The sequence below is a fragment of the Streptomyces sp. NPDC048507 genome (assembly GCF_043199995.1).
In the GTDB taxonomy this organism is placed as follows: Bacteria; Actinomycetota; Actinomycetes; order Streptomycetales; family Streptomycetaceae; genus Streptomyces.
Genome location: NZ_JBICWZ010000004.1, coordinates 24,833 through 80,906, shown reverse-complemented (window position 1 = coordinate 80,906; position 56,074 = coordinate 24,833). Strand labels below are relative to the sequence as shown.

Sequence of the window (56,074 nt, the reverse complement as noted above, 5' to 3'; positions counted from 1 at the left end):
TGATCGCCGAACAGCTCTCCGCCAACGGCGTGCCCGTCTTCCTCGCCGACATCAAGGGCGACGTCTCGGGGATCTCCGCGCCCGGCACCGACGACGAGAAGGTCCGCGAACGGGCCGCCGACGTCGCCCAGGACTGGCGGCCCGCCGGCTGCCCGGGCGAGTTCTACTCCCTCGGCGGCATCGGCACCGGCATCCCCCTGCGGGCGACCGTGACGTCCTTCGGGCCCGTCCTGATGTCCAAGGTGCTCCAGCTGAACCAGACCCAGGAGCAGTCCCTCGGCCTGATCTTCCACTACGCCGACACCAAGGGCCTGGAGCTCATCGACCTCAAGGACCTGCGGGCGGTGGTCGCCTTCCTCGTCTCCGACCAGGGCAAACCCGAGCTCAAGGGCATCGGCGGCCTCTCCACCGTCACCGCCGGGGTGATCCTGCGGGCGCTGACCGCCTTCGAACAGCAGGGCGCCGACGCGTTCTTCGGCGAGCCCGAGTTCGACACGGACGAGTTCCTGCGCACGGCCGCCGACGGCCGCGGGCTGGTCTCCGTACTGGAACTCCCGGCCGTGCAGGAGCGGCCGCAGCTGTTCTCCACCTTCCTGATGTGGCTGCTCGCCGACCTCTACGCCGGCCTCCCGGAAGTCGGCGACCTGGAACGGCCCAAGCTCGTCTTCTTCTTCGACGAGGCCCACCTGCTGTTCAACGGCGCGTCCAAGGCCTTCCTCGACTCCATCACCCAGACCGTGCGGCTCATCCGCTCCAAGGGCATCGGCGTGTTCTTCGTGACGCAGACCCCCAAGGACGTGCCGGCCGACGTCCTCGCGCAGCTCGGCAACCGGGTGCAGCACGCCCTGCGGGCCTTCACCCCCGACGACGCCAAGGCCCTCAAGGCCACCGTGAAGACCTTCCCCAACTCCCCGTACGACCTGGAGGAGCTGCTGACCCGGCTCGGCACCGGCGAAGCCGTCGTCACGGTCCTCAGCGAGAACGGCGCCCCCACCCCCGTCGCCGCCACCCGGCTGCGCGCGCCGCAGTCGCTGATGGGGCCGCTCGACGCGGCGGCCCTGGACCGGGCGGTGAAGGCCTCCCTGCTGTACTCGCGCTACGCGGAGCCCGTCGACCGCGAATCGGCGTACGAGAAGATCAGCGCCGAACAGGCCGCCGCCGAGGCCGAAGCGGAGGCCGCGGCCGCCGCGGCCGAGGCCGAGAAGCAGGCCAAGGCGGCCGAGAAGGCGGCGCGCTCCGCCCCGAAGCCGGACCCCTCGCTCGCCCAGCAGGTCGTCGGGAGCGGGCTGTTCCGCTCCCTGGCCCGCTCGGTCGGCACCCAGCTGGGCCGGGAGATCTCCCGCTCGCTCTTCGGCACGGCCCGGCGGCGCCGCTGACCGGGCCCGCCTCCGCCGGGGTCCAGGCGGAATCGAGCGCACCGGGTGCCGGACGTACGGCGGCCGCTGACAGACTCGGGGCATGCGGACCGAACTGACCGACACCACGTCCAGCAAGATAGACCGGGCGCTCCTCGCGGCCCGCCGAGCCGTCGGCAGCCCCACGATGGGGCTGGTGCTGACGCTCGTCGTGGTCACCGACGAGGAGAACGCCTACGACTCCGTGCGCGCGGCCTCCGAGGCCTCCCGCGAACACCCCTGCCGCATCATCGCGGTGATCAAGCGCACCGCCCGCGGCCCCCAGCGGCCGCACCGCACCCGCCTCGACGCCGAGCTGCGCGTGGGCACCGACGCCGGTTCCGGGGAGATCGTGCTGCTGCGCCTGCACGGGGAACTCACCACGCAGGCCGCCTCGGTGGTGCTGCCGCTGCTGGTGCCGGACGCGCCGGTGGTGGCGTGGTGGCCGGCCGACGCCCCCGCCGATCCCGCCCGCGACGACCTCGGCCGGCTGGCGCAGCGGCGGATCACCGACTCCCAGGCGGCGCCCGACCCGGTCGGCGCGCTGGCGCTGCGGGCCGCCTCGTACGCCCCCGGCGACACCGACCTGGCCTGGACCCGGCTGACGGTGTGGCGGACCCTGCTGGCGGCCGCCTTCGAGCAGAACGTGTCCGGGGTGACGGGCGCCGCCGTGGAGAGCGAGGACGGCAACGCGAGTGCCGAACTGCTGGCGCGCTGGCTGGAGCGGCGGCTCGGGGTGCCGGTGGAGCGGGTCACCACCGAGGGGCCGGTCATCACCCGGGTCCGGATGGACACCGCCGCGGGCGAGGTCCGGGTCGACCGGCCGGCCGGAGCGCTGGCCGCGCTGGTCCTGCCGGGCTGGCCGGACCGGACGGTCGCCCTGAAGGTGCGCAGCAGCGCCGAGCTGCTCGCGGAGGAGCTGCGCTGGCTCGGCGCCGACGAGGTCTACGCCTCGGCGCTGCGGGCGGCGCGGCCGGCCCAGGCCTCGCTCTCCGCGTAGTGGTTGTCGTACACCGGCTGGCTGTCGATGATGTCCTGCACGGTGGCCTCGCCGGCCCGGACCCGGCCCAGGAGGCGGTAGTAGTCGAAGCGGCCCATGCCGGGCGTGAAGCCGACGAAGACCTCGGCCGTGTGTCCGGCGGCGGGGGCGAAGGCGTGCTTGACGCCGGGGGCGACGCTGAGGAAGTCGCCCTTGCCCAGGGTGTGCACCTCGTCGCCGACGAGGACGTCGAGCCGGCCGTCGGTGACGTGGAAGAACTCGGTCGCCTTGGTGTGGAAGTGGACGGGAGCTCCGGCCGCCCCCACCTCGAAGCTCGCGGTGTTGCAGGTGAGGTGGTCGGTGTCGGTGAGCAGGGTGATCCGGCTGCCCGGCCCGTCGGAGATGGTCTCGGCGGTGGTGGCGCGCGTCAGATTCTCGGTCATGGCCGGATCGTACGGAGTGCTTCCGCCCAAGATCCACCGGGTTCTGCGGCCCGTTTCCGGAAGCGTTTCTTCCCTTACGGGGCCTGCCGGGCGGCCGCCTTCTTCGCCTGCTTGTACTCCCTGACCTTCGCCAGCGACTCCGGCCCCGTGATGTCCGCCGCGGACCGGTAGACGTTCGCCGGTCCGTAGTCCCCCGCCGCCTCCCGCCAGCCCTTCGGCCGGACGCCCAGCCGCTTGCCCAGCAGTGCGAGGAAGATCTTCGCCTTCTGCTCCCCGAACCCCGGCAGCGCCTTCAGCCGCTCCAGCAGTTCGGCGCCGTCGGCCGCGTCCCGCCAGACCCCGGCCGCGTCCCCCTCGTAGTGCTCGACGAGGTACGCGCACAGCTGCTGGATCCGCTTCGCCATGGAGCCCGGGTAGCGGTGCACGGCCGGTTTGCGCGACAGCAGCTCGGCGAAGGCGTCCGGGTCGGCGGCGGCGATGGCGTGGGCGTCCAGGTCGTCGGTGCCCAGCCGCACGGCGATCGTGTGGGGCCCGGCGAACGCCCACTCCATCGGCACCTGCTGGTCGAGCAGCATCCCGACGAGCGCGGCGAGCGGGCTGCGCGCGAGCAGGGCGTCGGCCTCGGGCTGTTGCGCGAGCCGGATGGTGATGTCGTCCATGCCTCCAGCCTCCCCCGCCGGGGCCGCCCGCGCGCGGTCGGCGCGCGGTTGTCGGACCCCCCGCCTAGCGTGGAAGCGACAGGGCAGTGGATGTGCTGGGGACGACGTACGACACAGGAGCCGATCGACCATGTCCGATTTCCCGGAAGGCGCCCCGTGCTGGGTGGACGCGATGTTCACCGACGTGGAGGCGGCCAAGGAGTTCTACGCCGACGTGCTGGGCTGGACCTTCGGCGAGGCCAGCAGCGAGCACGGCAACTACACGCAGGCCTACTCGGGCGGGAAGGCGGTCGCGGCCGTCGTCCCGCCGATGCCGGGGGGCGAGGGCTCCTCCCAGTGGTGCCTGTACTTCGCCTCGCCGGACGCCGCGGCCACCGCCGAGAAGATCAGGTCGGCGGGCGGCGAGCTGCTGATGGAGCCCATGAAGGTCGGCACCTTCGGCACGATGGCCATCGCCAAGGAGCCCAGCGGCGCCGTCTTCGGCGTCTGGCAGCCGGGCGAGCACAAGGGCTTCGAGAAGCTCGGCGAGGCGGGTGCGTACGCCTGGGCGGAGGTCTTCAGCCGGGATCCGCAGAAGGCGGACGACTTCCTGACGGAGGTCTTCCCGTACGAGGCCCAGCAAATGGAGGCCGGTGAGGAGGGCGAGGACGCCGAGGCGGCCGGCATGGAGTTCAAGGTCTTCAGCGTGGGCGGCAAGGGCAACCCGGTGCTCGGCCGGATGAAGATGGGCGACGAGTTCCCGCCGCAGATCCCCTCCTACGTCCAGGTCTACTTCGGCGTCCCGGACTGCGACGAGGCCGTCGAGAAGACCAGGGCCCGTGGCGGAACGGTGCACTTCGGGCCGATGGACACCCCCTTCGGCCGCTTCGCGGCGGTCACGGACCCGCAGGGCGCGGCCTTCGCGGTGATCGACATGTCGACCACGGCCGGTGAGATGCCGACGTTCGTGTGATCCGGCCCGCCGCCCGGCCGTCAACGCCGATGACACCTCTCTGACCTGCGGAAACCGCAGGAACCAGCCGGGCGGGTGGTTCTGGTTCGCGGATGCGAGGGGCTGAACGCGCGTCAGCCCCCGGGCGCATAGCGTCGATCCCGCACGGTTCCTCCCGGGCCGTGCGAGGTGTCTACCCAAGAGGTCGAAGCAGCCATGAGCCTGAGCATCCGCAACCAGATCGCCGGAACCGTCACCGCCGTCACCGTCGGCGAGGCGATGGCGACGGTCAAGGTCCGACTGGAGGGCGGTCAGGACATCACCGCGGCCATCACCGCCGAGGCCGTCAAGGAGCTCGGGCTGGTCGCCGGGTCCTCCGTGAAGGCGCTGGTCAAGGCCACCGAGGTGGCCCTGGCGACCGGTCCCGTCGAGGGGCTCTCCATCCGCAACCAGATCGCCGGGAAGGTCGTCGACGTCGCCACCGGCCCGGCCATGGCCTCCGTCAAGGTCGACGTCAACGGCGGCGGTCTGACCGCCGCGATCACCGCCGACGCCGTTCAGGCCCTCGGCCTGGCCGCCGGTACCACCGTCGTCGCGCTGATCAAGTCGACCGAGGTCTCGCTCCAGGCCGCCTGAGCGGGGGGCCCGGCCGGGTCCTGCGCCGCCGCGCGCAGGGGCTTGACCCAGAAGTAACTGCCCGGGCGGCGGCCCTCCTTGCGCAGGGAGGCGAGGGTGTAGCGGTTGATCCACTCCTTGACCCGGGCCGCCGGGCGGCCGGTGAGGACCAGGCCGCGCGGCGAGTCGTCGGCGCGCAGCTGCTGGACGAGGCCGTCGTGACGGCCCAGGCTGATGCACTGGGCGACGAAGCGGAAACCGAACGGCCGGGGTGCGCGGCCGCGGGCGAGCGCGTCGATGGCGTCGGCGGCGTGCGCCCCGGTGGGCATGGCCGTCGCGCAGGCCATGCGCAGCTCGCCCGCGCCGGGCACGGTCACGCGGGCCGCGTCGCCGACGACGAACACGTCGGGGTGCGAGAGCGAGCGCAGGCCGCCGTCCACCAGGGCGCGGCCGCGCTCGTCCACCCGGAGCCCGGCCTCGGCGGCCAGCGCCGGGACGGCGAACGACGCGGCCCAGACGACCACGTCGCAGGCCAGCTCGCCCCGGTCGGTCGAGAGGCCGCCGCCGTGGACGGCCCGGACCCGGGTGTGCGGGTGGAGCGCGACGCCGAGGCGGGTGAGGGCGGCGCCCACGTACGCCCGGCCGCGCGCGGAGAGCCCGCCGCCCGGCTCGCCGGAGGTGACCAGCCGGACCTGCCAGCCGGTGGCCGACTCGGCCAGTTCGGCGGCCAGTTCGATGCCGGTCGTCCCGCCGCCGACGACGGTGACGGTGCCCGGCCCGGCGGACAGCCGGGCGGCGAGCTCGCCGGCCCGCTCCAGGGGGTAGGCGTGCTCGGCGGCGCCGGGGACGCGGGTGGTGTCGGTGGTGCTGCCGAGGGCGTAGACGAGCCGGTCGTAGCCCAGGGTGGTGCCGTCGTCGAGGCGGACGGTACGGGCCCCGGGGTCGATCGCCGTGGCGCGGGCCCTGACCGGGGTGACGTCCCGCCCGGCGACGAGTTCGCGCAGCGGGACGGGGGCGGCGGTGCGCCCGGCGGCGCTCTCGTGCAGCCGGATCCGCTCGGTGAAGGCGTCCTTGGGGTCGACCAGGGTCACCCGGTGGCTCCGGCTGACGCGCAGGGCGGCGGTGAGTCCCGCGTAGCCGGCGCCCAGCACCACGACGTGCTGCCGGCGCCCCGGGCGCGCGCCCGTGGCCGCGCCCGTGTCCGTGTCGACGTACGCGTTCGTGTCGGTGTTCATGTCCGCGCTCCCGGTCCGCTCGTACGGGCCTCCGTGCGGGGCCCTCGTACAGGAGACAGACGGCGGGACGCGGATGTGACAGCTCCGGCCTTCGGGTTTCTCCTCAGGCCGGGACGAGGGCCGGGACCGACAGGGTGCCGAACCAGACGTGCGTGACGGCGCTGACGTAGCGGGCGCCGCAGCGGTCCGAGGGGACCACCAGCTGGCTGCCCGCCCCGTCGAGGGCCTCGCCGTCGAGGCGGGTGGCCAGCAGGACCGGGCTGCCGCAGAAGTCGTCGTCCAGCTCCGCCCACGACAGGACGGTGTGGTGGCCGTCGCCCCCGCTGACGGCAAGCAGGTAGCGGCTGCGGTCCTTGCGGCGGCGGGCGTCGAAGACGGGCCCGGCGCCGCCGATGACGTCCCGCAGCAGCGCGCCCTCGAAGACGTGGTGCTGCGGGCCGTTCGTCGCGCAGTCGAAGGTGACCTCCGCCCGGTGCTGCGGCCAGTTCCGCAGGTCGGGGACGCTCAGGGTCGCCGGGTGGTCGAGCTCGCCGTGCAGCAGGAAGGAGGCCATGGACGGAGCATTCCCGACTCGGGTCCCGCCGGAACCTCAGCTGCGAGGTTCAGGGGTAAGTATGAGCCGCAGCTGTGTCTCTATTTGTGGGTTTCACCTTGCATCTTCTGGGCGATCTTCTGCCAGACCACGTCACGCGTCACCGGCATCTCGGTGAAGCGGATGCCCGTCGCGTCCCGCAGGGCGTTGGCGAAGGCCGGGCCCACCGGGTTGAAGGGGCTCTCGGACATGGACTTGGCGCCGAGCGGTCCGATCGCGTCCGAGGTCTCCATGAAGTGCACCTCCGTGCGCGGCACGTCCGCGTACTGCGGCAGGCGGTAGCGGCGGAAGGCGGCCGTGGTGACCTCCCCGCGCTCGTCCACCCGTACCGTCTCGAAGAGGGTCGCCCCGAGGGCCTGGGCCACGCCGCCCTCGACCTGGCCCCGGCACTGCATCGGGTTCATGACCTTGCCGGCGTCCGCCGCGTGGACGCTGCGCAGGATCTTCATCTCGCCGGTGTGCGGGTCCACCGCCAGCCGGAACCACTGGGCGTTGAAGGCGACCGACCGGGGGGAGCCGGTCCAGTGGCCCTCCGCGGAGACCTCGTGCAGCTTGTTCTTGTCGTACGCGGCCTCGTACAGCTCCTTGAGGGTGACGGTGCGGCCCGCGCAGTCGAAGGCCTCGGCCTCCAGCTTGCACAGGTGCCGCGCCACGCCGGTGTGGCGGGCGGCGAACGTCTTGAGGCGTCCCGCGAGCGCGTCGGCCGCGAGCATCACCGCCTTGCCCGCCACCACCGTGCCGGCCGAGCCGAAGGCGCCGGTGTCGTGGCGGACGACGTCCGTGTCGGACTGGCGGACGGTGATCCGGTCGACGGTCGTGTTCAGCGCGCCCGCGGTGATCTGCTTGTGGACGGTGGTGGTGCCGTTGCCGAACTCGGCCGTGCCGACCGCGATGTCGTACGTGCCGTCGCGCAGCAGGCTGACCGTGGCGTCGGCGAAGTGGCCGCCCGGCGGCCCGGTCGCGATCATCGCGACCGCCGAGCCCGTGCCGGTGAGCCAGCCCTCGGGCACGTCCTCGTGGCTGCGGTCCTCGGCGATGGCCTTGCGCACCACGTCCATGCACTGCTTCATCCCGTACGAGGCGATGAACAGGTCCTCCTCGTGGCCGATCGGGGTCACCATGTGGTCCCCGGCGCCGATGACGTTCTTCTCGCGCAGGACGAGCGGGTCCATGCCGAGCCGGATGGCGAGCTCGTCCATCACCGATTCGACGGCGAACAGGACCTGGCCCAGGCCGTAGCCGCGGAAGGCGCCCGCCGGCACGCCGTTGGTGTAGACGGAGTACGCCTCCACCTCCTTGTTCGGCGCCTTGTAGACGGCGAAGGACTCGCCCACGCTGTGGAACATGACGGCCGGGCCGTGGTTGCCGTAGGCGCCGGTGTTGGAGACCACGCGGATGCGCAGGGCGGTCAGGGTCCCGTCGGCCTTGGCGCCGATCTTGACGGTGATCTTGAAGGGGTGGCGGGTGGTGGCACCGTAGAACTGCTCGGCGCGGGTGAATTCGAGTTTCACCGGCCGGCGCAGCTTCAGGGCGGCGAGGACGACGATGTCCTCGGTCAGCATCTCCTGCTTGCCACCGAACCCGCCGCCCACGCGGCCCGCGACGACGCGGACCTCGTCCTCATTGAGGTCGTACAGGGCGCACAGCGCCCGCCGGGTCAGGAACGGAGCCTGGGTGGAGGAGCGGACGGTGATCCGCTCCCCGTCGCCCTCCTCCTTGGGTTCGAAGTACGCGACGCAGCCGTGGGTCTCCAGGCTGGCGTGCTGCACGCGCTGGGTCTGGAAGGTCTCCTCGTAGACGACGTCCGCCTCGGCGTAGCCCTTCTCCATGTCGCCGAGGGTGTTGTGGACCTCGCCGCACACGTTGTTCTCGGCGCGGAAGATCCCCGACTCGGGGCCCTTGGGGTGCAGGACGGGGGCACCCGGGAGCATGGCCTCCTCCGGGTCGATGACGTACGGGAGCTCCTCGTACGTGACGACCACGCGGCGGCAGCCCTCCTCGGCCGCCTGCTCGCTGTCGGCGACGACGGCGGCCACCCGCTGGCCGACGAAGCGGACCACGTCGTCCAGGACGCGGGTGTCCATCGGGTCCTCGGTGGGGTGCTCGTGGCGAGCGGAGGAGTACAGGTGGTCCGGGGCGTCGTGGTGGGTCAGGACGGCGTGCACGCCGGGGACCTGGAGGGCGTCGCGGATGTCGATGTCGACGATGCGGGCGTGCGGGTGCGGGGAGCGCAGCAGCTTCATGTGGAGCAGCCCGGGCACCTCGACGTCGAAGGTGTAGCGGGCGGTGCCGGTGACGACGAGGGGTCCGGCCGGGGCGCCGAGGGACTTGCCGACGGCCTGACCGGCCTCGGGGCGTTCGGTGTGCTTGACCCCGCGCACCGCGTCCTCGATGGCCCGGTAGCCCGTGCAGCGGCAGATGTTGCCCTTGAAGGCGCGCGGGAGGTCCTGGAGCTTGCCGTCGTCGTGGGCGGTGCCCTCCTCGGCCTGGAGGGCGGAGGTGGTCATCAGGAAGCCGGCGGTGCAGAAGCCGCACTGGAAGCCCTGGGCGTCCAGGAACTGCTGCTGCGCGGGGTGGAGTTCGCCGCCGGGCTTGGCGAGGCCCTCGACGGTGGTGACGGCGCGGCCCTCGGCGCGTACGGCCGGGTAGAGGCAGCTGTGCACCGGCTGCCCGTCGACGTGCACCGTGCAGGCCCCGCAGTCGCCCTGGTCGCAGCCCTTCTTCACGCCGAACCAGCCGCGCTCGCGCAGGTAGGTGCGCAGGCACTGGCCGGCGCGCGGCTCTTCCTCGAACCGCTGCTTGTTGATCTCGATCTCGTAGCTCATCGCGGTGCCTCCGAGGGGCAGAGTTCGCGGCGGATCTCCTCGGCCAGGCGCAGGGCCATGTGCCGCCGCCAGTCGGGCAGGCCGTGGATGTCGTCGAACCACTCGTCGGGCCGGACGGTGGAGTCGATCGACTCGCGCAGTTCGTTCGCGGTGGGCGGCAGCGTGAACCAGAAGCGGAACGGGCGGGTCGTCGCGGCGGAGACGGTGACGGCGAGGGAGCCGTCCTGGGGGTCACGGGTGCCGATGATCAGGACGCCGGAGCGGCCGAGTCCGTAGAGGGAGGCCTGCCGGAAGGCCGTGCGGCAGGTCAGGGAGCGGGCCGGGACGCGCACCGAGCGCAGCAGGTCGCCGTCGCGCAGGTCCTTCACCCCGGCGCCGCGGATGAAGTCGGTGACGGGCATGCGCCGGGTGGCGCCGTCCTGGCCCTGGAGCAGGACGGTGGCGTCGAGGCCGGCGCTGAGGGAGATGATCGGGCCGGCCGGGAGGCCGTTGCAGAGGTTCCCGCCGACGGTGGCCATGTTCCAGATCTTGAAACTGGCGAGGAAGGCCCGGCAGCACTGCTCGATCAGCGGTGCGGCGGTCGCGGTCAGGGACCGGCCGAAGCGGGACAGCTCGGTGATGGTGCAGGTGGCGGCGATGTCGAGGGAGCCGTCCGGTTGCCAGGACAGCGGCGGCCAGCCCATCCGGGAGAGGTCGACGAGGCGGCGGATGTGCGGCTGGGGCTCGGAGAAGAGGTACGTGCCCCCGCCGAGCCAGACGTCGCCGGGACGCCAGGGCTCGCGGCGGCGCGCGTCGCGCACGTCGAGCACCGTGTTGAGGTCCATTTCGCGCCACCAGCCTTCCTGCAATCCGGGCGTTCTCCTCAGTGAAGCAACGGGGCCGGGGACGAAACGACTGGTCCCGGACACGGAAACCATCCGGGTTCGGGCGGTTCGCCCTGGATAATCAACCAAGAGCCGTAGGCAGGACATCACCTTGCATTTACGATGAGGTTTCTCGTATTCACCTGGCGAATGTGGGTCACCCCCACCGCAAGGAGTCCCTGCCATGCACGTCCTCGACCTGCTCCAGTCCGACAATCTCGGCCTCACACTGCTCTGGGGTGAGGAAGCTCTTCTCGGCCAGGAGGTCAGCGGGGTCACCGCCACCGACCTGGAGGACCCGGGCCGTTTCCTGGGCCCCGGGGAGCTGGTGCTGAGCGGGCTCGTGTGGTGGTCGGAGGGGGACCTGAAGAAGGTGGACCGCTTCGTCTCCGCGCTCGCCGACGCCGGAGCCACCGCCCTCCTGGCCGGCGAGGAGACCCACGGAGGCGTCCCCGACGAGCTGGTCAGCGCCTGCCGGGCCTACCGGCTGCCGCTCGTGGCCGTCCCGGCCCAGACCAGCTTCCGGGCGGTCACCGAGGCCGTCTACCTGCGCCAGTGGGGCGACCTCAGCCGCCGTCCGACCCGGATCTTCGCCCTTCCCGAGAACGTGCGCGGCGAGCTGAGCCGCCTGCTGGAGGGCGGGGCCGGACCCGCCGAGCTCCTCGACCGGGCCTGCGCCCACCTGGGCAAGGTGCCCTGCTACGTGCTGACCGCGAGTGGGCGCACCATCGCCCGCACCCCCTCCGCGCCGCCGCTCCCCGCCCAGCGGGCGGTCCCCGCGCGCGACGGGCTGTCGCTGCGCATCGAGTCCGACAGCTCCCCGTACGACGCCTGGCAGCTGTACCTGCCGGACGCGGACGCCGCGCCCCCGCGGGTGCTCCACGAGATCGCCGAGGTCCTCGCCCAGTACCGCGACGGGCACGCCCGCCGGGCCGCCGCCGGCCGCGCCACCGGGCAGGAACTGATCGCCCTGCTGTACGGGGACGCCGACCCGGTGGCCCTGGAGGAGGCGCTGGGCGCCGCCGGCCTGCCGGCCGGCGGCCCCTACCGGGTGCTCGCCGCCACCTCCGGGGAGGCCCTGGCCGAGGCGCTGGCCCACCTGGAGGGGGTCCCGTGGGCCGCCGGGGAGTTCGCCGCCGTGCTGTACGAGGACCCGCTCGCGGGGGTCGACGTGGCCGCCGAGCTGCGCGGGGTGTGGCCGCTGCTCCAGGCGTGCGGGGGCCCGGAGGCGGACCTCCGCCTCGGCGCGGGCGCGCGGGCGCCGGGGCCGGAGGCGCTGCGGGCCTCCCTGAACCAGGCCCTGTTCACGCTGACGGCGGCGGGCGGGGAGACCCCCGTGCGGGGCGTCGAGCAGCTGGACACCCTCGCGGAACTGCTGTCCGGGGTGCCGCCGGAGGTGCGCAGCGTCTTCGGCGCGCGGACGCTGGGCGCGCTGGGCGACGGAATGCTGCGGGAGACCCTGGAGGTCTTCCTCGCCAACAACTGCTCGTGGGCCCGTACGGCGGAGGCCCTCCACCTGCACGTGAACACCGTGCACTACCGCATCGAGCGGGTGGAGTCCCTGACCGGCCGGGACCTGTCCCGGCTGGACCACAAGCTGGACCTGTACGCGGCCCTGCGCTGCGGCTGATCCCCCGGCCGCCGCCCCGCCGCCCTCGCCGCCGCCGTCCCGGCCCGAGCGCCGTCGCCCGTGCCCCTTCGTGGGCGCGGGCGGCGGCGCTCTCAGCCGTCCTGGGGGACGTCCACGTAGACCTCGGTGGACTTCACCCGGGCGGTGACGCTGACTCCGACCGCGATGCCCAGCTGTTCGACCGATTCGCGAGTCACGACGGAGACGATGCGGTGCGGGCCCGACTGGATCTCCACCTGGGCCGCGACGTCGTCGACCCGTACCGCGGTGACGATGCCCGCGAAGGAATTGCGGACGGAGGTGGCGGCGGCTCCCTCGGGCACCGGGTGCAGCCCCTCGGCCCGTTCCTTCGCGAAGGCGGCCAGCGCCGGGCCGTCCACCACACGGGCCCCGTCCGGGGTACGGACCGCGCGCAGCCGTCCCGCGTCGGCCCAGCGGCGCACGGTTTCCGGGCTCACGCACAGCAGACCAGCGGCCTGCCCGATCGAGTACGACGGCACGCGCGCAGCTTAGCCGCGCCGCGTTCCACGGGGTTCCACACGAGGGCTTGCGAACACCGTACGCATCCGCGTACGTTGTTCACATCACCGAGCGAACGGTGTACGCAACAGTCGGGAAGAGGGGAAGGGATCACCATGGACGCGCTGGACGGGATCACCGGGAGCGGGGCGGCGCGCGACCCGCGCCGCTGGCTCATCCTGATCGTGCTCTGCCTCAGCACGCTCGTACTGGTCGTCGACAACATGGTGCTGACGGTCTCGATCCCGCCGATCGCCGAAGACCTCGGCGCCGGCGCCGAGGACATCCAGTGGATCATCGAGTCCTACATCCTGGTCTTCGCCGGACTCCTCCTCACCGCGGGCAGCCTCTCCGACCGCTTCGGCCGCCGCCGGGTGATGATCATCGGCCTCGCGCTCTTCGGGATCGCCTCCCTGCTCGCCGCCTACGCCGACTCCCCGGCCCAGCTCATCGCCGGACGCGTGGTCATGGGCATCGGCGGGGCCCTCGTGATGCCGAGCACCCTCTCGATCCTGATCACCGTCTTCGACGAGGAGGAGCGCCGCAAGGCCATCTCCGCCTGGGGCGCGGTCGCCATCGTCGGCATGGTCGGCGGCCCGGCCCTGGGCGGCGTGCTCATCGCCCACTTCTGGTGGGGCGCCGTGTTCCTGATGAACGTCCCGATCGCCCTGCTCGCCATCGCCGCCGCGCTGGCCTTGATGCCCGAGTCCAAGGGCCCCTGGCGCAAGCCCGACTTCCCGGGCATGGTCCTGTCCGTCACCGGCATGACCGCCCTGATCTGGGCCATCATCGCCCTCCCCGAGGACGGCCTGACCGTCTACGCGGGCGTCGCGGTCCTCGCCCTGACCGCCTTCGTCCTGCACGAGCTGCGCACCGGGTCCCCGATGGTGCCGCTCGCCCTCTTCCGCAACCGGATGTTCAGCGGCTCCAGCTTCTCCCTGGTCCTGCTCACCTTCGCCAACGGCGGGCTGATGCTGGTCCTGACCCAGTACCTCCAGTTCGTCGCCGGGTACACCCCGACCCAGACCGGCCTCGCCTTCACCCCGCTCGCCGTCGCCACCCTGCTCTTCAACGGCCTCGGCGCCACCCTGGGCAACCGGATCGGCAACCGGATCATGACCGCCGTCGGCCTCGCCGTCATCGCCGCGGGCTTCGGTCTGCTGGCCACCCTGGAGGCCGGTGACAGCTTCTGGCCGCTGTGCGCCGCCATGACGGTGATGGGCCTCGGCGGCGGCCTGGCGATGCCCGCCGCCACCGCGGCCCTGATGGGAGCCGTCCCCGAGGAGTACGCCGGCGTCGGCTCCGCCCTCAACGACACCGTCCAGCAGGCCGGCGCCGCCCTCGGCGTGGCCGTCCTCGGGGCCCTGCTCAGCGGGGTCTACGGCGGCGAGATGCCCGCCTGGGCCCCGGACGCGGCCCGGCACTCGGTGGCCGCCGCCCTGACCGACCCGGCGCTGGCCGACGCGGCCCGCTCCGCCTTCACCTCGGCCATGTCGGCCACCTTCGGCGCGGCGGCCCTGGGCGTGCTGGCCGCCGCCGCACTGGCCCTGGTCCTGATGCGGGACCGCAAGGGGGCGGCGGGCAGCGCGCGGGCCGCGGCGGAGCAGCAGCCGCAGCCGGCGGGAGCGGGCCCGCACCGAGGCCCGTGAGCGGCCCGTGGACGGCCGGTGGGAAACGGTGGGAGCGGCGCAAGCGGCGGGGGGCCTCGCCGCTTGCGCCGTTCCGGCGGTGCCTTGGGCCGTCCGGGGGGCTCTCGATCGGGTCGTTCGAAGATCCCGCCCGCGCGGGTGGGGTGAAACGTTTATTCAGCCCCAGCGCCGGAGTTCGGACATCGAACGGATGCGCGGGTCCCGCCCCCATCCGGCGGAGCGCACGGCGATTCCACGACCGCGGGCCGCCCGCCACACCCCCCGATGAGCTTCCCGCGGCCGCCGCGACCTGGTTCGGTACGGGCGTTTCCCCCACCCCTCGATCGGAGCGCCTCTCCATGCGCATGCTCATGCGTGTCACCGTCACCGTCGCCGCGCTGCTCGCGGCGGCCCCCATGGCGGCCGCCTCGGCCTCGGAAGCCGCCCCGGAGCCGACCCCGGCACCGCTGAGGACCGCCGCCAACCCGGTCCCCGGCAACTACATCGTGACCCTGAACAAGGGCGTGGACGCGGCCAGGGCCGCCGAGAAGCTCGGGCTCAAGCCGTCCTTCCTCTACAGCAAGGCCCTCAACGGCTTCGCGGTCCCGCTGACCCCGCTCCAGCTGACGATCGTCCGCAACAGCCTCGGGGTGGCGTCCGTCGAGGAGGACGCGAAGGTGCAGTCCGTGCCGAAGCGCACCGCCGCGCCCGCCACCCGCGCGCCGTCCGCCTCCTGGGGCCTGGACCGCATCGACCAGCGGCGGCTGCCGCTCGACAACGACTTCACCGCCCAGGGCAACGGCGCCGGGGTGACCGCCTACGTCCTGGACACCGGCATCGACTTCGCCCACGCGGAGTTCGGCGGACGCGCCACCTTCGGCTTCGACGCGGTCGGCGACGGGCAGCAGGGCCAGGACTGCAACGGCCACGGCACCCACGTCGCGGGCACGGTCGCGGGCCGGACGTACGGGGTGGCGGCCAAGGCGGCCCTGGTCAGCGTCCGCGTCCTCGGCTGCGACGGCAAGGGCACCTACTCGGCGATGATCGCGGGCCTGGACTGGGTGGCGAAGAACGCCAAGCAGCCGGCGGTCCTCAACGGCTCCCTCGGCGGCGACAAGTCCCAGGCGCTCAACGACGCCGCCACCGCCCTTTCCGACGCGGGGGTCCTGCCGGTCCTCGCGGCCGGCAACGACGCGAAGACCGCCTGCGGGGTCTCCCCGGCCTCCGCCGAGCGGGTCGTCACGGTGGCAGCGAGCAACCGGTACGACGAGGAGAGCGACTTCACCAACTGGGGCACCTGCGTCGACCTCTACGCCCCCGGCGAGGACATCACCTCGGCCAAGCTCGGCGGCGGCTCCGTCGCCCTGGACGGCACCTCCATGGCATCGCCGCACGTCGCCGGGGTCGCCGTCCTCTACAAGCAGGCCCACCCCAAGGCGGACCCGGGCGAGCTCGCCGACTTCCTGGAGTCCGGGTCCACCAAGGACGTGCTGAGCAAGCTCAGCAAGAGCTCGCCCAACGCGCTGCTGTTCATCGACGGCCTGTAGCCCCCGGCTCCGCCGTCCGCATCCCGGCGGCCTCGCCGTCCTCCTCGACGCCGACGACGTCGGGGTGCGCCCGCAGCGCCGTCAGCTGGGCGGCGTCCAGGTCGGCGGCGAACCCCCCGAACACGCTGCGGTAGACGTGCCGCGGCTCGGTGACGCCGGTCTCGCGCATCACCCGCTCGGGGTCGGCGCCCGGCGCGAGGGTGACGACGTACGGCTCGGCGGCCCGGCCCTCGTCGGCGCTCACCGCCGGCCCGGCGTGCGCGACGGGCGCCGCCGCCACGGGGGCGGCGAGCAGCAGGGCGGCGGTCAGGACGGTACGCAGCAACGGACGCACGGGGACTCCCTCTGGGCGGTGACAGTGGCTACCCGCTCCTTCGGCTCCCCGGGCCCGCCCCTTGAGCCGCCGCTACTCGGCGCCGGTGGCGTACCGGTACGAGCGCTGGACGATCTTCCAGACGGTCTCCAGTTCCGCCGCGCTGCGGGGGCCGTAGACCAGCGTCACGTCCTGGGCCGGGTGGTGCACGCCCCAGCCCGCGTCGATGACCTCGGCCTCCACCCGCGCCGGGAGCGTCAGGTGCAGCGAACCGTCGTGATGCGGATGGATGTGCGCCCACTCACGGCCCCGCTGGAAGGCCGCCGCCGGACCCGTACCGACACCCTCCGGCAGGAACAGCGCCCGGGCGTGCGGCACCGAAACCAGCGTGGGCGACATGTACACGTACGGCAACGCCCGCATCCGCTCCCACAGCTCCTCCTGGAGCATGATCGGAGAGATCTGCGAACCCTGACCGTGCGGCGCCGGCCCGAAGACCCGCGGAGCCGCACCGCTGCGGGGAGTCAGCGTGAGCATGGTGGTGTTCCCTTCCTGCCGGTGGGCCGGCCGCGGTGTGCGGGCCGGCGGAGCCGGAGCGTTCGCGCCCCTCAGGCCCTGGCGCTGGTGGCGAGCTGGCCGAGGACGTCGAGGAGCCCGGTGACGACCTCGGCGTCGTCGGCGGGGTGGGTGGAGGCGAACCGGGTGACGGAACCGGGCACGGAGAGCCGGGCCTGGTCGATGACGGCGCCGCCGGCGATGCCCGCGGACTTGCGGGCCTCGTCCTGCGCCCAGACCCCGCCGTAGCTGCCGAAGGCCGTACCGACCACGGCGACCGGCTTGCCGGTGATCGCGCCGGTGCCGTACGGGCGGGACAGCCAGTCGATGGCGTTCTTCAGCACGGCGGGGATGGTGCCGTTGTACTCGGGCGAGACGAGCAGGAGCGCGTCCGCCCGCGACACCGCCTCGCGCAGGGCCGCCGCCGGGGCCGGAACGGCGCCCTCGACGTCGATGTCCTCGCTGTAGAAGGGGATGTCGGCGAGGCCGCCCTGGATCTCGACGTCGATGTGCTCGGGCGCGTGCTTGACGGCCGCCTCGGCCAGTTGGCGGTTGTGCGAGCCGGCCCGGAGGCTGCCGACGAGGGCGAGGACGCGCACGGTCATGGTCGGACTCCTTGCTGGGGGACCCCCGAGGGGGCGGCCGCGGCGGGCGCCGCGGGACTGCCCCGACCGTAGGCCCGGGCGGCCACCGGGCGGATCAGTAAGGTTTCTGGCAGTGGCTACGTATACGCGAGCCCGCCGGGACCGGCGCGGGCGGCGCACGGGGCCCGGGGGAGGCGGCACATGCTCTACGGACGGCAGTCCGAGGAAGCGGCGCTGGACGCGCTGCTCGACGCGGCGCGGCAGGGGCAGGGGGGAGCGCTCGTCCTGCGCGGGGAAGCGGGCATCGGCAAGTCCGCCCTGCTGGAGCGGATTTCGGCGGAGTCGGCGCCGACGGTGCGCCGGGTGACCGGCTGCGAGGCGGAACGCGACCTCGTCGGCGCCGGCCTGCTCCAGCTGCTGTGGCCGTTACAGGAGCGGGTCGCGCTGCTGCCCGGCCCGCAGGCGCGGGCGCTGCACACCGTGCTCGGCGGCTCCGCCGGCCCGGCCGACCGGTACACGACCGGACTCGCGCTGCTCACCCTGCTCGCCCGGCTCGCCGAATCCGGTCCGGTGGTCTGCGTGGTCGACGACGCCCAGTGGCTGGACCAGAGCAGCGCGGACGCCCTGCTGTTCGCGGCCCGCCGGATCGCCGCCGAACCGGTGGCCCTCGTCTTCGCCGCCCGTGACGAGGGGTTCGACGCCCGCGGCCTCCCGGAGCTCTTCCTGCCCCGGCTGGACCGCCGGGCCGCCGCACGGGTGCTGGAGCGCTACCGGCTCTCCGCCGCGCGCCGCGCCCGGGTCCTGGAGGACGCGGACGGAAACCCGCTGGCCCTCCTGGAGTTCGGCCGGGCCGAGCGCACCTGCGGCCCCGGCGGCGGGCAGCGCGTCACCGACCGGGTCCTCGCCTCCTTCCGCGACACGATCGCCGCCCTGCCCGACGGCGTACGTCTGCTGCTGCTCACCGCCGCCGCGGACAGCAGCCGTGACCTGGCCCGGGTGCTGGCCGCCGTCGACGCGCTGGGCGGCAGCGGCGCGCGGGCCCTGGAGGCGGCGGAGCGGGCCGGGCTGCTGCGCGTCGACGGAGCCCGGGCGTCCTTCCGGCACCCGCTGATCCGCGCCGCCGCCTACAGCGGTGCCGCCTCCGTCCAGCGGACCCGCGTGCACCGCGAACTCGCCGCCCTCGAAGCGGACTCCGACGCCCGCGCCCGCCACCTGGCGCTGGCCGCGCTGGGACCCGACGCCGCCGTGGCCGCGGAAGTCGCCCGGGCGGCGGACCGCGCCCGGCACCGGGCCGCCCCCGCCATCGCCTGCGACCTCTACCAGCGCGCCGCGGACCTCTCCACCGCCCTGCCCGAACGCGGACGGCTGCTGCGCCGCGCGGCCGCCGCGGCGGTGGCCGCCGGGGACCTGGGCCCGGCCGCCACCCTGGCCGGCCGGGCCGGTCCGCTCGCCGGCACCGGGGCCGACCGGGCGGCCCTCGCCGAGGTCCGCGCCGCCGTGGAGTTCGAGCGCGGCGACCAGGCCGCCGCGGCGCGCCTCCTGGTCGCCGGCGCCCGGGAGGCCGACCCCGGGCCGTCGGCGTCGATGCTGCGCACCGCGGCGACGTACGCCTGGTTCTCCGGGGACGCCGACTCCGTACGGGCCTGCGCGCAGCTCCTCCCCGGCGACCACACCGTGCGGGGCATGGCCCGCCTGGTGGACGGCGACCACCCGGCCGGCCTCGCCGCGCTCGCGGCGGCCGTCGCCGAGGGCGGACCCGGCATGCGCCCGGTCTACGCGGCGGCCCTGCTCGGCGACGACGCCCGCACCGAGGAACTGGTCACCGCCGAAGTGGCCCGCAGGCGCCGGGCCGGGCTGGTGGGCGGACTCCCGGAGGCACTCCAGATGCTCGCCCGGCTACAGGTGCTCCAGGGCCGGCACCGGGACGCGGAGGCGTCGGTGGCCGAGGCCCGGGCGGTCGCCGAGGACTGCGGCATGCCCCAGCGCATCGGCCGCCTGGAGGTGGCCCTCGCCCGGATCGCCGCGATCGAGGGCGACCCGGAGCGCTGCCTGCCGGTCGCCGGGGGGACCGTCGACGGGGGCGTCGCGGTCGCCTGCCTGCTGGGCCTGCTCGACCTGGGCCTGGGCCGCTACGAGGAGGCCCTGGAGCGCCTGGAGACGGCGTGGAGCCGCCCGGGCCACTACATGACGGCGCTGGTGGCGGCGACGGGCGACCTGGTCGAGGCCGCGGTCCGGCTCGGCGCCCCCGAGCGGGCCCGTCCCGCGTGGCAGCGCCTCGCGTCGTGGGCGGAAGCCGGGGGCCAGCCCTGGGCCCGGGCCGTCGCGCTGCGCTGCGAGGCGCAGTTGACCGGCCGGGAGGAGTCCTTCACCGCGGCCGGGGCCCTGCACGCGGGCGCCGGGCGCCCCTTCGAGGCCGCCCGCACCCTGCTCGTCCACGGCGAGTGGCTGCGGCGCGCCCGGCGCCCGGCGGAGGCCCGGGCCCGTCTGCACGGCGCGCTGGAGGTCTTCGAGCGCCTGCACGCCGCCCCGTGGACCGACCGCACCCGCGCCGAACTCCGGGCCGCCGGGGAGCCGGCCGCCCCGGCCGTCCCCACGGCCCGGGCACTGGCCGACCGCCTCACCCCGCAGGAACTGCAGGTGGTCCGGCTGGCGGCCGAGGGCCGCAGCAGCCGCGAGGTCGCCGGGCTGCTGTTCCTGAGCCCGCGCACCGTCGAGCACCACCTCTACAAGGCCTACCCCAAGCTGGGCATCCGCTCGCGCACCGAACTCGCCCGCCTCGACCTGGACTGACCGCCCCGCGGGCGTCGGCAACACGGAAGCCGGCAACGCAGAAGGCCCCGGCCGGTTTCCCGGTCGGGGCCTTCAAGTGCCCGGTGAGGCACTGGCGGAGGATACGAGATTCGAACTCGTGAGGGGTTGCCCCCAACACGCTTTCCAAGCGTGCGCCCTAGGCCACTAGGCGAATCCTCCGCCGCAAACAATACAAGACGTTGGGGGGTGCTCGCGAACACGATCCGATCTTGGGGGCCGGCGGAGGTCCGGCGGCGGATCGGGCGGGGGTGCGGGTCGATTCCGGGGCCAGGGATCGGCTAGGGTGGGGCCCAGCCCCTCACGTGGCGCTATCTCACCCAACTCCCCCAGGGCCGGAAGGCAGCAAGGGTAAGTGGGCTCTGGCGGGTGCGTGGGGGGCGCTTTGCGTTCCGGGACGGGTCCGGGGGCGTCGGCGGGCCGCCGTTGTCGGCGGGCCCGGATAACCTCGTAGACGTGTCGTCCCTTGCGCTGTACCGCCGCTATCGTCCCGAGTCGTTCGCCGAGGTCATCGGGCAGGAGCATGTCACTGCACCGCTGATGCAGGCCCTGCGGAACAACCGGGTCAATCACGCGTACCTGTTCAGCGGGCCGCGCGGATGTGGAAAGACGACCAGCGCGCGGATCCTGGCCCGGTGCCTGAACTGTGAGCAGGGTCCCACCCCCGAGCCCTGCGGGGAGTGCCAGTCCTGCCGCGACCTGGCCCGCAACGGACCGGGTTCCATCGACGTCATCGAGATCGACGCCGCCTCCCACGGTGGCGTGGACGACGCCCGTGACCTGCGGGAAAAGGCCTTCTTCGGGCCCGCGTCGAGCCGCTACAAGATCTACATCATCGACGAGGCCCACATGGTCACCTCGGCGGGCTTCAACGCCCTGCTGAAGGTGGTCGAGGAGCCGCCGGAGCACCTCAAGTTCATCTTCGCCACGACCGAGCCCGAGAAGGTCATCGGGACGATCAGGTCCAGGACGCACCACTACCCCTTCCGGCTCGTCCCGCCCGGCACCCTGCGGGACTACCTGGGCGAGGTCTGCGGGCGCGAGGGCGCCAAGGTCGAGGACGGCGTGCTGCCGCTCGTCGTGCGCGCCGGGGCCGGCTCCGTCCGTGACTCCATGTCCGTCATGGACCAGCTGCTGGCCGGCGCCGCCGACGACGGTGTGACGTACACCATGGCGACCTCCCTGCTCGGCTACACCGAGGGCTCGCTGCTCGACTCCGTCATCGACGCCTTCGCCTCCGGGGACGGCGCCGCCGCCTTCGAGGTCGTCGACCGGGTGGTGGAGGGCGGGAACGACCCGCGCCGCTTCGTCGCCGACCTGCTGGAGCGGCTGCGCGACCTGGTGATCCTCGCCGCCGTGCCGGACGCCGGGGAGAAGGGGCTCATCGACGCCCCCGCCGATGTCGTGGAGCGGATGCAGGCCCAGGCCTCCGTGTTCGGCGCCGCCGAGCTGTCGCGCGCCGCCGACCTGGTCAACGCCGGACTCACCGAGATGCGGGGGGCGACCTCGCCGCGGCTCCAGCTGGAGCTCATCTGCGCCCGGGTGCTGCTCCCGGCCGCCTTCGACGACGAGCGCTCCTTCCAGGCCCGCCTGGACCGGCTGGAGCGCAGCGGGCCGCCCGCCGGTGCGTTCGCCGCTCCGGCGATGCCCGCCGCGCCCGGGATGGGCTACGTCCCCGCCCCCGAGGCGCAGGCCATGGCCCCGGCCGGGCCGGGCGGCGGAGTCGCCGCGGCGCGGGCCGCCGTACGGGGCCCCGGGCCCGAGGAAGCCCCGGTTCCGGCGGCCCCCGCCCCCGCCCCGGCACCCGCTCCCCCTGCCCCTGCCCCTGCCGCCCCGGCTCCCGCCGCCGCCCCGGCCGCCGCCCCCGGCGCCTGGCCCGGAGCCGCGCAGCCCGGCAGCGGTGCCCCCGGCGCGTGGCCCGGAGCCGCCGTCCCGGCCCCCGCAGCCGCCCCGGCCCCGGCCGCCCCCGCGCAGCCGGCCGCCGGTGCCTGGCCCAGCGCCGCCGCGCCCGGCAGCGGAGCCAACGCCCCGGCCCCCGCCCCGGCCCCCGCTCCCGCCGCCGCTCAGCCGGCCGCCGCCGCCCCGGCCGCGCCCTCCCCGGGCATGGCCGCCGGGGCCGGACAGGTCCAGGCGATGTGGCCCGGCATCCTGGAGGCGGTCAAGAACCGCCGCCGCTTCACCTGGATCCTGCTCAGCCAGAACGCCCAGGTCACCGGCTTCGACGGCAGCACCCTCCAGCTCGGCTTCCCCAACCCCGGAGCCCGCGACAACTTCGCGAGCAGCGGCAGCGAGGAGGTCCTCAAGGCGGTGCTCGCCGAGCAGTTCCAGGTCAGCTGGAAGATCGACGCCGTGGTCGGGGGAGGCGGCGGCCCGGCCCCCGTCCAGCAGTCCTCGTACGGCGCCCCGGCCGCTCCCGCCTACAGCCCGCCGCCGCCCACCCCGCAGCAACAGCCTCAGCAGCAGGGTTCCGCTCCGCAGCAGCAGTACCAGCCGCCCCAGCAGTCGGCCCCGTCCCAGCAGCCGCCCGTCCGGCAGGCGCCCCCGCCGGTCGCCCCCGAGGACGACGTCCCGGAGGCGGACGATCCCGACCTCGTCGAGAGCGCGCTGACCGGACACGACCTCATCGTGCGCGAGCTCGGAGCCACCGTTGTGGAGGAATACACGAACGAGTAGCCGCCCGTCATTGGGTGGCCGCACGAAACGCGCCACTCCGTCCGGGCTACCCTGGGCGGCGTGAAGGTCCTCGTCATCGGCGGCGGCGCCCGCGAACATGCCCTGTGCCGCTCTCTGTCCCTCGACCCCGACGTCTCCGCGCTCTACTGCGCCCCCGGCAACGCCGGCATCGCCGAGGTGGCGGAGCTGCGCCCGGTCGACGCCCTCAACGGCACCGCCGTGGCCCGGCTGGCCGCCGAGCTCGGCGCCGGCCTGGTCGTCGTCGGCCCCGAGGCGCCCCTGGTCGCCGGGGTCGCCGACAGCGTTCGCGCGGCCGGCATCCCCTGCTTCGGCCCCACGGCCGCGGCCGCCCAGCTGGAGGGCTCCAAGGCCTTCGCGAAGGACGTGATGGCCGCGGCCGGCGTCCCGACCGCGCGCAGCTACGTCTGCACCGACGCCGAGGAGGTCGACGAGGCCCTCGACGCCTTCGGCGCCCCGTACGTCGTCAAGGACGACGGCCTCGCGGCCGGCAAGGGCGTCGTGGTCACCGAGGACCGGGCCGTCGCCCGCGCCCACGCGCTGGCCTGCGACCGGGTCGTCATCGAGGAGTACCTCGACGGCCCGGAGGTCTCCCTCTTCGCCATCACCGACGGCGTCACCGTCCTGCCCCTCCAGCCCGCGCAGGACTTCAAGCGCGCGCTGGACGGCGACGAGGGCCCCAACACCGGCGGCATGGGCGCGTACTCCCCGCTCCCCTGGGCCGACGCCAAGCTGGTCGACGAGGTCATGGAGCTCGTGCTCCAGCCGACCGTCGACGAGCTCCGCCGCCGCGGCACCCCCTTCTCCGGCCTGCTCTACGCCGGACTCGCGATCACCTCCCGCGGCACCCGCGTCATCGAGTTCAACGCCCGCTTCGGCGACCCGGAGACCCAGGTGGTCCTCGCCCGGCTGCGGACCCCGCTGGCGAGCGTCCTGCTGAACGCCGCCCAGGGCACCCTGGACGCCGAGCCGCCGCTCAGCTGGCGCGACGACGCCGCCGTCACGGTCGTCATCGCCTCGCACAACTACCCGGAGACGCCCCGCACCGGGGACCCGATCGAGGGCCTCGCCGAGGTGGCCGAGCAGGACGCCCCCGACGCCTACGTGCTCCACGCCGGGACCCGCCGCGAGGGCGACGCGGTCGTCAGCGCGGGCGGGCGCGTGCTGTCGGTGACGGCGACCGGTTCCGACCTGGCACAGGCGCGGGAGAAGGCGTATAAGGCGGTCGCGCGGATCCGGCTCGACGGCGCGCAGCACCGTACGGACATCGCGGCCAAGGCGGCCGAAGGCCGCTGACCGGCGGAGTCGTGACGGGACGGGCCCGGTGCGCGGGGGACGCGCACCGGGCCCGCGCGCGTGTCCGCGTCCGTTCGCGTGCGACTGCATCCGGCCGCGTTCGAACGCACCCACCTTTACCCAAAGCCATTCCATCGGGTGATCGTCACCCGGACCGCCTGACGTCCGCGCCCGCCCCAACTAGGGTGCGGCGCAAGCATTCCGGCACATGGCCCACCGGCATTGCGATGTCGGTGGCGGGTGTCACAGTGGGGGAGTGAGCTACGCCGCCGCAGGGCAGAGGGGGTGAGGTCCGGCCGTGTCCGCACCAGGTTCGATCGCAGAAGTGGGCGCACCGTCCGCGCGTTCGCGGGCCCTCGCCGTGCTGCGGGTCCGCAGCAGGGCCATGGCCGCCGTGCTGCTGCCCGCCGCCCTCGCGGTGATGCTCGTGGCCGCCCGGATGACGGGGCGGCTGGCCGGTGACCCCTGGCCGGCGGTGACCCTGGCCGTGTGCGCGGTCGCCGCAGTGGTCCTGCTCGCGGGCGGGGTCTTCGGCGCCGTCGTGCTGCGGGCCGGTCCCGCCGTGACGCCGACGGTGGCGCTGCCCGAGGCCGCCGCCCCCGACCTCTACCGCCTCGTGCGCGACCTCGCCGACCGGATGGACGTTCCGGCGCCCTCCGCGATAGCCCTGACGCCCGACTGCGACAGCTGGCTGGAGGACCGCACGCATCCGGCCCACCGCCGGGCCGCCATATCCACCGGTCCCGAATCGGCGCCCGGCGCGGCCCCCGTGCTGGTGATCGGCTCGCCGTTCCTGTGGTGGATGCGCGTCGCGGAGCTGCGGGCCGTCCTCGCGCCCGTCGTCGCCGGTACGGGGCCCTCCGCGCACCCGGACATAGCCGACGCGCGCGGTTTCGTGCGCGGGCTCGACGCCGCCGTCGACGTGGGGAGCCAGCCCGGCCTGGGCTGGATCGCCCACCCCGCCCGGCTGCTGCTGCGGCTCTGCCAGGACGACGCCGCCGAGATGGAGCGCGGGGTGGCCGCCGCCGCCTCGGACCGCGCCCACGACGTGGACTACGGGCTGCGCATCGCCGCCCAGGAGCAGGTCGGCCTCGCCTACGCGGGCTGGGACCGGCTGCTGACCAGGGTCGCGCTGCCCGCCTGGCGGATGGGCCGCTGGCCCGCGCACCTCGACGCCGGGGTGGTCTCCGCCCTGACCGAGCTGTCCCGCCGGGACCGGCTCGCGGAGGAGTTCACCTCTCGGCTCGGCGAGCGCCCCGCCTGCGACCTGCTGGAGCGGCCCGGAGTGATCGACGAGGCCGCTTCGCTGCTGGCCGCCCGGCTGTTCCACGGGGGTCCGGCCGAGGCCGGGCCCGACTGGTCGCCGATCGACTGGACGGCGTACCCGGAGGAGGTCGTGGACCGCAAGTGGCGTACGGAGGCGGCCCGGCTGCACACCGCGCTGGACGCCGTCCGCGTCCCGGCGGGCAGCGCCGCGCGCCCCGGGGCCGCCCCGGCCGCCCCCGCCCCGCCCGCCTCCGCCCGGGACGGCTTCGACGGTCCGACGCTGGAGCGGGTGCTCGGGTACCTCACCGATCCGGGCGGCGACTGCTCCGCCGGGGAGGCCCTGGCCGGGCGGCTCAGCGCGGACCTGGCCCGCGAGGACCTGGCCCGCGAGGAGCGCGCCGCGGCCCCCCGCGCGGGATCCGGCGGCTCCCGGGGCGCGGACACGCTCCCGCTGTTCCCGCTCCAGCCCCCGCGCAGCAGCCGGGACCTGCTGGCCGACCACGTGACCGCCCTGGTGTGCTGCGCGGCCGTGGACTCCGCGGGCGCCGGCCCCGGCCTGGACTGGCTCGACGGTCCGGTCCTGCTCGTCGGCGGCGAGCGCCGCGCCGACCTGGCGCCCCGGGTGCTCTCGCTCGTCGAGGAGGGGGATCCGGAGCCGCTGCGGCAGTGGCTGGCGGAGGTCGGGGTGCGCCCCGAGAAGCCCGTCCGCCTCGTCTGAAAGCGGCGGTCCGCGTTCCGCTCACGTCAATTCGCGACGAACGGTGACGGACTGCGTGCGTTATGTGATGTGCTGGGACCGGTCGCGGCGGGAGTGTCCGAAACCCGCCGCACCGAGGTGTCGGAAAACGCGTTCGGGGGAGCGAGGGAGGGGAGCGGTATGGGTGCGGACCAGATCCGGCGGTGGGAGTCAGGTGCGCTCGCGCACGCGGTCAACGACCCCTTCGGCCAGGGCCCCCTGCCCTGGTTCCGCGGCAGCGAGCTGTACTTCGACGACACCGGCCAGGTCGTCCCCTGGTACGTGGACCCGTCCCTGACCCCCGGCCAGCTCCCGCGCGCCCGCAGCAACGGCGGCGGCCCGCTCACCGCCGACGACGTCCACCGCCAGATCAAGGGCTTCGCCTCGACCGGCCCGGTGGCCCCCGGCGAGGCCATCGACTTCCACATCACCGTCGACCCGCCCCAGCAGTTCTCCGTCGACGTCTACCGGATCGGCCACTACGCGGGCGACGGCGCCTCCAAGATCACCACCAGCCCGCGGCTGTCCGGGATCGTCCAGCCGCCCCCGCTCACCGCCGACCGCACCGTCTCCTGCCACCACTGGTGGCTGTCCTGGCGGCTCCAGGTCCCCTCGTACTGGAGCGTTGGCGCGTACGTCGCCGTCCTGACCACCGCCGACGGCTACCGCTCCCACATCCCCTTCACGGTCCGCGACGACGAGCCCGCCGACCTCCTCCTGGTCCTGCCCGACATCACCTGGCAGGCCTACAACCTCTACCCCGAGGACGGCCACACCGGCGCGAGCCTCTACCACGCCTGGGACGAGGAGGGCCGCCTCCTCGGCGAACGGGACGCGGCCACCACGGTCTCCTTCGACCGCCCCTACGCGGGCGCGGGCCTGCCCCTGCACGTGGGCCACGCCTACGACTTCATCCGCTGGGCCGAGCGCTACGGCTACGACCTCGCCTACGCCGACACCCGCGACCTGCACGCCGGCCGCGTCGACCCCACGCGCTACCGCGGCCTCGTCTTCCCCGGCCACGACGAGTACTGGTCGGCCCCCATGCGCCGCACCGTCGAACGCGCCCGCGACCACGGCACCTCGCTCGTCTTCCTCTCCGCCAACACCATGTACTGGCAGGTCGAGCTGGGCCCCTCCCCCTCCGGAGTCGAGGACCGCCTCCTCACCTGCCGGAAGCGGCGGGGCCCCGGCCGCCCCAGCCTGTGGCGCGAGGTCGACCGCCCCGAACAGCAGCTGCTCGGCATCCAGTACGCGGGACGGGTCCCCGAGCCCGCGCCCCTGGTCGTCCGCAACGCCACGCACTGGCTCTGGGAGTCCACCGGCGCCACCGAGAACGACGAGCTCGACGGCCTGGTGGCGGGCGAGGCCGACCGGTACTTCCCGCGCACCCAGCTCCCCGAACACCGCGACCGGATCCTGCTCGCGCACTCGCCGTACGCGGACAGCGAGGGCGCCAAGCGCCACCAGGAGACCTCCCTCTACCGCGCGCCCAGCGGCGCCCTCGTCTTCGCGTCCGGCACCTTCGCCTGGTCCCCGGCCCTGGACCGCCCCGGGCACGTCGACGAACGGATCCAGCGGGCCACGGCCAACCTCCTCGACCGCATCTGCAAGCGCGACTGACCACCCCGGCCCCCGACGGCCCGGACCGGCGGCCACCCCCTGCCTCCCGCACGGACCTCCGTGCGGGAGAATGGCCCTGCGCTCGTACAGAACCACAGGGAGACTCCGTGCCCGGATTCGTCGAAAAGCCCGAGCCGGTGCAGGTGCCCGGCCTCGTCCACCTCCACACCGGCAAGGTCCGCGACCTCTACCGGGACGAGGACGGCCGACTCGTCATGGTCGCCAGTGACCGCATCTCCGCCGCCGACTGGGTGCTGCCCACCGAGATCCCGGACAAGGGCCGCATCCTGACGCAGCTCTCCCTCTGGTGGTTCGACCAGCTCGCCGACCTGGTCCCCCACCACGTCATCAGCACCGAACTGCCCGCCGGCGCCCCCGCCGACTGGGCCGGCCGCGCCCTGGTCTGCAAGAACCTCGACATGGTCCCCGTCGAGTGCGTGGCCCGCGGCTACCTCACCGGCTCCGGCCTCGCCGAGTACGACAAGACCCGTACGGTCTGCGGACTCGCCCTCCCCGAGGGCCTGGTCGACGGCTCCGAGCTGCCCGCCCCGATCTTCACCCCGGCCGCCAAGGCCGAGGTCGGCGACCACGACGAGAACGTCTCCTACGAGGAGGTCGCGCGCACCACCGGCGCCGAGACGGCCGCGCTGCTGCGCCGCACCACGCTCGACGTCTACGGCCGCGCCCGGGACATCGCCCGCGAGCGCGGGATCATCCTCGCGGACACCAAGTTCGAGTTCGGTTTCGACGCGGACGGCACCCTGGTCGCCGCCGACGAGGTCCTCACCCCCGACTCGTCGCGCTTCTGGCCCGCCGACCGGTGGGAGCCGGGCCGCGCCCAGCCCTCCTTCGACAAGCAGTACGTCCGCGACTGGCTGTCCTCCCCGGCCTCCGGCTGGAACTCCAAGGGCGAACTGCCGCCGCCGGTCCTCCCGGGCGAGGTCGTCGAGCGGACCCGCGCCAAGTACGTCGAGGCCTACGAGCGCCTCACCGGCCAGACCTGGAGCTGAGGAACGGCGAAGGCCCCGGTCAATGACCGGGGCCTTCGTCTTCTGAGCGGACAACGCGACTCGAACGCGCGACATCCACCTTGGCAAGGTGGTGCTCTACCAACTGAGCTATGTCCGCCTGTGCGCCGTGGCGCGAGGACAACTATACCCAACCCCGCTCGCGTGCGAGACGCACCGCCGTGTGACGGTTCTCGGCGCCCAGCTTCGTCGCCGCCGAGGACAGGTAGTTGCGCACCGTCCCCTGCGACAGCGAGGCCCGCTCCGCGATCTCCGCGACCGGCGCCCCGTCCCCGGCGAGTTCCAGTACCTCCGCCTCCCGGGCCGTCAGCGGGGAGTCCCCCGCACTGATCGCGTCGGCCGCCAACTCCGGGTCCACGTAACGCCCTCCGGCGTGCACGGTGCGGATCAGCTCGGCCAGCCGCTGCGCCGAGACGGTCTTCGGGGCGAAGGCCCGCACGCCCGCCGCGAGGGCCCGCTTGAGGTGCCCGGGACGGCCGTGACTGGTCACGATCATGGTCCGGCAGCCGGGGAGTTCGGCCCGCAGCGCTGTGGCCACGCTCACACCGTCGGCTCCCGGCATCTGCAGGTCCAGTACCACCACGTCGGGCCGGTGGGCCCGCGCCATCGCCAGTGCCTCCGGCCCCGAAGCCGCCTCGGCGACGACCACCAGATCGTCCTCCAGGCCCAGCAGCGCGGCCAGCGCGCCCCGGATCAGGTGTTCGTCGTCGGCCAGCAATACCCGTACGGCGCTCACGCCCGCACCTCCACTCGTTCCGTCCGGCTTCCCGGGATCTCGGCCCGCAGCCGGAACCGGCCGCCCCCGGCCGGTCCCGCCTGCAAGGTCCCGTCCACCGCCGCGAGCCGTTCCCGCAGGCCCGCGAGCCCGGATCCGGGCGGTCCCGCGGGGGCGTCGGGCGCCCCGTCGTTCTCCACCAGCAAGGTCACCGTGCCGCAGGCCGCCCGCGCCGTCAGCCGGATCAGGCAGCTGCGCGCGTCCCCGTGCCGCAGCACGTTCGTGGTCGCCTCCCGCACCACCCAGCCCAGCGCCGACTGCACTTCGGCGGGCAGCGTCCGGCCGGCCGTCTCGCACTCGACCCGGCAGTCCATCCCGGCGGCGCTCAGCACCCCGCGCGCGCCCTCCAGCTCCACCGCGAGGTCCGCCTCCCGGTAGCCCCGCACCACGTCGCGGACCTCCCGCTGCGACTCGCGCGCGATCCGCTGCACCTCGATCATCTGGTCCACGGCCTCGGGCCGTCCGCGCCGGGCGAGCTGTACCGCCAGCTCGCTCTTGAGCGCGATCACCGCGAGGTTGCGGCCCATCACGTCGTGCAGGTCCCGCCCGAACCGCAGCCGTTCCTCGGCCACCGCCAGCTGCGCCTGCACCTCCCGGGCCCGGTCGAGTTCGTAGACCGTCCGCAGCAGCCAGGCGGAGAACCCGTAGGTGAAGGCGATGAACGCGCAGGAGACCAGGACGCCGACGAAGTAGCCGACGATCTCCTCCCCCGGGAGGCCGAGTGCGGCGACGGCCACCGCCGTCCCCGCCGCCGCGCCCGGCGGCACCCACCGCACGTACCGGACCCGGGCCAGGGCCAGGGCGACGGAGCCGCAGCCGAAGCAGGCCACCCCCACGACCAGCGGCGGCGCCACGGACGTGCCGAGGGCGCCGAGGCGGCGCAGTACGAGGAAGAGCAGCACGGCGAGGGCCGTCAGCGCCGCCACCGCCACCGCGAGCCGCACGGGCCGCGGGCGCGTGCCGGCGATCCAGCTCAGGGCCCGTGAGGAGAGGAACCCGCAGAGCACGGCGTGGACGCACACCACCAGCAGGGCGGCGGTTCCGCCGGGCGCGGGCGACGAGCCGTCGTCCCGGGGGACGATGCCGGCCAGTCCGAAGGACACGATCTCGATGAGCACGAAGAAGTGGAAGGACCCGCGCGTGTACAGCTCGACCTTCTGCGCGCTGCTCCTGTGCTTCCACCACCCCGTCAGCTTCGACACGGCTGCGTCCCCCCGGTGTTCCTCGTGTGCCCGGGAGCGCGCCCGGACCCTGTTCCTCCAGCCTCGGCGCGTTCGGGCCGGGCCGGCAGTGTGCGTCGTCATGATCCGCGATGACATTTGTCATCGAGGGGTGACGTGTGCCACATAAAGGATGAGGGGGAGTGACCGCACCGGACAACGACAAAGGCCCCGATCAATGATCGGGGCCTTTGTTTTCTGAGCGGACGACGCGACTCGAACGCGCGACATCCACCTTGGCAAGGTGGTGCTCTACCAACTGAGCTACGTCCGCATGCTTCCCACGACACGAGTGCCGTGCTCTGCGAGCTCACTGTACCTGATCCACAACCGTGGCCGGTAAAGCGTGCAGAGCGGGTGACAGGGATTGCACACTGCGCCTCCCCCCTGGAAGGGGGGTGTTCTGCTACTGAACTACACCCGCACGACTTCGGGGCCCGGCCTTTCGGCCTCGCCCCTCGGCGTGATCCACACACTAGCCGATCGGAGGGGGTGGATGGCAAATCCGGGGTCAGTGGGCTTCGTTGTAGGCGGCGTAGACCCGCTTCGGGATGCGCCCGCGGGGCGGCACGTCGAGTCCGTTGGACCGGGCCCAGGCCCGTACGACCGCCGGGTCGGGGGCGATCGACGTGTGCTTGAACGCCTTCCCGGAACGGGACTGGCGGCGGCCCGCGGCCACGAAGGGGGCCAGGCTCTTCCGCAGTTTCTTTGCGTTGGCCACATTGAGGTCGATCTCGTAGGACTTACCGTCCAGGGCGAACACGACCGTTTCCGCCGCTTCTCCGCCGCTGATGTCGTCGGAGATCGTGACTACTACGCGCTGCGCCACGGATATCGGTCCCTTCGTGCGCCCTCGCCGCCGCTCGCTGACGTGCGGTGATGTCGCCTGTGTGGATGTTTCGGTGGAATGCATCAAACCGTCGGAATCCCGGCTGATTCCTTTGTACCGCGATTCTCATTGAATAGCGAAGCCCAGTTAATTCTCCCCGCGTGTCCCACCGCAATGCCGGGCGCGTGGTTTTCCGGTGGATTTTGCGAAGCGTTGGTGAAGCCCAAACGGCGGGCCGGGCGGTCCGGCGAGATATCTACCCGCGTAGAAATTTCCGCCGGGTACGCTGAGGGAACCGCCTTCGCACCAACCACCACACGGGAGTGCCAGTGGCACGCGTCGTAGTCGACGTCATGCTCAAGCCGGAGATCCTCGACCCCCAGGGCCAGGCGGTGCAGCGTGCACTGCCGCGTCTGGGCTTCGATGGGATCGCCGACGTCCGCCAGGGGAAGCGCTTCGAACTGGAGGTGGAGGGACCGGTCGACCAGGCCGCCCTCGACCGCATCCACAAGATGGCCGAAACGTTCCTCGCCAACACCGTCATCGAAGACTTCACCGTGAAGGTCGAGGCCTGACGGTGACCACACGCATCGGAGTCGTCACGTTCCCCGGAACGCTCGACGACCGTGACTCGCTGCGCGCCATCCGCCTCGCGGGGGCCGAGCCGGTCTCGCTCTGGCACCGCGACAAGGACCTGCACCAGGTCGACGCGGTCGTCCTCGCGGGCGGCTTCTCCTACGGGGACTACCTGCGCGCCGGAGCCATCTCCCGGTTCTCGCCGGTGATGGGCACCATCATCGAGCAGGCCAGGGCGGGCATGCCCGTCCTCGGCATCTGCAACGGCTTCCAGGTCCTCACCGAGGCCCACCTGCTGCCGGGGGCGATGCTCCGCAACAACCACCTCCACTTCATCTGCCGCGACCAGAAGCTGCGGGTGGAGAACGCGGACACCGCGTGGACCGGCGACTACACCGCCGGCCAGGAGATCTCCGTCCCGCTCAAGAACATGGACGGCCGCTACACCGCCGACGAGCGCACGCTCGACGAACTGGAGGCCGAAGGCCGCGTGGCCTTCCGGTACCTGGACGTCAACCCGAACGGTTCGCTGCGCGACATCGCCGGCATCACCAACGCCGCGGGCAACGTCGTCGGCCTCATGCCGCACCCCGAGCACGCGGTCGAGCCGCTGATCGGGACCGGCCGCACCGACGGCCTCCCGTTCTTCACCTCGGTCCTGAAGAAGCTGGTCAGCGCATGAGCCTCGACACCGTCAAGAACGCCACCGAGACCCCGGACGCCTCCCAGCCCTGGAAGGAACTCGGCCTCAAGGAGGACGAGTACGCCCGGATCCGGGAGATCCTCGGCCGCCGGCCCACCGGCGCCGAGCTCGCCATGTACTCCGTCATGTGGTCCGAGCACTGCTCGTACAAGAGCAGCAAGGTCCACCTGAAGCAGTTCGGCGAGAAGGTCCCGCCGAACGACGCGATGCTCGTCGGCATCGGTGAGAACGCCGGCGTCGTCGACGTGGGCCAGGGCTACGCGGTCACCTTCAAGGTCGAGTCGCACAACCACCCCTCGTACATCGAGCCCTACCAGGGCGCGGCCACCGGCATCGGCGGCATCGTCCGCGACATCCTCGCCATGGGCGCCCGCCCGGTCGCGGTCGTCGACCCGCTGCGCTTCGGCGCGGCCGACCACCCCGACACCAAGCGCGTCCTGCCGGGCGTCGTCGCGGGCATCGGCGGCTACGGCAACTGCCTGGGCCTGCCCAACATCGGCGGCGAGGTCGTCTTCGACGCCTGCTACCAGGGCAACCCGCTCGTGAACGCCGGCTGCATCGGCGTCATGAAGCACGAGGACATCCACCTCGCCCAGGCCTCCGGCCCCGGCAACAAGGTCATCCTCTACGGCGCCCGCACCGGCGGCGACGGCATCGGCGGCGTCTCGGTCCTCGCGTCCGAGACCTTCGACGACACCAAGCCCACCAAGCGCCCCGCCGTCCAGGTCGGCGACCCCTTCCAGGAGAAGCTCCTCATCGAGTGCACCCTGGAGATCTTCAAGGAGAAGCTGGTCGCCGGCATCCAGGACCTCGGCGGCGCCGGGCTCTCCTGCGCCACGAGCGAGCTGGCCTCGGCCGGCTCCGGCGGCATGCGCGTCGAGCTGGACACCGTCCCGCTGCGCGACGCGACGCTCTCGCCCGAGGAGATCCTCATGAGCGAGTCGCAGGAACGCATGTGCGCGATCGTCGAGCCGCAGCACGTGGACCGCTTCATGGAGATCTGCGAGAAGTGGGACGTCATCGCCACCGTCATCGGTGAGGTGACCGAGGGCGAGCAGCTGGAGATCTACTGGCACGGCGAGCTCATCGTGGACGTGCCCCCGGGCACCGTCGCCCACGAGGGCCCGACCTACCACCGCCCGTACGCGCGCCCCTCCTGGCAGGACGCCCTCCAGGCCGACGACGCGGGCAAGCTGCCCCGCCCGCAGACCTCCGAGGAGCTCCGCGCGCAGGTCCTGGCGCTGGTGTCCTCCCCGAACCAGGCCTCGAAGTCCTGGATCACCGACCAGTACGACCGGTTCGTGCAGGGCAACACGGTGCTCTCGCAGCCCGAGGACGCCGGAATGGTCCGCATCGACGAGGACTCCAACCTCGGCGTGGCCATGGCCACCGACGGCAACGGCCGCTTCGCGAAGCTCGACCCGTACACCGGGGCGCAGCTGGCGCTGGCCGAGGCCTACCGCAACGTCGCCGCCACCGGCGCGAAGCCCCTCGCCATCTCCGACTGCCTGAACTTCGGCTCCCCCGAGGACCCGGACGTCATGTGGCAGTTCGCCGAGGCCACCCGAGGCCTCGCCGACGGCTGCTTCGAACTGGGCACCCCGGTGACCGGCGGCAACGTCTCGCTCTACAACCAGACGGGCGAGACCGCGATCCACCCGACCCCGGTCGTGGCGGTCCTCGGTGTCATCGACGACGTCAACCGCCGTACGCCGATGGCGTTCGCGGAGGCCGGCCAGCTGCTGTACCTGCTCGGCGACACCGCCGAGGAGTTCGGCGGCTCGGCCTGGTCGCAGGTCGTCCACGACCACCTCGGCGGCCTGCCGCCCAAGGTGGACCTGGGCCGCGAGAAGCTGCTGGCCGAGATCCTGATCTCGGCCTCGCGCGACGGCATGATCGACGCCGCGCACGACCTGTCGGACGGCGGCGTCATCCAGGCGCTCACGGAGTCCTGCCTGCGCGGCGGCAACGGCGCCCGCGTCGTGGTCCCCGAGGGCCTGGACGCCTTCACCTTCCTGTTCTCCGAGTCCGCGGGCCGCGCCATCGTGGCCGTCCCGCGCAGCGAGGAGCTCCGCTTCACCGACATGTGCGGCGCCCGTGGTCTGCCCGCGGCCCGCATCGGTGTGGTGGACGGCGAGGAGATCGAGGTCCAGGGCGAGTTCACGCTCCCCCTGGCCGAACTCCGCGAGGCCCACGAGGCGACCATCCCGGCCCTCCTGGCCTGATCCCGCCCCGCGTACGCGTCCCCGTCCGGATCCCTTCCGGGCGGGGACGCGCGCGTTGCCGCCTCGGGGCGGCGGAGGCCGTTACGAGGGGGCCGCGGACGTTCATCCCGCGCTGCGCCACCGTCACCGTCCCGCGCCACCGTCCCGCGCCACGGTCCCGCGGCGCGGATGCACCGGGCCGGTGCTGCCCCGGCGCGAGTAGGGTCGCCCCATGCCGCCCGCCAAGAAGAAGCCGCGCGCCTACGACCAGGCGAGGATCCGCACGGCCGTCACCGCGCAGTTCGGGCACCTCGCCGAAGCCGTACGGGGGCTGACCCCCGAACAGCTCGGCCGGCCCAGCGGGGTCGGGGACTGGAGCGTGGCCGACCTCGCCGGGCACATCGCCTGGATCGCCGACTCCCTCGCCGCCGGGCTGGCCCGGCCGCCCGCCGCCGTGCCCGAACTGACCGCCGTCGAGTGGCCCTTCGCCACCGCGTCCCTCGCCGGGAAGATCTCCGAGGCCGCCCGGGAGACCCTCACCGGAGCCCCGCTCCCGGAGTTCTACGAGCGGGCGGCCGCCGCGCTGGCCGCTGCCCTGGAGCGCAACCCGGGCAGCCGCGTGCTGGACCTGTGGATCGGCGACATGACCCTCGCCGACTTCCTGGTCACCCGGACCGTCGAACTGGTCGTGCACACCGACGACCTCAACCGGGCCCTGCCCGGCCTCGGCGTTCCCGTCGAGCGGCAGGCCCTGGCCGCCTGTACGCGGCTGCTCGCGGACGCCCTCGCCGTGAAGGCTCCGGGCGGCTCCGTGGAGGTGCGGATCCCGCCCTTCGCCGTGGTCCAGTGCGTGGCGGGGCCCCGCCACACCCGCGGCACCCCGCCGAACGTGGTGGAGACCGACCCGCTGACCTGGATCCGGCTCGCGACGGGCCGTACCGCCTGGGCGGCGGAGCTCGCCGCGGCCCGGGTCAGCGCCAGCGGGGAGCGCGCCGACCTGGCCGGGCTGCTGCCCCTGATGAGCTGAACGGGCGAGCCGGGGAACCGGCCGCGCCGCCGGTCCGTCCCAGGGGCATGCGTACCCTCAGGCACCTCGCCCCCGGCCTGGCCCTGCTCGCCGCGCTCGGCCTCACCGGCTGCCAGGGCGGCTCCCCCGGCGCCGCCCTCACCCCGGACGGCCCCGGCTCGCAGCGGCCCGCCGCGGACGCCCCGCTCACCGCGACCACCTGGACCGTCGGCGCGGTCGACGGCGCGGCCGCCCCCACCGGGCCGCCCGGCCCCGCCCGCCTCACCCTCGCCCCCGACGGCACGGCGAGCGGCAGCCTCGGCTGCAACCGCTTCAGCGCCCCCGCCACCGTCGCGGGCGCCACGCTCACCCTCGGACCCCTGACCACCACCCGGATGGCCTGCGAGGGCCCGGCCGGCGCACAGGAGCGGGCCCTGACCGCGCTGTTCGCCGCGGGCCCGCTGACCTGGAAGATCCAGGAGCGGACCCTCACCCTGACCGCCCCCGACGGCAAGAGCCTCACCGCCGAGGCGGCCTCCGCCGCCGAGTGACCCCGCCGCCGGGCGGCCTCAGGCCGGGTACGGCAGCAGCCCGGCGTCCGTCTTCTCCCAGGCGGCCCGCAGTCCGGCCAGCCGGGCCGGCTCCACGGCCGCCTTGTCGGCCTGCTCGCGCACGTCCCCGGCCAGGTTGAACAGCTGGTCGCGCCCCGACCTGCCCCGGTAGTACTTCCAGTCGCCCCGGCGCAGCGCCCGCTCCCCGCGCACCCGCCAGAACAGGTTGCGCTCCGCCACCTCCTCGCCGCGCAGCAGGTACCCGGCCAGGCTCACCCCGTCCAGCGGGTACGCGCGGTGCGGCCGGGTCCCGGCCAGCTCCAGCAGCGTCGCCGTCCAGTCCGGGCTGAACACCGGAACCCGGCTGACCTGGCCGCCGTCCAGCCGCGCGGGCCAGCGCACGATGTTCGGCACCCGTATCCCGCCCTCCTGGAGCGAGGCCTTGTTGCCCGACAGCGGCCAGTTGTAGGAGAAGCGCTCGCCGCCGTTGTCGCTGGAGAACACCACGACGGTGTCCTCCTCCTGCCCGGAGCGCTTCAGCGCCTTCAGCACCTCGCCGACCGACCGGTCCAGGTCCTCGACCATCTGCTTGTACTTCCCGACGGAGCCGCCGTCCTGGTGCCACAGCGCCTGCCGGTCGCCCGCCTTGATCCGCCGGACGACCTCGGCGCTCTCCTTCGTGTCCCCTTCGGCGATCCACGGCCAGTGCGGGGTGGTGAAGTTGAGGTTCAGCAGCCACGGCTTGCCGTGGTGGTCGCGGGAGACGTACTCGCTCGCCCGCTCGGTGATGATCCTCGTGTAGTAGCGCAGGTCCTCGTACTCGGCGTCGCCCTCGTACAGGTCGTACTCGCCGCCCAGGCCCAGCTTGGAGTAGTACTCCAGCGCCCCGCCGAAGTTCCCGAAGAACTCCTCCCAGCCCGACTTGGTCGGGCTGTAGTCCGGCAGGTAGCCCGCGTGCCACTTCCCGATCAGGGCGGTGGCGTACCCGGCCTCCTTCAGCAGCGAGGCCAGCGTCGGATGGCTCGGCTCCAGGCCCGCCGACCTGTCGGCGATCGGTTCGGCCAGGCCGCCCTTGGTGCGGGCCGGATAGCGCCCCGTGTACAGGCTGAAGCGGGTCGGCGAGCAGGTCGCGGAGCCCGAGTAGGCGTCGGTGAACCGCACCCCCTGGCGGGCCAGCCGGTCCAGGTTCGGGGTCTTGATGTGCGGCGACCCGTACGAGGACAGGTCGGCCCAGCCCAGGTCGTCGCCCAGGATGAACAGGATGTTCGGCCGCCGGGAACGGCGCTCCCGCGCGGCCCGGAACTCCCGCTCCCCGGACTGCGCGGAGGGGCTCTCGGAAGCGGCGGCGGGGCTCGCGCCGAGCCCGACCGCGGCGGCCGCCGCGCTCGCCGTGACGGCGCCGCCGAAGGCACGCCGGGACAGGGGGGATTCGTACGAAGACACGACTACTCCAGGGCATGGCCCGTCGGCCCGCCCGCGGCGGCGCGGGACGGCGCACGGCACGACGGGACAGGCCTGGACGGGAGGGGAGGCAAGGGCCGGGGACCGGCCGGACGCGGGGCACGGAACGCCACAACGGCGTTCGTGGCGACGGAAAACGCCGCCTGGATCCGGACGCGGGGGGAACGGCGCGCGTCAGCGCGCGGGGGAACTACGCGCAGCTACGACAGATGGCGCTCGCGACACGGACCAGGTCCACGTGCCGGCGCTCGACGAGGGTGACGGCTCGGTCACCGAGGGGCTGCATGAGCCGGAAGCCTGTACGAACCCACAGGCACCTGTCAACCAGGGCATTCCGGATGCCGAGACGCCCGCCCGGTCACCCTCCGCACGGGTAACCAGACTGTCCGCACTGTGACTTTTCCCGAGCGTCCCCAATTCGGACCAGTGGTCGATCTCGCCTACACTCGGAGCCGTGCCTCGTGGTGATGGACGACTCAACCACGACCTGCTCCCCGGTGAGAAGGGCCCCCAGGACGCTTGCGGCGTCTTCGGTGTCTGGGCTCCGGGTGAAGAGGTCGCCAAGCTCACCTACTTCGGACTGTATGCACTGCAGCACCGCGGACAAGAGTCCGCGGGCATCGCTGTGAGCAACGGTTCCCAGATCCTCGTCTTCAAGGACATGGGCCTCGTGTCCCAGGTCTTCGACGAAACCTCCCTCGGCTCGCTCCAGGGTCATATCGCGGTCGGTCACGCCCGCTACTCGACCACCGGAGCCTCCGTCTGGGAGAACGCCCAGCCGACCTTCCGCGCGACCGCCCACGGCTCCATCGCCCTGGGTCACAACGGCAACCTGGTGAACACCGCCGAACTCGCCGAAATGGTCGCGGACCTGCCCCGTCAGGACGGCCGCGCCACCCAGGTGGCGGCCACCAACGACACCGACCTGGTCACCGCCCTCCTCGCCGGCCAGACCGACGAGGACGGCAAGCCCCTGACCATCGAGGAGTCGGCCACCAAGGTCCTCCCGAAGGTCAAGGGCGCCTTCTCGCTCGTCTTCATGGACGAGGGGACCCTCTACACCGCCCGTGACCCGCAGGGCATCCGCCCGCTGGTCCTCGGCCGCCTGGAGCGCGGCTGGGTGGTCGCGAGCGAGACCGCCGCCCTCGACATCTGCGGCGCCAGCTTCGTCCGCGAGGTCGAGCCGGGCGAGCTCATCGCGATCGACGAGAACGGCCTGCGCACCTCGCGCTTCGCGGAAGCGAAGCCCAAGGGCTGTGTCTTCGAGTACGTCTACCTGGCGCGCCCGGACACCGACATCGCCGGCCGCAACGTCTACCTCTCGCGCGTCGAGATGGGCCGGCGCCTCGCCAAGGAAGCCCCGGTCGACGCCGACCTGGTGATATCGACTCCGGAGTCGGGCACGCCCGCCGCCGTCGGCTACGCCGAGGCCAGCGGGATCCCGTTCGGAGTCGGCCTGGTCAAGAACGCCTACGTCGGCCGGACCTTCATCCAGCCCTCGCAGACGATCCGCCAGCTCGGCATCCGTCTCAAGCTCAACCCCCTCAAGGAAGTCATCCGGGGCAAGCGCCTGGTGGTCGTCGACGACTCGATCGTCCGCGGCAACACCCAGCGCGCCCTCGTGAAGATGCTCCGCGAGGCCGGTGCGGCCGAGGTCCACATCCGGATCTCCTCCCCGCCGGTGAAGTGGCCGTGCTTCTTCGGCATCGACTTCGCCACCCGGGCCGAGCTGATCGCCAACGGCATGACGGTCGACGAGATCGCCACGTCGATGGGCGCGGACTCGCTCTCGTACATCTCGCTCGACGCGATGATCGAGGCGACGACCATCCAGAAGCCCAACCTCTGCCGGGCCTGCTTCGACGGCGAGTACCCGATGGAGCTGCCCGACCCGCAGCTCCTGGGCAAGCAGCTCCTGGAGTCCGAGCTCGCGGGCGGTACGGACGCGGCCGACGCGCTCCGTCGCCCGTAGCCGGTCCCCACGACCCGGTTCCACCTGCGCCGGGCCCTGTCTTCAGAGGCTTTTCCCAGGGCCCGGCACCACACGCAGTAACGACACGAAAGCTCTCTCCTGTCATGACAGAGAAGACCACCGGTGCCAGCTACGCAGCCGCAGGCGTGGACATCGAAGCGGGCGACCGCGCCGTCGAGCTGATGAAGGAGTGGGTGAAGAAGACGCAGCGCCCCGAGGTCCTCGGCGGCCTCGGCGGTTTCGCCGGTCTCTTCGACGCTTCCGCCCTCAAGCGCTACGAGCGCCCGCTGCTCGCCTCCGCCACCGACGGGGTGGGCACCAAGGTCGACATCGCCCGCCGGCTCGGCGTGTACGACACGATCGGCCACGACCTGGTCGCGATGGTCATGGACGACATCGTCGTCTGCGGTGCCGAGCCGCTCTTCATGACGGACTACATCTGCGTCGGCAAGGTGCATCCCGAGCGTGTCGCGGCCATCGTGAAGGGCATCGCCGAGGGCTGCGTCCTCGCCGGCTGCGCCCTGGTCGGCGGCGAGACCGCCGAGCACCCGGGCCTGCTGGGCCCGGACGACTTCGACGTGGCGGGCGCGGGCACCGGCGTCGTCGAGTACGACCGCCTCCTCGGCGCCGATCGCATCCGTACGGGTGACGCCGTCATCGCGATGGCTTCGTCCGGCCTTCACTCGAACGGGTACTCGCTCGTCCGGCACGTCCTGCTGGACCGGGCCGGCATGGCCCTGGAGCAGCACGTCGAGGAGCTCGGCCGGACCCTCGGCGAGGAGCTGCTGGAGCCGACCAAGATCTACTCGCTGGACTGCATGGCCCTCACGCGCACGGCCGAGATCCACGCCTACTCGCACATCACGGGCGGCGGCCTCGCGGCGAACCTGGCCCGGGTCATCCCGGACCACCTGCACGCCACGGTCGACCGGTCGACCTGGGCGCCCGGTGCGATCTTCGACCTGGTCGGCAAGGCCGGCTCGGTCGAGCGCCTGGAGCTGGAGAAGACCCTGAACATGGGCGTCGGCATGATGGCCGTGGTCCCGCAGGAATCGGTCGAGGTGGCGCTGACCGCCCTGGCCGACCGGGGCGTCGACGCCTGGGTGGCCGGCGAGATCCTGGACCGGGGCGAGCACACCGAGGGCGCGACCCTCACCGGTTCGTACGCGGTCTGAGCAGCACTGAAACCCGGTCCGGGGCAATGCCCTGGGCCGGGTTTCGGTGTTGACGAGTGTGGGAGCCGCGGGCGGTGAAACCCGCTGCGGAGTTACTCCGCGTCAAGCCCCGCGACGCTGCGCCGACGGACCGGACTCTTCGTCCTCGTCCTCGTCGTCATCGCTGTTGTACAGAGCCGCGTACTTGGCGTACGGGTCGTCGTCGTCATCGTCCTGATCGTCATCGACTTCGACCGGCGCGCTGATAGGCAGCGGCTCTGTCGGCGATGCGCCCAGCTCATTGGCCAGACGCGAGAGGTCAGTCCCGCCGCTGTTGTACTTCAGCTGGCGGGCGACCTTTGTCTGCTTGGCCTTGGCCCGGCCGCGCCCCATGGCTCGACCCCCTCGGTGACGGGGCTCGACGGCCCCAGAGTCTGACACGCGTTCATGGTTCGGAGCGGGCTCTCCGTGGAGAGACCGTCCGTAGGGGTTTAACGGTACCTGCTTCCGGGGCCATACGGTACGCCGCCCGCATGACACGCCTCGTCGCAGAACCAGCGGGACACCCCGTACTCGCTGGTCAGCTGCGATTTTAACGCTTTCCTGGCTCACGACCCGCCGAAGTGCAGTGAGTTCCGTCTCGCCGCACCCCGACGGGCCCCTCCGGGATGCCTAGGCCGTACGGGCCGCGGCGCGCGCGGCGAGCGCGTCGGCCATCCGCTGTTCGGCGATCCGGTCCGCCGCGGCGGCCGGCGGAATCCCGTCTGCCTTCGCACGTGCGAATATCGCCAGGGTGGTGTCGAAGATCTTCGCCGCCTTGGCCTTGCAGCGGTCGAAGTCGAAGCCGTGGAGCTCGTCTGCGACCTGGATGACCCCGCCCGCGTTGACCACGTAGTCGGGCGCGTAGAGGATCCCGCGGTCCGCGAGATCCTTCTCGACGCCGGGGTGGGCGAGCTGGTTGTTGGCCGCGCCGCACACCACGGTGGCGGTGAGGACCGGCACGGTCGCGTCGTTCAGCGCGCCGCCGAGGGCGCAGGGGGCGTAGATGTCCAGACCCGGGGTCCGGATCAGCGCCTCCGTGTCGAGGACCGCGCCGACCTTGCCACCGGGGTGCCGGTCGAGGACCGTCCGCACGGACTCCGCGCGGACGTCCGTGATCACGACCTCGGCGCCGTCCGCCAGCAGGTGCTCCACCAGGTGGTGCCCGACCTTGCCGACCCCGGCCACGCCGACCTTGCGGCCGCGCAGGGTCGGGTCGCCCCACAGGTGCTGGGCGCTGGCCCGCATGCCCTGGAAGACGCCGAACGCGGTGAGCACCGAGGAGTCGCCGGCGCCGCCGTTCTCGGGCGAGCGGCCGGTGGCCCAGCGGGTCTCGCGGGCCACGACGTCCATGTCGGCCACGTAGGTGCCGACGTCGCAGGCCGTCACGTAGCGGCCGCCGAGGGACTCCACGAACCGGCCGTAGGCCAGCAGCAGTTCCTCGCTCTTGAGGGTGGCCGGATCGCCGATGATCACGGCCTTGCCGCCGCCGAGGTCCAGACCGGCGAGGGCGTTCTTGTACGACATGCCGCGCGAGAGGTTCAGCGCGTCCCGGACGGCCTCCTCGTCGGAGGCGTACGCGTGGAACCGGGTGCCGCCGAGGGCGGGACCCAGGGCGGTGGAGTGGATGGCGATGACGGCCTTGAGGCCTGACGCTCGGTCCTGGCACAGCACGACTTGCTCGTGGCCGCCCTGTTCGCTGCGGAACAGGGTGTGCAGGACGCCGTCGGTCATTTCGGTCACGGTGGTGACTCCCATGGAAGAGATGCGGCGGAAGGACGCCCGCCCTGCGGGTGGGGGAGGGCGTTGCTTGGAGCAGAGTAAGACCTGCGGGCCGCCCGGGCGTCCCCTGTCCGGGGATCGGAACACTCCCGTGTGACGCCCCGCCCGCAAACCCCGGGGAGCGGCCGCGCGCGGGCCCCGCGGGACCCGTTCCCACGGCCGTGGCGCTCCGGAGGTGAACCGGGCGCCGAAAAGGGGGAGTACGGGAGCGTGAACGAATCCTCGCGCTCCCTCCCGGTCGTGCCGTACGCCTCCTACCTGCGGGTCTACGAACCCCTGGCGGCCTTCGCGGAGCCGGAGCGCACGCACTGGGCCGGCTACGCCCGGCGCGGGACCGCCCCGACGGCCCAGGACGAACTGCGCCGGTCGCTCACCGACTTGGTGCGGGTCCCGGTGGTCGGCGTACCGCCGCACGAGAGCGCGGACGCCTTCACGGCGGAGGTCGACGGGGTGCTGCTGGTGTGCCCGTGGCGGACCCGGCTGCGCGGCTGGCTGGCGCTGGGGGAGCTGGCCGGTTCCTTTCCCCCGCCGGTGCTGGACGCGGCCCTGCCCGCGGCGGCCCGCCGCCGGGCCGCCGCGGAGTTCGAGGAGTGGCGCGGCCGCAACCCCGACGCGCGCCCGTGGATCCGTACGGGGGTGTGGCAGGTGCCGCTGCGCTGGTTCGTGCTGGTCGCGGACGAGGAGCGGGAGTACGTGCCGGGCGAGCGGCTGCGCTACCGGACGCCGATGGTCCAGGCCCGGCGCCGGCTCGCCCGGGGGCTGCGGATCCTGCGCGCGGCGGAGGGGTACGGGCAGCTGGCCGAGGGGCTGGTGGACGTCGGCAGCTGGCTGGAGGAGTTCCATCCGCGGTCGATGGTCGAACTGGACTACGGCGGCCTGCTGCACGCGCTGCCCGCCGAGGCCCTGGAGGGGGACCGGACGGCCCGGGACCTGGCGGAGGGGATCGCGGCCCTGCGCGACGGGAAGCCGGAGGCCGCTTCCGAGGTGTACGGGGAACTGGCGCTGCGCTGGCGGGCGGTCAGGGAAAGACTGTTCGCGAACTGAGCCTCTGTTCGTGAACGGGCGGATGAGGCATGGTGTGACCGTGGTCTCACCCCCGTTCGGACGGTGTGCGTATCGCCCGTATCGGTTGTCATCAGCCGATCGGTCACAACCCGCAGATCAGGGGCTTGATCACGACATTGGGGTCTTAGTTCCAGGACCTACGTCCCGATACGGGCCATTGGCCCAAGCGTGACGGACCGCACTATCTACACCCTTGCGCCCTTCCCCTACCCTCGTGCCAAAATAGGACAAGGAGTCCGGGGAGGGTTCCTTCCGCCCAACTAAGGGCGGAATGCTCGGTATTGCACTCTATGGGGGGTCTGACGACTCCTGATCGCTCTGTGACTGATCGTCACAGTGGGGTGACTGTCCGTTATGGGGCGGTCCATCGGCTTCCGCCGCTGATGAACACCTCGGAGGGCAATTCCATCGGTTTGGCCCTTGGGGCTGGACGGATGGTGTAGTTGTAGTGCCGAGGACAAGCCGTTCGTCCTATAACCGACTCGGCCTGCGTATGTCCATTTCGGGCAACGCGGGCCAAGGTGCAGAATTTAGAGGAAAGAACCGAGATGGTTCGGTTCTCCCGAGGAGGCCGCTCATGACCGCTCGCACCCCTGATGCCGAGCCGCTGCTGACCCCGGCTGAGGTTGCCACGATGTTCCGCGTGGACCCGAAGACGGTCACCCGCTGGGCCAAGGCTGGCAAGCTCACGTCCATCCGCACCCTGGGTGGACACCGCCGTTACCGCGAGGCTGAGGTCCGCGCACTGCTCGCGGGAATTCCGCAGCAGCGCAGCGAGGCCTGAGGTCCCGCATCACCCCTGCATTAACCGGGTTCGAATCGGGTCCCCCAATCCGATGAAACCCACATGGCTTCATGCGGTGGGGCCTGCCCCAACAGGCTCACTACCGTCGATCGCGCTGGACTCCGCCGGGTCCAGCGCGATCTTTTTTATGCCCGGAGGGGTGGCGTCCGGCGGGGGAGGGTGCAGGCCGCCGGCGGAGGTGCCATTGCACATATTAAATCGAGTGGGCGTAGGAGTCCGATAAACGTACGCGTCTCAAAAACTCGTGTGGTGACTCCCGTCACAGCTGATAACTCTTGTACATCCGGCATTGCGCCCCGTAAGGGGATCTCCGGTGCAGAGCGCCGCGCGCGGCCGGGGGATTTTCCACCCTCGGGGGACATGTCAGCCGGAGTCGCTGGAGGGGGTCTGGAGCGCCTGCCGGGGCGGTGGCCGCCCCCGAGTGCCCCGGGGGCGGGAACGGCCCGCGGAGGGGCTCCTGAGCCCTTCGGGGCAACGTGATGATCATGGAGGTGGCCGGCGGCGGGCCCGCGCCCCGGCCCCACGGCACCCGACAACGCGTCAGGGCCCGCATCCCTTGCGGGATGCGGGCCCTGACGTTTCTGCGAACCTGACGGGACTTGAACCCGCGACCTCCACCTTGACAGGGTGGCGAGCTAACCAACTGCTCCACAGGTCCTCGTTCGCGGCCGGTTGCCCGGCTGCGAATGCCACTGTACAGCAGCTCAGGGGGTGCGGTCGAACCCGGTCACGGGGCGAGGGCGTCGACCGCCTTCACGATCCTCTTGTCCGAGATCGGGTACGCCGTGCCGAGCGCGTGGGCGAAGTAGCTGACCCGCAGTTCCTCGATCATCCAGCGGATCTCGGTGACCGCCTCCGGGACCGGACGGCCCTTCGGCAACTGCTCCAGCAGCCAGAGGTACTCGTCCCGCATCTCGTGGACCTTCTCCATGCGCGTGGTGTCGCGCTGCGCACCCGTCGGCATCTGCTGGAGCCGCCGGTCCGCCGCCACCAGGTAGCGCATCAGGTCCGGGAGCCGGCGCAGACCGGTGAGGGTCACGAACCCGGCCGGCACGAGCGCCGCCAGCTGGGCCTTCACGTCCGCCGTGTTCGCCATCAGGGCCAGGCTGTTGGTGGCCTTCAGCCGCCGCTCGCAGGCCTGCCAGGCGGCCAGCACCTGCTGCACCTGGGAGACCGTCCGTACGGTCGTGTCCACCAGATCGGCCCGCACCGCGTCGAACAGCTTGCGGAAGGCGGCCTCGTCCCACGCCGGACCTCCGTGATCGGCGATCAGCTTGTCGGCCGCCGCCGTGGCGCAGTCGTCGAACAGCGTCTGGATCGAGCCGTGCGGATTCCTGGACAATGCCAGCTTCTGCTGGTTGCCGAGCTTGTCCGAGGCGAACTTCGCCGGGTTCACCGCGATGTTGAGGAGGATGAGCCTGCGGGTGCCGAGCCACATGGCCCGCTGCTGTTCGACCTCCGTGTCGAAGAGCCGCACCGAGACGCTCGTGCCCTCGTCCACCAGCGCCGGGTACGCCTTCACCGGCTGGCCCGCCCGGTGGGTCTCGAACACCTTGGTCAGGGTGCCGATGGTCCAGTCGGTCAGCCCGGTGCGCTCCAGCGACTCCCCGCCCGCCCGCTCGGCGGTGGCGGCGGCCGCCTTGGAGAGGGCCTGGCGGGCCTTGGGCTTCAGGCGCAGCCGCAGGGCCTCCAGGTCCTTGTCCTCGGCGAGGTTCTTGCGGCGCTCGTCGACGATCCGGAAGGTGATCTTCAGGTGTTCCGGGATCCGGCTCAGGTCGAAGTCCTCGGCCGCGACCGGGACACCGACCATCCGGTGCAGCTCCCGCGCCAGGGTGACCGGCAGCGGCTCCTGGAGCGGCACCGCCGTGTCCAGGAAGCGGCCCGCGAAGTTCGGCGCGGGTACGTAGTGCCGGCGGACCGGCTTCGGCAGGGAGCGGATCAGCTCCGTGACGACCTCCTCGCGCAGGCCGGGGATCTGCCAGTCGAAGCCCTCGTCGGTGACCTGGTTCAGGACCTGGAGCGGGATGTGGACGGTCACGCCGTCCGCGTCCGCGCCCGGCTCGAACTGGTAGGTCACCCGGAACTTCAGCTGCCCCTGCCGCCAGGAATCCGGGTAGTCGGCCTTGGTGACCCCGGCCGCCTTCTCCGTCAGCAGCATCTCGCGCTCGAAGTCGAGGAGTTCGGGCTCCTCGTGCTTCTTGTGCTTCCACCAGGAGTCGAAGTGCGCCCCCGAGACCACGTGCTCGGGGATCCGCCGCTCGTAGAAGTCGAAGAGGGTCTCGTCGTCGACCACGATGTCCCGGCGCCGGGCCCGGTTCTCCAGCTCCTCGACCTCGGTGAGGAGCTTGCGGTTGTCGGCGTAGAACTTGTGGTGCGTGCGCCAGTCGCCCTCGACCAGCGCGTTGCGGATGAACAGCTCGCGCGAGACCTCGGGGTCGATCCGGCCGTAGTTGATCTTCCGCTGGGCCACGATCGGGACCCCGTACAGCGTGACCTTCTCGTAGGCCATCACCGCCGCCTGGTCCTTCTCCCAGTGCGGCTCGCTGTACGTGCGCTTGATCAGGTGCCCGGCGAGCGGCTCCACCCACTCGGGCTCCACCTTGGCGTTGACCCGCGCCCACAGCCGCGAGGTCTCCACCAGCTCCGCCGACATCAGGAACTTCGGCTGCTTCTTGAACAGCGAGGACCCCGGGAAGACCGCGAACTTGGCCGAGCGGGCCCCCAGGTACTCGTTCTTGTCGGTGTCCTTCAGGCCGATGTGCGACAGCAGACCGGCCAGCAGCGAGATGTGGATGTTCGTCTCGGCCGCGTCCGCCTCGTTGACGTGGATCCCCATCGTCTTGGCGACCGTGCGCAGCTGCGCGTAGATGTCCTGCCACTCCCGGATCCGCAGGAAGTTCAGGTACTCCTGCTTGCACATCCGGCGGAACGAGGACGAGCCGCGCTCCTTCTGCTGCTCGCGGACGTAGCGCCACATGTTCAGGAAGGAGAGGAAGTCGCTGGTCTCGTCCTTGAACCGGGCGTGGTTCTGGTCGGCCTGCGTCTGCTTGTCCGAGGGCCGCTCGCGCGGGTCCTGGATCGACAGGGCCGCCGCGATGACCATCACCTCGCGGACGCAGTTGTTCTTGTCCGCCTCCACCACCATGCGGGCCAGCCGCGGGTCCACGGGCAGCTGGGACAGCTGGCGGCCCATGGGCGTGAGCCGCTTCTTGTGGTCCTTCTCCGACGGGTCCAGCGCGCCCAGCTCCTGGAGCAGCTGCACGCCGTCCCGGATGTTGCGGTGGTCCGGCGGGTCGATGAACGGGAACTTCTCGATCTCGCCCAGACCGGCGGCGGTCATCTGGAGGATGACGGAGGCCAGGTTGGTGCGCAGGATCTCCGCGTCCGTGAACTCCGGCCGCGACAGGAAGTCGTCCTCGGAGTACAGCCGGATGCAGATGCCGTCGCTGGTACGGCCGCAGCGGCCCTTGCGCTGGTTGGCACTGGCCTGCGAGATCCGCTCGATCGGCAGCCGCTGCACCTTCGTGCGGTGGCTGTAGCGCGAGATGCGGGCGCTGCCCGGGTCGATCACGTACTTGATGCCGGGGACCGTCAGCGAGGTCTCCGCGACGTTCGTCGCCAGCACGATCCGCCGGCCCGTGTGCTGCTGGAACACCCGGTGCTGCTCGGCGTGCGAGAGGCGCGCGTAGAGGGGGAGGACCTCGGTCAGGCGCAGCTTGCGCTTCTCCAGGGCGTCGGCCGTGTCGCGGATCTCGCGCTCACCGGAAAGGAAGACCAGGATGTCGCCCGGTCCCTCGGACTGGAGCTCGTCCACGGCCTCGCAGATCGCGGTGATCTGGTCGCGGTCCGCGTCCTCGGAGTCCTCCTCCAGGAGCGGCCGGTAGCGGACCTCCACCGGATACGTCCGGCCGCTGACCTCGACGATCGGGGCCTCGCCGAAGTGCCGGGAGAAGCGCTCGGGGTCGATCGTCGCCGAGGTGATGATCACCTTGAGGTCGGGGCGCTTCGGCAGCAGGGTGGCCAGGTAGCCGAGCAGGAAGTCGATGTTCAGCGACCGCTCGTGCGCCTCGTCGATGATGATCGTGTCGTACGCGCGCAGCTCGCGGTCCGTCTGGATCTCCGCGAGGAGGATGCCGTCCGTCATCAGCTTCACGAAGGTGGCGTCCTGGTCCACCTGGTCGGTGAACCGGACCTTCCAGCCGACGGTCCGGCCGATCTCGGACTTCAGCTCCTCCGCGATGCGCTCGGCGACCGTGCGCGCCGCGATCCGGCGGGGCTGGGTGTGTCCGATCATGCCCCGGACGCCGCGCCCCAGCTCCATGCAGATCTTGGGGATCTGCGTGGTCTTGCCGGAGCCGGTCTCGCCCGCGACGATCACGACCTGGTGGTCGCGTATCGCCTCGGCGATCTCGTCCTTCTTCTGGCTGACGGGCAGGTTCTCGGGATACGTGACCTCCGGCATCCGCGAGGCGCGCCCGGCGAGCCGCTCGGCGGCCTTGGCGGCCTCCGCGGCGATCTCGTCGAGTACGGCCTGCTTGGCCTCGGGCTTGCGGATGCGGCGGGCGCCTTCGAGGCGGCGGCCGAGGCGGTGCGCGTCACGGAGGGAGATCTCACCGAGAAGCGTCTGCAGGGCGGCGAAGGAAGTAGACATACCTGGTCGAGGATCTCACCTGGGCGCGGCGGGTGGCGAACGCATTTGTGCCCCTCCCCGTACCATTTCGGGACGAGTCCCCCCGTTTGCGCAAGTGAGAGGCAGCCCGCCGTGTCCCGCCGCCGTCGCGTCTGGTGCCTCCTGGCCGCCGTGCTCGCGCTGCTGCTGGGCACGGCCGCGGCCGTCCCCGCCGCGGCCGCCCCGGCCCCGGCGGCCGCGCACGCCCCCGCCGCGGGCCCCGCGGGCCCCGCCGTCGCGGCCGTCCAGGAGCGCGGGCCCTCCTGCTCCCCCGGCGCCCCCGGCCACGGCGCCGTCCCCGCCGTGACGGTCCGGGCCGGCGACGGGCACGCGCAGCTGCCGCCCGGCGCGGCCGCGGCCGCGGTGCGGCGCCCGTACGCACCGGCGCACGTACGGGTCCACGTCCGCGGCCCGGACCGCCCGGCGCCCGGCCCGGTGGAACTCTCGGTGCTGCGGGTCTAGGCCGTCCCTTCCGGATCGTGCCTGACCGGCACGATCCGGAAGAGACGGCCCGGGGAGCGGTCCCGCCGGTCCCTCCCCTTCTCCCTTCCGCACCGCAGCACTGGAGCACCCGCATGCCCTCTTCGCCCCGCAAGCCCGCCGCCCGCAAGCGGTCCCGCACGCCCCTGGTGGTCTCCGCCGCCACCGCCGTCGCCGCGATCACCCTCGGCCTCGTCTCCTGGCAGGCCACCGCCCCCGAGGAGCGGCGTTCCCGCGAGAGCGCCTCCGCCGCCGGCTCCGCGCCCCGCGCCGACGACCCCGCGGCCGCCCTGGCGTCCCTGGCCCGCCGCGAAGCCGGCGACAAGCTCGCCGTCGGCCGCCCCGACGCGCCCGTCGTCCTCATCGAGTACTCCGACTTCAAGTGCGGGTACTGCGGCAAGTTCGCCCGGGACACCGAGCCCGCCCTGGTGAAGAAGTACGTCGACGAAGGCACCCTGCGCATCGAATGGCGCAACTTTCCGATCTTCGGCGCCGACTCCGAGGCCGCCGCCAAGGCCGCCTGGGCCGCCGGACAGCAGGACCGCTTCGCCGCCTTCCACACGGCCGCGTACGCCGAGGGGTCCAAGGAGAAGGGCTTCGCCGCGGACCGCCTCACCGAGCTGGCCCGGCAGGCCGGCGTCCCGGACCTGGAGCGCTTCCGGCGCGACCTCGACTCCCCGCAGGCCGCCGAAGCCCTGCGCCGGGACCAGGAGGAGGGCTACCGCATCGGCGTCAGCTCCACCCCGTCCTTCCTCGTCGGCGGCACGCCCCTGGCCGGCGCCCAGCCCCTGGCCGCCTTCGAAGCCGCCATCGCCAAGGCCCGCGCGGCGGCCCGCCCGTGACCGGCATCGGATACCTGGCCGCCCTGCTCGGCGGCCTCCTCGCCCTGCTCAGCCCGTGCAGCGCCCTGCTGCTGCCCGCCTTCTTCGCCTACTCGATCGATTCCCCCACCCGGCTCCTCGCGCGCACCGGGATCTTCTACGCGGGTCTCGCGAGCACGCTCGTACCGCTGGGCGCGGCCGGCTCGTACGCGGGCCGGTTCTTCCACGGCCACCGCGAGGAACTCGTGCTCTTCGGCGGCTGGCTGATCATCGCGCTCGGCCTGGCCCAGATCCTCGGCCTCGGCTTCGCCCCGAAGCGGCTCACCGAGCTGTCCGGGCGGATCCGCCCCACCACCGTCCTGTCCGTGTACGCCCTCGGCGCCGTCTACGGGCTGGCCGGTTTCTGCGCCGGACCCATCCTGGGCAGTGTCCTCACGGTGGCGGCGGTCAGCGGCAGTCCGCTGTACGGGGGCCTGCTGCTGGCGGTGTACGCGCTGGGCATGGCCGTACCCCTCTTCCTGCTGGCCCTGCTCTGGGAGCGCTACGACCTCGGCCGACGGCGCTGGCTGCGCGGCCGCCCCCTGCGGCTGGGCCGGTTCGCACTGCACTCGACCTCGCTGCTGTCCGGGCTGTTCTTCATCACCCTGGGGACGCTGTTCCTGGCCTTCGACGGGGCCACCGCCCTGCCCGGGCTGCTCGACGTCGACGACTCGTACGCCGTCGAGGAGCGGGTGCGCGCGGTGGCCGACGCGGTGCCGGACTGGGCGCTGCTGGGCCTGGTCGCCGCGGGCGCGGCCGGCTACGGGCTGGTCCGCCGGCGCCGGAGCGGGCAGGAGGAGGCGGAGGGGTGACACGCAGAAGGCCCCGTCCGGAGACGGGGCCTTCTTGAGGGTGGCTGGGGCCGGGGTCGAACCGGCGACCTATCGCTTTTCAGGCGATCGCTCGTACCAACTGAGCTACCCAGCCACGAGACTGTTTCCAGCCTCAGCGAACCTGACGGGACTTGAACCCGCGACCTCCACCTTGACAGGGTGGCGAGCTAACCAACTGCTCCACAGGTCCTTGCATTGTGCGAGAACAAGTCTCGCACATGGTGTTGCGTACCCCCAACGGGATTCGAACCCGTGCTACCGCCTTGAAAGGGCGGCGTCCTGGGCCACTAGACGATGAGGGCTAAAGGCCCGCCGTAGCACTTTGCAGCGCGTCGGGGACGTCAGAAGCATATGGGATCGGGGGAGCTATCGCCAAAACGGTTTCCCCCGGAGCGACAATGGCCGGGTGCTGGAGATGACGCGCGAGGAGTTCGAAGAGCTCGTCGCAGAGGCCCTGGACCGCATCCCGCCCGAGCTGACGCGGCTGATGGACAACGTCGCCGTGTTCGTCGAGGACGAGCCGCCCGCCGACGATCCCGAGCTCCTCGGCCTGTACGAGGGGACCCCGCTGACGGAGCGCGGCGAGTGGTACGCCGGTGTGCTGCCCGACCGGATCACGATCTACCGGAACCCCACCTTGCGGATGTGCGAGGACCGGGAGAGCGTGGTCGCCGAGACGGAGGTGACGGTGGTGCACGAGATCGCCCACCACTTCGGGATCGACGACGAGCGCCTGCACGCACTGGGTTACGGGTGACCCGGCCGGTACCGGGGGGCGAGGCCATCGACCCCGACGTCGACCTCCACGTGCCGGCCCAGCGGACCGAGCCGCGGGCCCGGGTGCTGACCGCGGTGGCGGCGGGCGGGGCCCTGGGCGCCTCGGCGCGCTACGGGATCGGCCTGCTGTGGCCTGCCGCGTCCGGGGGCTTCCCGTGGGCCACCTTCTGGATCAACGTCTCCGGCTGCGCGCTCATCGGCGTCCTGATGGTGCTGATCGGCGAGGGCGGGCGCAGCGCGCCCCATCCGCTGGTGCGGCCCTTCGCCGGCGTCGGGGTGCTCGGCGGGTTCACCACGTTCTCCACCTACGCCGTGGAGTTCTCGGGGCTGCTCGACGCGGGCCGGGCCCGGGTCGCGCTGGCCTACGCCGCGCTGACGGTGGTGGCCGCCCTGGGCGCGGTGTGGGCGGCCGCCTCGCTGACCCGGCTGGCGCTGCGGCCGCCGGGCGGGCGGGTGCGCGGGTGAACTGGCTGCTGGTGGTGGCGGGCGCGGCCGCCGGGGCGCCGCTGCGGTACCTGACCGACCGGGCGGTGCAGGTCCGGCACGACTCCGTCTTCCCGTGGGGCACCTTCGTCGTCAACGCCTCGGCCTGCCTGCTGCTGGGCGCACTGACGGGAACGGTGCTGGCGGGTGCGGGCTCCTCGCGCTTGCTCCTGCTGCTCGGGACGGGCCTGTGCGGGGCGCTGAGCACGTACTCGACCTTCTCGTACGAGACCCTGCGGCTGGCGGAGCGCGGCTGGAAGTTCCTGGCCGCCGCGAACGTCCTGGCATCGGTGCTGGTCGGGCTGGGTGCCGTACACCTCGGGTCGCAGGTGGCCCGGCAGCTGTTCGCATGAGGGGCGTGTCTCTTACGGGGTAAAGGGAGTTGGGCTCATTGACCCGCCCAACGCGGACCCCGCCGCAGTGTTCCGGAGGTGCCCTCGTGCGCCCTTTGTCCGTTTCCCTGTCCGCTTCCCTCAGACTGGCCGTCTCCGCGCTCGCCGTCGCGGCGACGGCCGGGTGCATGAGCGTCGGCGAGGACGCCGCGAAGCCGGGTCCGGCCTCCTCCGTGGGCGGCAAGGACGCCGGAGGGGCCGCCCAGGGCTCCACCACCGGCCACGGCTCCGGGGTGCACGGCAACGGGCACGGCGTGAAGGACGGTACGGGGAGCCAGGACGGCAAGACCGGTGAGCCCGGGAAGGCCTCCGGCGCGACCGGCGCCTCACCCGGCCCCGGGGCTCCGGCCGGGAAGCCGGGGCTGCCCTCGCCGTCGGCCGGGCCGGGCGGCGGCGCGGGCGGCCAGGGCGGGCAGGTGCCCTCCGGGGGCGGCTCGGGCGGCTCGGGCTCCGGCTCCGGCGGCTCGGGGTCGGGTTCCGGCTCCGGCGGCCCGGGCCCGGGCTCCGGTTCCGGTTCCGGCTCGGGCGGGTCGGGCGGGTCGGCCACTCCGCCCGTGGTGGATCCCACTCCGCCTGTGACGCAACCCACCCCGCCGGACACCACTCCGCCGAGCCCGCCGCCCCCCGGCCCGACCGCCGCGACGGCGTAGGGAGCGCGGGTTCCGCCCGGTCCGTCCGGGTCGCAGTGCAGCGCACGTCCAGGGTGTTATCGCAGGTCAGCGGGTTTTTTGCGGGAGCGACTTGCCAGACCCCCAGGAGGGTGCGTATGGTTATAGATCGTTTGATCCCATTGCCCGGCGCCGAATCCGAAGAGCGCCGTGTGGCGCGTACTCTCCCTAGCCGTGGCTGACCGCATTGAGGCGGTCGATTTGCGATTCACGGAGTTTGGGCGCGTGCCGAGACTCCGGAAGGTTTCGCATTTCGCATGTCCATTTCCAGTTCTGACCGTTCCGTCATGCCCGAGAACGACTCCAACGACGAGATCGTCACCGCCGAGACCCTCGCGGTCACCGAGGCCATGGAGGCCATCGAGGCGGAGGAGATCATCGAGGCCCTCGAGGCCGACGTGACGTCCGACTCCCCCTCCGACGACGCCGACGAGGCCGACGCGGAGCCCACCATCACCTTCGGCGACCTGGGCCTGCCCGACGGCATCGTCCGCAAGCTCGCCCAGAACGGTGTCACCGCTCCCTTCCCGATCCAGGCCGCGACCATCCCGGACGCCCTGGCCGGCAAGGACATCCTCGGCCGTGGCCGCACCGGCTCCGGCAAGACCCTCTCCTTCGGTCTGCCGACCCTGGCCTCGCTCGCCGGCGGCCACACCGAGAAGAAGAAGCCCCGCGCGATCATCCTCACGCCGACCCGTGAGCTCGCGATGCAGGTCGCGGACGCCCTCCAGCCCTACGGCGACGTGCTCGGCCTGAAGATGAAGGTCGTCTGCGGCGGTACCTCCATGAGCAACCAGATCTACGCCCTGGAGCGCGGCGTCGACGTCCTCGTCGCCACCCCGGGCCGTCTGCGCGACATCATCAACCGCGGCGCCTGCTCGCTGGAGAACGTCAAGATCGCCGTCCTCGACGAGGCCGACCAGATGGCCGACCTGGGCTTCCTGCCCGAGGTCACCGAGCTGCTCGACCAGATCCCCGGCGGCGGCCAGCGCATGCTCTTCTCCGCCACCATGGAGAACGAGATCGGCACCCTGGTCAAGCGCTACCTCTCGAACCCCGTCACGCACGAGGTCGACAGCGCCCAGGGCAACGTCACGACCATGACCCACCACGTCCTCGTCGTGAAGCCGAAGGACAAGGCGCCGGTCACGGCCGCCATCGCCGCCCGCAAGGGCCGCACCATCATCTTCGTCCGCACCCAGCTGGGCGCCGACCGCATCGCCGAGCAGCTCATCGAGTCCGGCGTGAAGGCCGACGCGCTGCACGGCGGCATGACGCAGGGTGCCCGCACCCGCGTCCTCGCGGACTTCAAGGACGGCTACGTCAACGCGCTCGTCGCCACCGACGTCGCCGCCCGCGGCATCCACGTCGACGGCATCGACCTGGTCCTGAACGTGGACCCGGCCGGCGACCACAAGGACTACCTGCACCGCTCGGGCCGTACCGCCCGTGCCGGCAAGTCGGGCGTCGTGGTCTCCCTGGCCCTGCCGCACCAGCGCCGTCAGATCTTCCGCCTGATGGAGGACGCGGGCGTCGACGCCTCGCGCCACATCGTCCAGGGCGTCGGCGCGTTCGACCCCGAGGTCGCCGAGATCACCGGTGCGCGTTCGCTCACCCAGGTCCAGGCCGACTCGGCGAACAACGCCGCCAAGCAGGCCGAGCGCGAGGTCGCCGACCTCACCAAGCAGCTGGAGCGCCTGACCCGCCGGGCCGGCGAGCTGCGCGAGGAGGCCGACCGCCTCGTCGCCCGTTCCGCCCGCGAGCGCGGTGAGGACCCGGAGGCCGCCGTCGCCGAGGCCGTCGAGGCCGCCGAGGCCGAGGTCGCGGCAGCCGTCGCCGCCGTGGCCGAGCCCGTCGCCCAGGAGCGCACCTTCGAGCGCCGCGACGACCGCGGCAACTTCGAGCGCCGCGACAACCGTGGTGGCGACCGTGGCGGCTTCCGCCGCGATGACCGTCCGTCGGGTGGTTTCCGTTCCGGTGGCGAGCGTCGTGACGACAACCGTGGTGGCG

Annotated in this window: 48 protein-coding genes, 8 tRNA genes and 1 other RNA gene (1 of these 57 only partly in view); 31 read left to right on the top strand and 26 right to left on the bottom strand. The window is 72.8% G+C overall.

Going from position 1 to position 56,074, the window contains the following annotated elements:
• Nucleotides 1-1,376, top strand: partial view of a helicase HerA-like domain-containing protein gene (locus ACGFXC_RS13310; RefSeq protein ID WP_393712331.1) — the 3' portion only. It extends 226 nt beyond the left edge of the window; 1,376 of the gene's 1,602 nt are visible here — the last part of the coding sequence; its start codon lies off the left edge, out of view; it ends in the stop codon at nucleotides 1,374-1,376.
• A gap of 82 nt (nucleotides 1,377-1,458) precedes the next feature.
• Nucleotides 1,459-2,394 carry a glucose-6-phosphate dehydrogenase assembly protein OpcA gene (opcA, locus tag ACGFXC_RS13305; RefSeq protein ID WP_393712330.1) on the top strand — a complete coding sequence of 312 codons (936 nt, stop codon included), beginning with the start codon at nucleotides 1,459-1,461 and terminating at the stop codon, nucleotides 2,392-2,394.
• Here the strand turns inward: opcA and ACGFXC_RS13300 are convergent.
• Nucleotides 2,340-2,816, bottom strand: coding sequence for a cupin domain-containing protein (locus ACGFXC_RS13300; RefSeq protein WP_393712328.1), 477 nt, complete (start codon nucleotides 2,814-2,816; stop codon nucleotides 2,340-2,342). The two genes, opcA and ACGFXC_RS13300, sit on opposite strands and share 55 nt — an antisense overlap.
• Nucleotides 2,817-2,890: 74 nt before the next feature.
• Nucleotides 2,891-3,475 (bottom strand): HhH-GPD-type base excision DNA repair protein, encoded by a 585-nt coding sequence (locus ACGFXC_RS13295; protein WP_393712326.1) that lies wholly within the window; start codon nucleotides 3,473-3,475, stop codon nucleotides 2,891-2,893.
• A gap of 130 nt (nucleotides 3,476-3,605) precedes the next feature.
• Between ACGFXC_RS13295 and ACGFXC_RS13290 the strand changes: the two genes are divergently transcribed.
• On the top strand, nucleotides 3,606-4,427 hold the full coding sequence (locus tag ACGFXC_RS13290) for a VOC family protein (protein WP_393712324.1): 822 nt from the start codon (nucleotides 3,606-3,608) through the stop codon (nucleotides 4,425-4,427).
• A 195-nt stretch (nucleotides 4,428-4,622) separates the two neighbouring features.
• Entirely contained in the window at nucleotides 4,623-5,042 is a 420-nt protein-coding gene (locus tag ACGFXC_RS13285) for a molybdopterin-binding protein (RefSeq protein WP_393712323.1), read from the top strand.
• On the opposite strand, the gene ACGFXC_RS13280 is transcribed toward ACGFXC_RS13285, so the two are convergent.
• The 4 genes from ACGFXC_RS13280 to ACGFXC_RS13265 all read right to left on the bottom strand — a co-directional run bounded on the left by ACGFXC_RS13280 (nucleotide 4,964) and on the right by ACGFXC_RS13265 (nucleotide 10,497).
• Nucleotides 4,964-6,256 (bottom strand): NAD(P)/FAD-dependent oxidoreductase, encoded by a 1,293-nt coding sequence (locus ACGFXC_RS13280; protein ID WP_393712321.1) that lies wholly within the window; start codon nucleotides 6,254-6,256, stop codon nucleotides 4,964-4,966. The genes ACGFXC_RS13285 and ACGFXC_RS13280 overlap by 79 nt on opposite strands.
• A 103-nt stretch (nucleotides 6,257-6,359) precedes the next feature.
• Entirely contained in the window at nucleotides 6,360-6,809 is a 450-nt protein-coding gene (locus ACGFXC_RS13275; protein WP_393712319.1) for a molybdopterin-dependent oxidoreductase, read from the bottom strand.
• Nucleotides 6,810-6,889: 80 nt separating this feature from the next.
• Nucleotides 6,890-9,673 carry a molybdopterin-dependent oxidoreductase gene (locus tag ACGFXC_RS13270; RefSeq protein ID WP_393712317.1) on the bottom strand — a complete coding sequence of 928 codons (2,784 nt, stop codon included), beginning with the start codon at nucleotides 9,671-9,673 and terminating at the stop codon, nucleotides 6,890-6,892.
• Nucleotides 9,670-10,497 carry an FAD binding domain-containing protein gene (locus ACGFXC_RS13265; protein WP_393712315.1) on the bottom strand — a complete coding sequence of 276 codons (828 nt, stop codon included), beginning with the start codon at nucleotides 10,495-10,497 and terminating at the stop codon, nucleotides 9,670-9,672. Before ACGFXC_RS13265 ends, ACGFXC_RS13270 begins: the two co-directional genes overlap by 4 nt.
• A 223-nt stretch (nucleotides 10,498-10,720) precedes the next feature.
• On the opposite strand from ACGFXC_RS13265, the gene ACGFXC_RS13260 reads away from it, so the two are divergent.
• The gene (locus tag ACGFXC_RS13260) at nucleotides 10,721-12,166 is read left to right on the top strand and encodes a PucR family transcriptional regulator (protein ID WP_393712314.1); all 1,446 of its coding nucleotides are present in this window, start codon (nucleotides 10,721-10,723) and stop codon (nucleotides 12,164-12,166) included.
• A gap of 92 nt (nucleotides 12,167-12,258) precedes the next feature.
• Here ACGFXC_RS13260 and ACGFXC_RS13255 read toward each other — a convergent pair whose 3' ends face one another.
• A complete protein-coding gene (locus ACGFXC_RS13255; RefSeq protein ID WP_393712312.1) occupies nucleotides 12,259-12,666 on the bottom strand; it encodes a molybdopterin-binding protein in 408 nt (135 codons plus the stop codon).
• Between the two features lie 135 nt (nucleotides 12,667-12,801).
• On the opposite strand from ACGFXC_RS13255, the gene ACGFXC_RS13250 reads away from it, so the two are divergent.
• Nucleotides 12,802-14,334 carry an MFS transporter gene (locus tag ACGFXC_RS13250; RefSeq protein ID WP_393712310.1) on the top strand — a complete coding sequence of 511 codons (1,533 nt, stop codon included), beginning with the start codon at nucleotides 12,802-12,804 and terminating at the stop codon, nucleotides 14,332-14,334.
• 344 nt (nucleotides 14,335-14,678) lie between these two features.
• Nucleotides 14,679-15,860, top strand: a complete 1,182-nt coding sequence (locus ACGFXC_RS13245) for a S8 family peptidase (protein WP_393713170.1) — start codon at nucleotides 14,679-14,681, stop codon at nucleotides 15,858-15,860.
• Here the strand turns inward: ACGFXC_RS13245 and ACGFXC_RS13240 are convergent.
• The 3 genes from ACGFXC_RS13240 to ACGFXC_RS13230 all read right to left on the bottom strand — a co-directional run bounded on the left by ACGFXC_RS13240 (nucleotide 15,844) and on the right by ACGFXC_RS13230 (nucleotide 17,333).
• The gene (locus ACGFXC_RS13240; protein ID WP_393712308.1) at nucleotides 15,844-16,194 is read right to left on the bottom strand and encodes a protease inhibitor I9 family protein; all 351 of its coding nucleotides are present in this window, start codon (nucleotides 16,192-16,194) and stop codon (nucleotides 15,844-15,846) included. The genes ACGFXC_RS13245 and ACGFXC_RS13240 overlap by 17 nt on opposite strands.
• A gap of 72 nt (nucleotides 16,195-16,266) precedes the next feature.
• The gene (locus ACGFXC_RS13235) at nucleotides 16,267-16,710 is read right to left on the bottom strand and encodes a luciferase family protein (RefSeq protein ID WP_393712306.1); all 444 of its coding nucleotides are present in this window, start codon (nucleotides 16,708-16,710) and stop codon (nucleotides 16,267-16,269) included.
• A 71-nt stretch (nucleotides 16,711-16,781) separates the two neighbouring features.
• Nucleotides 16,782-17,333, bottom strand: a complete 552-nt coding sequence (locus tag ACGFXC_RS13230; protein ID WP_393712305.1) for an NADPH-dependent FMN reductase — start codon at nucleotides 17,331-17,333, stop codon at nucleotides 16,782-16,784.
• A 180-nt stretch (nucleotides 17,334-17,513) separates the two neighbouring features.
• Between ACGFXC_RS13230 and ACGFXC_RS13225 the strand changes: the two genes are divergently transcribed.
• Nucleotides 17,514-20,102, top strand: coding sequence for an AAA family ATPase (locus ACGFXC_RS13225; protein WP_393712304.1), 2,589 nt, complete (start codon nucleotides 17,514-17,516; stop codon nucleotides 20,100-20,102).
• 92 nt (nucleotides 20,103-20,194) lie between these two features.
• Here the strand turns inward: ACGFXC_RS13225 and ACGFXC_RS13220 are convergent.
• Nucleotides 20,195-20,282: transfer RNA gene (locus ACGFXC_RS13220), tRNA-Ser, on the bottom strand.
• Between the two features lie 130 nt (nucleotides 20,283-20,412).
• On the opposite strand from ACGFXC_RS13220, the gene ffs reads away from it, so the two are divergent.
• From ffs to ACGFXC_RS13190, 6 genes are all read left to right on the top strand, one after another.
• Nucleotides 20,413-20,511: signal recognition particle sRNA small type (gene ffs / locus ACGFXC_RS13215), an RNA gene on the top strand.
• A gap of 65 nt (nucleotides 20,512-20,576) precedes the next feature.
• Entirely contained in the window at nucleotides 20,577-22,793 is a 2,217-nt protein-coding gene (locus ACGFXC_RS13210) for a DNA polymerase III subunit gamma and tau (protein WP_393712302.1), read from the top strand.
• 60 nt (nucleotides 22,794-22,853) lie between these two features.
• Nucleotides 22,854-24,107 carry a phosphoribosylamine--glycine ligase gene (gene purD, locus ACGFXC_RS13205; protein WP_393712300.1) on the top strand — a complete coding sequence of 418 codons (1,254 nt, stop codon included), beginning with the start codon at nucleotides 22,854-22,856 and terminating at the stop codon, nucleotides 24,105-24,107.
• 298 nt (nucleotides 24,108-24,405) lie between these two features.
• On the top strand, nucleotides 24,406-26,091 hold the full coding sequence (locus ACGFXC_RS13200) for a hypothetical protein (RefSeq protein ID WP_393712299.1): 1,686 nt from the start codon (nucleotides 24,406-24,408) through the stop codon (nucleotides 26,089-26,091).
• Nucleotides 26,092-26,250: 159 nt separating this feature from the next.
• Nucleotides 26,251-27,732, top strand: a complete 1,482-nt coding sequence (locus ACGFXC_RS13195) for a N,N-dimethylformamidase beta subunit family domain-containing protein (RefSeq protein WP_393712297.1) — start codon at nucleotides 26,251-26,253, stop codon at nucleotides 27,730-27,732.
• A gap of 107 nt (nucleotides 27,733-27,839) precedes the next feature.
• A complete protein-coding gene (locus ACGFXC_RS13190; protein WP_393712295.1) occupies nucleotides 27,840-28,742 on the top strand; it encodes a phosphoribosylaminoimidazolesuccinocarboxamide synthase in 903 nt (300 codons plus the stop codon).
• 45 nt (nucleotides 28,743-28,787) lie between these two features.
• Here the strand turns inward: ACGFXC_RS13190 and ACGFXC_RS13185 are convergent.
• The 6 genes from ACGFXC_RS13185 to ACGFXC_RS13160 all read right to left on the bottom strand — a co-directional run bounded on the left by ACGFXC_RS13185 (nucleotide 28,788) and on the right by ACGFXC_RS13160 (nucleotide 31,584).
• A tRNA-Gly gene (locus ACGFXC_RS13185) sits at nucleotides 28,788-28,860 on the bottom strand.
• Between the two features lie 24 nt (nucleotides 28,861-28,884).
• Nucleotides 28,885-29,496: a response regulator gene (locus ACGFXC_RS13180; RefSeq protein ID WP_393712293.1), complete on the bottom strand. Its 612-nt coding sequence runs from the start codon at nucleotides 29,494-29,496 to the stop codon at nucleotides 28,885-28,887.
• Entirely contained in the window at nucleotides 29,493-30,737 is a 1,245-nt protein-coding gene (locus ACGFXC_RS13175; protein ID WP_393712291.1) for a sensor histidine kinase, read from the bottom strand. Before ACGFXC_RS13175 ends, ACGFXC_RS13180 begins: the two co-directional genes overlap by 4 nt.
• A gap of 219 nt (nucleotides 30,738-30,956) precedes the next feature.
• A tRNA-Gly gene (locus ACGFXC_RS13170) sits at nucleotides 30,957-31,029 on the bottom strand.
• 78 nt (nucleotides 31,030-31,107) lie between these two features.
• Nucleotides 31,108-31,179: transfer RNA gene (locus tag ACGFXC_RS13165), tRNA-Gly, on the bottom strand.
• 87 nt (nucleotides 31,180-31,266) lie between these two features.
• Nucleotides 31,267-31,584 carry an Lsr2 family protein gene (locus tag ACGFXC_RS13160; RefSeq protein ID WP_393712289.1) on the bottom strand — a complete coding sequence of 106 codons (318 nt, stop codon included), beginning with the start codon at nucleotides 31,582-31,584 and terminating at the stop codon, nucleotides 31,267-31,269.
• 329 nt (nucleotides 31,585-31,913) lie between these two features.
• Between ACGFXC_RS13160 and purS the strand changes: the two genes are divergently transcribed.
• The 5 genes from purS (at nucleotide 31,914) to ACGFXC_RS13135 (ending at nucleotide 36,624) form a co-directional block, all read left to right on the top strand.
• Nucleotides 31,914-32,159, top strand: coding sequence for a phosphoribosylformylglycinamidine synthase subunit PurS (purS, locus tag ACGFXC_RS13155; protein WP_042801325.1), 246 nt, complete (start codon nucleotides 31,914-31,916; stop codon nucleotides 32,157-32,159).
• Between the two features lie 2 nt (nucleotides 32,160-32,161).
• Nucleotides 32,162-32,842: a phosphoribosylformylglycinamidine synthase subunit PurQ gene (gene purQ, locus ACGFXC_RS13150; protein WP_393712287.1), complete on the top strand. Its 681-nt coding sequence runs from the start codon at nucleotides 32,162-32,164 to the stop codon at nucleotides 32,840-32,842.
• Nucleotides 32,839-35,088, top strand: a complete 2,250-nt coding sequence (purL, locus tag ACGFXC_RS13145; protein WP_393712286.1) for a phosphoribosylformylglycinamidine synthase subunit PurL — start codon at nucleotides 32,839-32,841, stop codon at nucleotides 35,086-35,088. The genes purQ and purL overlap by 4 nt, the downstream gene beginning before the upstream one ends.
• Nucleotides 35,089-35,299: 211 nt before the next feature.
• Nucleotides 35,300-36,094 carry a sterol carrier family protein gene (locus ACGFXC_RS13140; protein WP_393712284.1) on the top strand — a complete coding sequence of 265 codons (795 nt, stop codon included), beginning with the start codon at nucleotides 35,300-35,302 and terminating at the stop codon, nucleotides 36,092-36,094.
• Between the two features lie 47 nt (nucleotides 36,095-36,141).
• Nucleotides 36,142-36,624, top strand: a complete 483-nt coding sequence (locus ACGFXC_RS13135; protein ID WP_393712282.1) for an META domain-containing protein — start codon at nucleotides 36,142-36,144, stop codon at nucleotides 36,622-36,624.
• 18 nt (nucleotides 36,625-36,642) lie between these two features.
• Here ACGFXC_RS13135 and ACGFXC_RS13130 read toward each other — a convergent pair whose 3' ends face one another.
• Together ACGFXC_RS13130 and ACGFXC_RS13125 are read right to left on the bottom strand one after the other, a co-directional pair.
• Entirely contained in the window at nucleotides 36,643-38,067 is a 1,425-nt protein-coding gene (locus tag ACGFXC_RS13130) for a sulfatase-like hydrolase/transferase (protein WP_393712280.1), read from the bottom strand.
• Between the two features lie 208 nt (nucleotides 38,068-38,275).
• Nucleotides 38,276-38,371 (bottom strand): putative leader peptide, encoded by a 96-nt coding sequence (locus tag ACGFXC_RS13125; protein ID WP_351823933.1) that lies wholly within the window; start codon nucleotides 38,369-38,371, stop codon nucleotides 38,276-38,278.
• 168 nt (nucleotides 38,372-38,539) lie between these two features.
• Between ACGFXC_RS13125 and purF the strand changes: the two genes are divergently transcribed.
• On the top strand, nucleotides 38,540-40,057 hold the full coding sequence (gene purF, locus ACGFXC_RS13120; RefSeq protein WP_393712278.1) for an amidophosphoribosyltransferase: 1,518 nt from the start codon (nucleotides 38,540-38,542) through the stop codon (nucleotides 40,055-40,057).
• Between the two features lie 104 nt (nucleotides 40,058-40,161).
• Nucleotides 40,162-41,232 carry a phosphoribosylformylglycinamidine cyclo-ligase gene (purM, locus tag ACGFXC_RS13115; RefSeq protein ID WP_393712276.1) on the top strand — a complete coding sequence of 357 codons (1,071 nt, stop codon included), beginning with the start codon at nucleotides 40,162-40,164 and terminating at the stop codon, nucleotides 41,230-41,232.
• Between the two features lie 102 nt (nucleotides 41,233-41,334).
• On the opposite strand, the gene ACGFXC_RS13110 is transcribed toward purM, so the two are convergent.
• Nucleotides 41,335-41,604, bottom strand: coding sequence for a DUF3073 domain-containing protein (locus ACGFXC_RS13110; RefSeq protein WP_393712275.1), 270 nt, complete (start codon nucleotides 41,602-41,604; stop codon nucleotides 41,335-41,337).
• A gap of 279 nt (nucleotides 41,605-41,883) precedes the next feature.
• Nucleotides 41,884-42,993, bottom strand: a complete 1,110-nt coding sequence (locus tag ACGFXC_RS13105; protein WP_393712273.1) for a Leu/Phe/Val dehydrogenase — start codon at nucleotides 42,991-42,993, stop codon at nucleotides 41,884-41,886.
• A 249-nt stretch (nucleotides 42,994-43,242) separates the two neighbouring features.
• Here ACGFXC_RS13105 and ACGFXC_RS13100 point away from each other — a divergent pair, with 249 nt between their 5' ends.
• Both ACGFXC_RS13100 and bldC read left to right on the top strand, forming a co-directional pair.
• The gene (locus tag ACGFXC_RS13100) at nucleotides 43,243-44,076 is read left to right on the top strand and encodes a hypothetical protein (protein WP_393712272.1); all 834 of its coding nucleotides are present in this window, start codon (nucleotides 43,243-43,245) and stop codon (nucleotides 44,074-44,076) included.
• 598 nt (nucleotides 44,077-44,674) lie between these two features.
• Nucleotides 44,675-44,881, top strand: a complete 207-nt coding sequence (gene bldC / locus ACGFXC_RS13095) for a developmental transcriptional regulator BldC (protein ID WP_003949541.1) — start codon at nucleotides 44,675-44,677, stop codon at nucleotides 44,879-44,881.
• A gap of 605 nt (nucleotides 44,882-45,486) precedes the next feature.
• On the opposite strand, the gene ACGFXC_RS13090 is transcribed toward bldC, so the two are convergent.
• Nucleotides 45,487-45,560 (bottom strand) — tRNA-Asp (locus ACGFXC_RS13090).
• Between the two features lie 69 nt (nucleotides 45,561-45,629).
• The gene (gene hrpA, locus ACGFXC_RS13085; RefSeq protein ID WP_393712270.1) at nucleotides 45,630-49,553 is read right to left on the bottom strand and encodes an ATP-dependent RNA helicase HrpA; all 3,924 of its coding nucleotides are present in this window, start codon (nucleotides 49,551-49,553) and stop codon (nucleotides 45,630-45,632) included.
• 111 nt (nucleotides 49,554-49,664) lie between these two features.
• On the opposite strand from hrpA, the gene ACGFXC_RS13080 reads away from it, so the two are divergent.
• The 3 genes from ACGFXC_RS13080 (at nucleotide 49,665) to ACGFXC_RS13070 (ending at nucleotide 51,723) form a co-directional block, all read left to right on the top strand.
• A complete protein-coding gene (locus ACGFXC_RS13080) occupies nucleotides 49,665-50,033 on the top strand; it encodes a hypothetical protein (protein WP_393712269.1) in 369 nt (122 codons plus the stop codon).
• 113 nt (nucleotides 50,034-50,146) lie between these two features.
• Nucleotides 50,147-50,893, top strand: a complete 747-nt coding sequence (locus ACGFXC_RS13075) for a DsbA family protein (protein WP_393712267.1) — start codon at nucleotides 50,147-50,149, stop codon at nucleotides 50,891-50,893.
• Nucleotides 50,890-51,723, top strand: coding sequence for a cytochrome c biogenesis CcdA family protein (locus tag ACGFXC_RS13070; protein ID WP_393712265.1), 834 nt, complete (start codon nucleotides 50,890-50,892; stop codon nucleotides 51,721-51,723). The genes ACGFXC_RS13075 and ACGFXC_RS13070 overlap by 4 nt, the downstream gene beginning before the upstream one ends.
• 41 nt (nucleotides 51,724-51,764) lie before the next feature.
• Here ACGFXC_RS13070 and ACGFXC_RS13065 read toward each other — a convergent pair.
• The 3 genes from ACGFXC_RS13065 to ACGFXC_RS13055 form a co-directional block, all read right to left on the bottom strand.
• Nucleotides 51,765-51,838: transfer RNA gene (locus tag ACGFXC_RS13065), tRNA-Phe, on the bottom strand.
• Nucleotides 51,839-51,860: 22 nt separating this feature from the next.
• A tRNA-Asp gene (locus ACGFXC_RS13060) sits at nucleotides 51,861-51,934 on the bottom strand.
• A gap of 39 nt (nucleotides 51,935-51,973) precedes the next feature.
• Nucleotides 51,974-52,046, bottom strand: a tRNA-Glu gene (locus ACGFXC_RS13055).
• 104 nt (nucleotides 52,047-52,150) lie between these two features.
• Between ACGFXC_RS13055 and ACGFXC_RS13050 the strand changes: the two genes are divergently transcribed.
• The 5 genes from ACGFXC_RS13050 to ACGFXC_RS13030 all read left to right on the top strand — a co-directional run.
• Nucleotides 52,151-52,501, top strand: coding sequence for a metallopeptidase family protein (locus ACGFXC_RS13050; protein WP_030225620.1), 351 nt, complete (start codon nucleotides 52,151-52,153; stop codon nucleotides 52,499-52,501).
• The gene (locus tag ACGFXC_RS13045; RefSeq protein WP_393712263.1) at nucleotides 52,498-52,986 is read left to right on the top strand and encodes a CrcB family protein; all 489 of its coding nucleotides are present in this window, start codon (nucleotides 52,498-52,500) and stop codon (nucleotides 52,984-52,986) included. Before ACGFXC_RS13050 ends, ACGFXC_RS13045 begins: the two co-directional genes overlap by 4 nt.
• Nucleotides 52,983-53,357 (top strand): fluoride efflux transporter FluC, encoded by a 375-nt coding sequence (locus tag ACGFXC_RS13040; protein ID WP_393712262.1) that lies wholly within the window; start codon nucleotides 52,983-52,985, stop codon nucleotides 53,355-53,357. Before ACGFXC_RS13045 ends, ACGFXC_RS13040 begins: the two co-directional genes overlap by 4 nt.
• An 86-nt stretch (nucleotides 53,358-53,443) precedes the next feature.
• Nucleotides 53,444-54,046, top strand: coding sequence for a hypothetical protein (locus ACGFXC_RS13035; protein WP_393712260.1), 603 nt, complete (start codon nucleotides 53,444-53,446; stop codon nucleotides 54,044-54,046).
• Between the two features lie 275 nt (nucleotides 54,047-54,321).
• A partial coding sequence (locus tag ACGFXC_RS13030) for a DEAD/DEAH box helicase (protein WP_393712258.1) occupies nucleotides 54,322-56,074 on the top strand: 1,753 nt, incomplete at its 3' end.

What these genes read in the sequence shown, in the direction of transcription:
- opcA (WP_393712330.1), top strand. Translation starts at nt 1,459, where the DNA reads ATGCGGACCGAACTGACCGACACCACGTCCAGCAAGATAGACCGGGCG.
- ACGFXC_RS13300 (WP_393712328.1), bottom strand. Translation starts at nt 2,816, where the DNA reads ATGACCGAGAATCTGACGCGCGCCACCACCGCCGAGACCATCTCCGAC.
- ACGFXC_RS13295 (WP_393712326.1), bottom strand. Translation starts at nt 3,475, where the DNA reads ATGGACGACATCACCATCCGGCTCGCGCAACAGCCCGAGGCCGACGCC.
- ACGFXC_RS13290 (WP_393712324.1), top strand. Translation starts at nt 3,606, where the DNA reads ATGTCCGATTTCCCGGAAGGCGCCCCGTGCTGGGTGGACGCGATGTTC.
- ACGFXC_RS13285 (WP_393712323.1), top strand. Translation starts at nt 4,623, where the DNA reads ATGAGCCTGAGCATCCGCAACCAGATCGCCGGAACCGTCACCGCCGTC.
- ACGFXC_RS13280 (WP_393712321.1), bottom strand. Translation starts at nt 6,256, where the DNA reads ATGAACACCGACACGAACGCGTACGTCGACACGGACACGGGCGCGGCC.
- ACGFXC_RS13275 (WP_393712319.1), bottom strand. Translation starts at nt 6,809, where the DNA reads ATGGCCTCCTTCCTGCTGCACGGCGAGCTCGACCACCCGGCGACCCTG.
- ACGFXC_RS13270 (WP_393712317.1), bottom strand. Translation starts at nt 9,673, where the DNA reads ATGAGCTACGAGATCGAGATCAACAAGCAGCGGTTCGAGGAAGAGCCG.
- ACGFXC_RS13265 (WP_393712315.1), bottom strand. Translation starts at nt 10,497, where the DNA reads ATGGACCTCAACACGGTGCTCGACGTGCGCGACGCGCGCCGCCGCGAG.
- ACGFXC_RS13260 (WP_393712314.1), top strand. Translation starts at nt 10,721, where the DNA reads ATGCACGTCCTCGACCTGCTCCAGTCCGACAATCTCGGCCTCACACTG.
- ACGFXC_RS13250 (WP_393712310.1), top strand. Translation starts at nt 12,802, where the DNA reads ATGGACGCGCTGGACGGGATCACCGGGAGCGGGGCGGCGCGCGACCCG.
- ACGFXC_RS13245 (WP_393713170.1), top strand. Translation starts at nt 14,679, where the DNA reads ATGCTCATGCGTGTCACCGTCACCGTCGCCGCGCTGCTCGCGGCGGCC.
- ACGFXC_RS13235 (WP_393712306.1), bottom strand. Translation starts at nt 16,710, where the DNA reads ATGCTCACGCTGACTCCCCGCAGCGGTGCGGCTCCGCGGGTCTTCGGG.
- ACGFXC_RS13230 (WP_393712305.1), bottom strand. Translation starts at nt 17,333, where the DNA reads ATGACCGTGCGCGTCCTCGCCCTCGTCGGCAGCCTCCGGGCCGGCTCG.
- ACGFXC_RS13225 (WP_393712304.1), top strand. Translation starts at nt 17,514, where the DNA reads ATGCTCTACGGACGGCAGTCCGAGGAAGCGGCGCTGGACGCGCTGCTC.
- ACGFXC_RS13195 (WP_393712297.1), top strand. Translation starts at nt 26,251, where the DNA reads ATGGGTGCGGACCAGATCCGGCGGTGGGAGTCAGGTGCGCTCGCGCAC.
- purL (WP_393712286.1), top strand. Translation starts at nt 32,839, where the DNA reads ATGAGCCTCGACACCGTCAAGAACGCCACCGAGACCCCGGACGCCTCC.
- ACGFXC_RS13140 (WP_393712284.1), top strand. Translation starts at nt 35,300, where the DNA reads ATGCCGCCCGCCAAGAAGAAGCCGCGCGCCTACGACCAGGCGAGGATC.
- ACGFXC_RS13135 (WP_393712282.1), top strand. Translation starts at nt 36,142, where the DNA reads ATGCGTACCCTCAGGCACCTCGCCCCCGGCCTGGCCCTGCTCGCCGCG.
- ACGFXC_RS13125 (WP_351823933.1), bottom strand. Translation starts at nt 38,371, where the DNA reads ATGCAGCCCCTCGGTGACCGAGCCGTCACCCTCGTCGAGCGCCGGCAC.
- purM (WP_393712276.1), top strand. Translation starts at nt 40,162, where the DNA reads ATGACAGAGAAGACCACCGGTGCCAGCTACGCAGCCGCAGGCGTGGAC.
- ACGFXC_RS13110 (WP_393712275.1), bottom strand. Translation starts at nt 41,604, where the DNA reads ATGGGGCGCGGCCGGGCCAAGGCCAAGCAGACAAAGGTCGCCCGCCAG.
- bldC (WP_003949541.1), top strand. Translation starts at nt 44,675, where the DNA reads ATGACCGCTCGCACCCCTGATGCCGAGCCGCTGCTGACCCCGGCTGAG.
- hrpA (WP_393712270.1), bottom strand. Translation starts at nt 49,553, where the DNA reads ATGTCTACTTCCTTCGCCGCCCTGCAGACGCTTCTCGGTGAGATCTCC.
- ACGFXC_RS13075 (WP_393712267.1), top strand. Translation starts at nt 50,147, where the DNA reads ATGCCCTCTTCGCCCCGCAAGCCCGCCGCCCGCAAGCGGTCCCGCACG.